Genomic DNA, 57,671 nt, shown 5'->3' with positions numbered 1-57,671 from the left:
CAAGATGAACCTCAGTGATGAAGTAATCCCGCGAGAAGGAGTCGATACGCGAATAATATAGCGCCTGCTCGACGCAGCCATCGATTTTGCCAAGCTCGTCCTCGAACTTATCTACCATATAGTCAACGCTTTTATCCCCGCTGTTGCTGATGAGAAGCCTGCTCGCCGCGATAGGAAGCTTGACTTCGTGAATCCATGACATAATGAAGTCTTGATGATCGCGTTTTTCGTTCACCAGCTGCTGCATTTGCTCCGCATGCTCGCGCTGGAGCTTGCCAATGAGCTGGAGATACTGCGCTTGCTCTGCATTTTGCGGTAAAGGCATAGCGGCGGCAATCGAATCGCCGCCCTGCTCGATGACGGCGGTGAGCTCCTTTAGAAACAACTTTCGATAATAGAAGCCGATGACGATATACAATGCAGCGATTACGAAGCAGACGGCATTGACATAGACCACATTGCTCAGCGCGGATCGGGAAGGAATGCTTATGGCCAGAATGAGGGATACAAAGAGCATAAGCGCCGCGTATAGCATGATGAAGTAACGTTTATCCTTCAAATAATTGGGGAAGCTCATTGGACCATATACCCTTGTCCTTTCTTTGTTGTAATGAAGCTGTCCTTGCCGAGCTCGGCAAGCTTTTTGCGCAGCCGCGTAATGTTGACGGTCAGCGTATTGTCGTCTACGAAGCTTTCATCCTCCCATAAGCTTCGCATTATTTTTTGGCGGGTAACGATTGCGCCTCTGTGCTTCATGAGCATATGCAGAATAATAAATTCCGTCTTGGTAAGCTCAGCCTTCAGCTCGCCGGATCTCACGTCGCCGTCCTTCAGGCTGAGTACGATGCCATCATGCTCGATACTGCTGGCGCTGACCTCAACATAGGAATAGGTGCGCCGCAGCAAGGCGTTAATTTTGGCGAGCAGCACATCCATGAAAAAGGGCTTCTGAATGAAATCGTCGCCCCCCATATTCATGGCCATAATCATATCCAGCGGCGTATCCCGTGAGGATAGAAACAGAATAGGCACATTGGACACTTCTCTTATTTTGCGGCACCAATGAAAGCCGTCGAAGGAAGGCAGATTAATGTCCATGAGCACGAGGTGGGGCTGCTCTTTTATAAAAAGCGGAAGGATATGGTCGAAATCATCGGCGATCACGGCTTCAAAGCCCCACTTGGCCAGTGATTCTCCGAGCATTTCAGCGATGACACGGTCATCCTCCACTAGCAATATTTTCATGTTTAGCTCCTCCGATAGTTAGCTGTTAACGGCTTCGTCTTTATACTACGGAAGCTTGGCGAAGACGTAAACCTATTTCCGCGATCCTAACAAAATTGTAAGGTTGGCGCTATTGTTGTAAGCCACAGCACAGGATAGCTAAGCTACAATAGAGGCAGGCGAAAGCTACAAAACTTGAAAGTACGGAGGAAACATAGATGAGAACGATCGTTGAAGCACGGCAAGTGAAAAAGTTATTCGGCTCAAAGGGAAGCGTATCGACCGCGCTGCAGGAGATTGACCTGACGGTGCTTGAAGGTGAGTTTGTAGGCATTATGGGGCCGTCGGGCTCGGGCAAATCAACGCTGCTGCATTTAATTGCGGCTATCGACGAGCCGACGGCTGGCTCCATCCATATCGATGGCAGCAATCTCCATACGATGAACGAGGAGCAAATATCGAAGTTCCGCCGCGACAAGCTGGGCTTCTTGTTTCAGGATTACAATTTGCTTGATACGTTGACGGTAAAGGAAAATATTTTACTGCCGCTTGCACTCGCCAAGGTTCCTGTTGCGGAGCTGGAGCTGCGCGTTGAAGAAATCGCCGACAAATTCGGAATAAAGCCGCTGCTTGCCAAATATCCCTACCAGCTCTCGGGCGGTCAGAAGCAGCGAACGGCCGCTTCGCGCGCCATTATAGCAAAGCCCAGCCTGATTCTCGCCGACGAGCCGACCGGAGCGCTCGATTCCAAGTCGGCGACCGATCTGCTGGAAAGCTTAAAGGAACTGAACGAGCAGGATCGGGCTACGCTGCTGATGGTGACGCACGATGCGTTCGCCGCGAGCTATTGCAGCCGCGTGCTGTTTATTAAGGATGGAACTATTTTCACCGAATTGGTGAAAGGGCAAACACCGCGCAAAGCTTTTTTTCGGAAAATACTAGATGTTCTTTCGGTGCTTGGAGGTGGAGCGGGTGACGTTATTTAGTACGGCAGTCAAAAACATGAAGGGCAACTTTCGCAATTATCTCATCTATTTCGTGTCGATGATGTTCAGCGTCGTTATTTATCATACATTCGTATCGCTGCAGTACAGCACGGACATTCAAGCAAGCATAGCGTTATCCAAAAACGTAGAGGTCACCTTTAAGACCGCTTCGTTCGTCCTTATCTTGTTTGTCTTCATCTTCATCTGGTTCTCGAACTCGTTTTTCACACGGAAGCGGAAGAAGGAAGTGGCACTTTACTCCTTGCTTGGCGTAAGGAAACGCTCGATCGGCAAAATGCTCTTCTACGAAAATCTGATCATCAGCACCATCGTGCTTGCTGCGGGCATTCTGATAGGCACGCTGCTCTCCAAAATGTTCGGAATGCTCTTGCTCAAGCTGCTCGGAACAACGGCGGAGATCGGGTTTCACGTGTCGGGCAGCGCGATCTTGAATACGACTCTGGTATTCGCCATCATTATTCTGATCACGTCGATTCAAGGCTACAGGCTTATTTACCGCTTCAAGCTCATTGATCTATTTCAAGCGGACAAACAAGCCGAGTCTGTTCCGAAGGCATCTCCTTTACTGGCTCTGCTGGCTGCCATTCTGCTGGCAACCGGGTATGTATTTATTTCCTTATCCTTTGATTCCGAGTCCGACTTGATGCGCAATTATGGAGTGGCTTTCGTCGGAATTACTTTGGGCACGTATTTGCTGTTTCGCTGCTTAACCGTATTTCTGCTGCGTCTTGCGCAAAAGAATAAAGCTAGGTACTACCGAGGTCTGAGCGTAGTCGGAACGTCACAGCTGCTGTTCCGGATGCGCGGCAACGTTGGAACGCTGACCATTATTGCATTGCTCAGCGCGTTCACGCTGCTTGCAACCGATATCGCATTCAGCCAATATTACACGAACACGAAGCATGCGGAGCAAACCTCGCCGTTCAGTTACATGCATCTATCGCAGGGGCAAGCGTTCGACGAGCAAGTCAATCGGATCATAGCAGCTGACAACAAGCATGCGATAACGGCAGCCATCGACATTCCGGTCATTAAATCAAGCGGCCGCACATCAAGCGGAGCCGTGCTTCCAGAGCGTTATTCCGAAGAAGATGATAAGCCGGTCAAAATCATTTCAACGACTACTTATGGCGTAATAGCCAAGGCGCTCCACCTTGAACGTGCAGTCAATCCAGCGAAAGGCGAAGCCGTAGCCGTTAAGACGATGTACACCGACTACAGCCTGTCTGATTACAAGAAGGAGAAGCTGACGCTAGAGCTGCCAACGCAAAGCTGGGAACTGTCATTCAGCGACCTGCTGGAGGATCGGATTTTAAGCTGGACGTTCCCTGACTTCGTAATCGTAATAAGCGACGAGCTTTACCATGAACTTGAGCAGTTGAGTACCGAGGTCCTCTATAAGGCATACAAGGTGGAGGGAGAGTCATCGACAGTTGAGACAGCCACGAAGCTGATGCGGCTGGACAGAGCGGAGAAAGCAGGTCTAACTTCTTATTATCATGAGTATAAAATGGGCTTGGAGGACACGGGAATCGGCACGTTCGTCGCCGTGTTCTTGGGTTTAGTCTTTTTGGCCGCTACCGGCAGCATCCTGTATTTCAAGCAGCTTACCGAAGCGCATTCAGATAAGGAGCGATATACGATTCTGCGTAAAATAGGGGTGACGAGGAAAGAAATTCGGGCATCCATATTAAAGCAGTCCCTGTTCATATTCGGACTTCCGCTGCTGCTTGGCATTACGCACAGCATTGTCGTTGTGAACGCCATGTCTAAGCTGTTCTCCAATTTGGTTGATGTGAACTTTACGGTACCCGTACTTTTCTCCACTGCCTTATACGTGATGATTTATTTGTTCTATTATATTCTGACCGTAACCTCATTCAACAAAATCGTGAACAGCTAAACCATCGAGCGACTCCTTTGCCAGTCTGGCTGATCCATAGCGCTGCTTGTCAAACCCGTCTTTGCAAAATAACGCGTCATCGCACGAATCATATACTCGCGGCCAATGGGGCCCCAAGGGTCCCATTCGCGCGAATCGGGATAGTAGACGCGATTTTCCTTGACCGCTCGAAGATTCTGCCATCGCTCGTTGCCCGCCAGCTCGTTCACTTCGGTTTCTTCGCTCCAAATGATCAAGATGTTCTCAGGGTCCAGGTCAAACAGCTGCTCAAGCGCATGATCGATGTAGACCGAATGCGTGATCCGTTCATCATTTTTGAACTGCAGCCGCCGATAGAACAGCTCTGTGAACGTGTGATCTTTAATTCCGTACAACCGACAGTTGTTTGGAAGCAGCCGAATAATAACCCATTTGCCGTGTTTGGTGGCGTGGGAGAGCTTTTTTCTTGTTTCCTGCTCGAGCAAGGTCATCTGCCGGATGATGCGCTCTGCTTCCCGCTCCTTCTGGACGCGAACCGCGATGCTTCGCAGATAATGCTCCCAGGTTGTGGAGGGATCAATAAAAATCGTATTTTTGTTGGCGTTCCATAGTTGGTCATTCGGATTTTTTTGAAACTCCGTTTTGAGAATCATATCCGGAGATAACCGCATGACGTCGCTCGTCATAATGGTCCGCTCCGCGTTGAGCGGAATCGTACCGGACAACCGGTCATGCAAATAGGTCGGGAAACCGGAAGGCGTCGTGAAATATTTCGGATAGCTAGGTGCCGCAATTGGCAATATGCCGAGGGCGAGCAAATGATCCTGCAGAAAATAGCTGCTGACGACAGCGATTTTTCGGTCGCGCCGCTTGAGATAGACGGAGGGGGAAATTCCCTCCGTCTTTTTGAATACACGGCTGAAATACAGCTCATCCTGGTAGCCGATTGACGTCGCGACGTCGCGCAGCGCGGCACTTGGCTCGCTCATGAGCTCCTTTGCGCGCATCATGCGCAGTCTCGTTAAATAATGGCCGGGTGTCAGCCCTGTCATTTTTTTGAAGGCGCGGCAATAAGAGCTGGGTGTCATTCCCGCCATTATCGGAAGGTCGCTCATCTGAATGGCCTTCGCAAACTTTTCTTCCATATAGGCGATCGTTTGCTGCACCGATTCGTTAACCGTCTGTTTGTTTGTTTTTAGAGGGACATGCATGTGCAGCAGCAGCTCGCAGAAGAGCTGTTGTTTTTTTATATGGCTCAGCATGCTTTGCTCCTTAAACGCCTGATGCAGCTGAATAACCAATGTTTCTGTGACAGCAGCCGAAGCATAGCGGACGAGCTGCTCCTCATCATATAACGGTGAGTGGTCAGGGTCTCCTGCGAAGTTAAGTTCATTAGTAGCTAGCCTAACGCATTTGTAGTGGATGAGATGAATCCGAATGAGGTTATCCGAATCATTCATAATCTGGATTTTCATCGCGGGCTCAAGCAAGAAGATAGCTCCTGCTTTAAGCGGGTAAGGCTGTTCATTTATGAAAAGGCAGCCGCTGCCATTTTGGACGCAGCAGATCGAGCTCCGCCCAGTTATAAACGGTTTGGAGCGAAAGCCAGGCTTGTATGTATGGTGCTTTATTGATAGCGGAGCAAAAGACAGCAATGGATGATCAGTATGCAATAGCGTACATCCCCTTAGCGATGAATGGTGGATATTTAGATTTGAGAACCATTATCAATAACATCTTAACAAAAATGGAAAGACAAAAAAAGCGGTTTTAGAAGCAAACGCATAAAAAATGAAGTTTTTGTCCATATGAATCGGACAATATCGTGTATACAAATTGGAAATCCTGATCTGTAGAATAGTATTGAAAATGATTATCATTCACATAGCGGGAGGGAATGGAACCATTTCTTATATGATGATTTGGAGTAAGGCGGGGACAGGGAAACGCAGCTGCTTGCTGCTTGCATACACATTATGCTTGGTCGTCATACTCGCTGGCTGTGGAACAGCCGGCAGCGAAACGGAAGCCAATCCGAAGGAGCAAAAGGCAGAAACAGCTGGTAACGGCGATCCGTTCGCGGAAGCCGACCCTGTTGCCATCCCGGATACGGAGTCTGGTATTTCGGATATGTCAGGCTTGATCAAATCGCTTAAACAAGCGGTGGAAGCCGATCAAACAGATGAGGCAAAGGCGTTCGCCCAGCAAATGGCAGGACTGTGGGTTGCACTGAAGCCAGACGTACAAGCAGCCGAATCTGCAAGGACTCAGATGCTGCAGGAGGATTTGAGCCAGCTTATTCAAGCCGTTCAAGCAAGCAAATGGGACAAAGAGCTGATTATTCAGCTCGATTACAAGCTCTACCAAAGCTTCCGCGATTTAAAGCTGGAGCTGCAGGACCAATAAAACACAGAATAGGTGGTATTTACATGTCTTCGGTCAAAAAACGGTTCATCGGTCTATTAGTAACACTCGCTCTTGTGATTTCAATCATTCCCGTTACAGCGGCTACCGCAGCAGCGGCAGCAATCAACGTTACGGTTGACGGCAAAAAGGTATCCTTCACTGTTGCTCCGCAAACGATTAACGGGCGTACGCTAGTCCCATACCGCACAATCGCGGAGACACTTGGCGGAGCTGTGAAATATGACGAGAAAGCCAAAAAAGCGACGATTACGAAAGGCAGCCAGAAGGTTGAATTAACGCTTGGCAGCAAAACGGCGAAGATCAATGGCGCTTCCGTAGCATTGGATGCGGCTCCAGCGAACGTGAAAGGCAGTGTGCTTGTACCCCTTCGGTTCGTAGGCGAGTCACTAGGCGTATGGGTCAATTGGAATGCGAAAACCTCAACTGCAGTCCTTGAGACGAAAAAGACGTTTAAGCATGCGCTTGGCACTACGACGCTGAACAGCGTTCCGAAGCGTATCGTTATTTTATTCAACGGCGGCGTAGACATCTCCGTATTGCTTGGCGTTAAACCGGTAGGCGCAGTAGAGTCCTACGTGCAGCAGCCTTTCTATGAATATATCCGTTCGGGTCTAATTGGTACAAAAACGCTTGGCGACGAGACACAGCCGAACGTTGAAGCGATCGTTGGCTTGAAGCCTGATCTGATTATCGCAACGAAAGACCGCCATGAGAAAATTTACGATCAGCTCAAAGCGATCGCGCCAACGATCGTAACGAAGGATCTCGCCGATTGGCAGGACAATCTGGACGTTGCTGCTTCGGTCTTGAACAAAGAAGAAATCGCAGCTAAGTTTATCGCCGATTGGAAAGTAAAAGTAGCGGATTTCAAAAGCATGCTGGCTGCAAAGGATAAAGGCGCTGAGATTTCCGTCATCCGTATCAATCCAAACGGAAGCGCACGTGCTTATAATACGGGCTTTGCCTATAAGATCTTCCAAGAGCTGGGCTTCGCAACGCCGAAAGCGCAGCTTGCGACGAAGCAAGAAATTATAAACGTAACGTCGAAGGAGCAGGTAAGCCTGCTTGACGGCGATTATATCTTTGACTTTACAACGGATTGGGACGGCGACGGCGCGATCTTCAAATACCAGAAGGAATGGACGGATAGTCCGCTTTGGAAAAATCTCGACGCCGTTAAGAACAAAAAATATTACAAAGTTAACGCGGTAACTTGGAACTTATCCGGTGGCGCAATGGCTGCGAAGCTAATGCTTGATGATTTGTATTTCTACTTTGACCTGAACTAACCGTTAAGCAAGCAAACTAATAGCTGGGAGCCTACAAAGAATGAGCCACAGTGCTCATTCTTTTGTGCGACTATAAGACTTTTTGCAATAGGGCTGCGGCTGAAATATCGTTTCAAGCTAGAGGCTTTCGCCATCCGTGGGTGGCGGGAGCCGTCTGTGCTTTATTCATTAAACGTAATGGGAGCGTTCGACGGAATGAATAATGGAAGAAACAGTACCATAGGCAAGATCGCAGGATTAGTTGCAGGCTTCATTCTTATGTTAGGCTGCTTCATTGCCAGCGTCCGATTCGGATTTACGACAGTCAAATGGAGCGATCTGACGGCAGTGATTACCGATTACGATGAAAGCTCGATGGAGCAGGTTGTCGTGATGACGACAAGGCTGCCACGCGCATGCATGGCGGCAGCGATTGGAGCGAGCCTGGCGATGGCCGGGGCATTGATGCAAGCCATAACGAGAAATCCGCTCGCCTCCCCAAGCGTAATGGGCATTAACGCAGGCGCAAGCGTAGGGATCGTAGCGGCGATTACGATTTTCAAAGTGACGCAAGTGAGTGTGCTCATATGGATTTCATTCAGCGGGGCCGCTGTGGCAGCGGCAGCCGTCTATGCACTCGGTTCGCTAGGCAGAGACGGGTTGTCTCCGCTCAAAATCATTATGGCAGGCTCTGCGATGACCGCATTGTTCGTGTCTATGACACAAGGAATGCTTGTCCATAATGAGAATGGCTTACAGGATGTTATGTTCTGGTTGGCCGGTTCAATTGCAGGGCGGGACATCCAAACGCTGGAGGCTGTTATTCCTTATATGGGGGTCGGTTGGGTAGCCGCGGTTCTGCTATCCAGGCAGTTGAATATTATCGGAATGGGCGAGGAAGCAGCGAGGGGGCTTGGCCAGCGAACGGGTCTAGTCAAGCTGGCTGCGGGCATCGTTGTTGTGGTGCTGGCTGGCGGCGCCGTGTCGGTAGCAGGTCCGATTGGTTTGATCGGCATCGTTATACCGCATATTGCCCGGTATATTTGCGGCCAGGATTATCGCTGGCTTCTACCTTACTGTGCGTTGCTTGGGGCGATTCTACTGCTTGCAGCAGACGTAATCGCTCGATTCATCATTTTGCCCGAAGAGGTTCCGGTCGGTATTATGACAGCGGCGATTGGTGCGCCATTCTTCATCTACATCGCCCGAAAGGAGCTGATGACAAGATGAAGCAATCCGTTGCAGGCGCAGGCCGCATAACGCGGCGTTTCCACGTGAAAACACTTCGGGCAGCCTTGCTGCTTGGAGCAGCTGCAATTCTTGTTCTCATCGCTAATTTAGCGTTTGGCGAACAGGTGATTAAGCCGGCTGACGTATGGGGCGCCTTGTTTGGCAAAGGAAACCCTGATCATGTTCTAATCGTGCAGTCGCTGCGCGCGCCAAGGGTCATCGTGGCTTTTCTCGTCGGCGCATCGCTTGCGGTTGCAGGCGCGATCCTGCAGAGCGTTATCCGCAATCCGCTTGCCGCACCTGATGTGGTTGGAATCACAGGCGGCGCATCCGTTGGAGCCGTAGCTTTTATTACTTATATGCCAAGCGCCGTGAGCATTCATTTTTTGCCGTTTGCGGCTATACTTGGGGCGTTCGGAGCAGCCTTGCTTATTTATTTCATCGCGTGGAAAAACGGCGTTAATCCGTTCCGGCTCGTGCTCGTTGGCATCGGAATCGCATCGCTGCTATCGGCGATAACGACCTTTATGCTCGTATTCAGCCCAGCGTATTCGGCAAGCTCCTCTTATATATGGCTCACCGGGACGGTTTACGGTTCGACTTGGAGCTATGTGTGGAACCTTTTGCCATGGAGCATCGTCTTATTGGGTATCTTGTATTTCTACACGAGACAGATGAATATGCAGCTCCTTGGCGATGAGCTGGCTATCGGTCTTGGAAGCCAGGTACAGAGGCACCGTTTTATACTCATTCTGATTAGCGTCGGTTTGGCAGGCTCTGCCGTTTCAATAGGCGGCGTTATCGGATTCGTCGGGCTGATCGCACCGCATGCGGCTCGGCGTATGGTCGGACCGATGGTCAGCAGGCTCATTCCCATATCGGCTTTATTCGGCGGTATTATCGTTGCATTAGCCGACTTGATCGCTCGGACGGCTTTTTTGCCGCTTGACATACCGGTCGGCGTATTTACTTCCGGCATAGGGGCGCCATTCTTTATTTATTTGCTGTACCGTACCAGAAATAACAGGTAGAGCTGCTTTGCAGCGAGACTTGCTCAGGAGGGAGTGGGATTGTTTGAGACGAAGGCTTATTCTTATATCATGTCTCTTGATTGCGGTTGCAGCTATTTCCATGTTTTTGCTTCGGGTAAGCGTGGATAAGGTTACCGTTCAGCGAATGATAACATTTCAGGAAGCAGAGCCGAACTCTCAGGTCGTTTGGAAAGACCGTGAGACGATAAGAGCATTCGAATACGCTTTTCGATTCGGAAAGAAGCAGCCGGGCATGGCTGACGTCGCCTTCCCTCCATACGCAGTCACACTCGGCAATCGTCAATATTTTCTATGGGTGTCGGACGATTATGAAGTTGGTACGTTCATGAAGCAAGGAGATACGGGAACGCTGTATAAGCTGCAGAAATCATCATCAGCAAAGCTGCAATCGATTCTTGCGCAGGCGTATTCGGTTAGCGGCAATGCTTCGGCAGCTGAGAGTGAGGCGGAGCGAAGCATGGATTTGTCTATCTTAGAGGACATGGAGCTGCAGGACCTGCCTTACGAGTCTCCTTCGCCGACAGGAGGGGCCTATGCACCAGCCTATTTAGACAGCGTGTCATATGCTGATGATGAGCGCCCTATAATCGAGCTCATTAATTTGCGGATTGGATTTATGCATGACAGCAATTGGGATGAGCTTATGAAGCTGTATACGGAGTCGGCAAGAGAGGCGAGGCAGGGAGCTGGAAGCTTTAATGGATTCACGGTAACGAGCATACGGATTGAAGGCGGAATTTCGATAAAAGAACAGAAAAGCTTGTTCGAGGCGACTGTCCATACGATGCAAAGCCGCGATGGCGGCGATCCTTCGAGCACGTTTTATGTTTTTCATCGCGGCAAAGAGCAAGGGGCGGTATGGCGCATTGCCGATGTCGACTAAAAAAGCGGGAGCCGATGGCTGGTTAAGTCATCGGCTCCCGCTTTTTATTACTGTCATTTTCCAATTAGCCCGTTACAAACTCTACCTCAATATGAACAACCTCGGAGCGGCTTCCGATTCTGATCGGCGGCCCCCATGAACCAAAGCCGGAGGATACGATAGCGTGAAGGCTGCCCTTTTTCAAATAACCCCAGTCCAGCTCGAACAAGCGCTTCGTAATAAGATGGTTAGGCATCATTTGGCCGCGATGCGTGTGGCCGGATACGGAAATATCGATGCCATTCTCAGCAGCCTTCGCGATGTCGGACGGCTGATGGTCAAGCATAATAAGCGGCTTGGATTGATCGAGCGGCGCGATGAGATCGCCGATTGTCATTCTTCCATCAGCCCCGAAGCCTGCGGAGGCTTTGTCCTTGCGGCCGACGAGATAAAAGCTGTCTGCGATGAGCGCTGACTCGTCCATGAGCACTCGGATGCCAATCGCAGCCATGGCAGTGATGAATTCAGGCACTTTACGGCCAATATATTCATGATTGCCAGTTACCGCATATACGCCTAAGGGCGCCTTCAGCTTGCCGAGCACCGCCGACATGTCTTTACGAAGAAACGGCTCAATATCATCGTCGAGAATGTCGCCGGGCAGCAGAATGAGGTCAGGCTGGATCTGCTCGATGTGGCTCACCAGCCGCTCCAAATGTCGATTGCCGACGATATTGCCAAGATGAAGATCCGACGCCATGGCGATCCGCAGCTTCTTCAGCTTTCCTGCAGGCTTCTGTACTTGAACCTGATAAGTTCGAATGATAGGGCTCCATGCGTTCCAGCTACCACGAAGCAGAAGAATGGCCATGAGACCGAAGACGACGCTGCCTACACCAACGATATAAACAGCTGGCTCTGCTCCTGATGCTTTCAGAATAAGAGCAATGATATTTGCCGGCGGTAGAATGAGGACCGCGTATTCCAGGATGGCGAACCAATAGGAGCCAACGACCTTAAACGCTTCGGCGATCGGGCGCAGCGGCGTGCCATAGGCAGCACGGCCGATGATATACGCATAAGCGACAAGACCGGCGGCCAACGTGTACCAGCCTGCGGATTCCAAGTCGAACAGAGTGGATAAGAAAAGCCATCCATTCCAGCCGATATAGAAGGAAATACCGGTGTATACAAGCAATACGCAAAAAATAATAGCAATAAAACGCAGCTTCATCCCTCAACGCTCCCTAGCTTTTTATCTATTAGCTTCTAAGCTGAATTTACTATAGCATACAGGGACTTGGCACAGCAAAAAATGCGAGATTGGCAAAAGGCGATCATCCTATGCCTGCTATCTTGCCTATAGAATAGTGCGCCGACGCCTCAATCGTTGCGCAGGCTGCTAGCCTATGGTATCGTTTCGTCATAGAGAATAGCGCATATAAACGGAAACGGAGCGAATAATGAAATGAAATCGCTTGTATTGGCAGAAAAACCGAGTGTAGCGAAGGAAATTGCGCGTGTGCTTGGCTGCGGGCAGAAGCATAAGGGCTATATGGAAGGTCCAAAATACGTGGTGACTTGGGCACTAGGACATCTTGTGACATTGGCTGAGCCAGAGGATTACGATCCGAAATATAAAACCTGGAATTTGGAAGATTTGCCGCTGCTTCCCCACAAAATGAATTTGAAGATCATGAAGGAAACTTCCCAGCAATACAGAGCAGTTGCCCAGCTATGCAAGCGGCAGGACATCGGCGAGCTCATTATCGCAACCGATGCAGGGCGCGAAGGCGAGCTTGTCGCCCGTTGGATCATGGAGCTTGTTCATTGGAGAAAGCCGTTCAAGAGGCTGTGGATATCCTCGCAGACGGACAAAGCGATCAAGGACGGCTTTAATCAATTGAAGCCGGGCAAGGATTATAATCATTTGTACGCTTCGGCGGTTTGCAGAGCAGAAGCGGATTGGCTGATCGGGCTGAACGTGACGCGCGCATTGACGACCAAATACAATGCTCAGCTCGCGGCGGGCCGCGTACAAACGCCAACGCTCGCTATGTTGATGGAGCGGGAACAGGAAATTCAATCGTTTCAATCTCAGCCATTTTGGAATGTGTTCGCTGATTTTGGCGAGTTCTCTGCCATCTGGCGGGAACAGGACGCCCATGACGGACGAATATGGAGCCGTGAGGAAGCTGATGCCATTGCCGCAAGAATCAAGCGCGGGCAAGCGAAGGTCAGCAGGCTTCGGACGGTGGAGAAAACGGAGCCGCATCCTCAAGCCTATGACTTGACGGAGCTGCAGCGCGATGCGAACAAGAAGCTTGGCTTCTCGGCCAAGCAGACCTCCAACGTGCTTCAGAAGCTATATGAGCAGCATAAGCTCGTAACGTACCCGCGTACGGATTCCCGCTATTTATCCAGCGACATGGTCCCCACCTTAAAGGGAAGGCTGGAGAGCATTGCCGTTGGACCTTATGCACAGCTTGCGCGCAGGCTGGGCAGAATGCAGCTTCCTGTAACGAAGCGTATTGTCGACGATTCGAAGGTTACGGATCACCATGCGATTATCCCTACGGAACAATTCGTTAACATAGCCGCGCTGAGCAATGACGAGCGGAGACTGTATGATCTGATCGTCAGACGCTTCATTGCTCTATTCTATGGACCTTACCGTTATGATGAGACTAGCGTTGTGTTAACTGTGGGCAAGGATCAGTTCTATGCCAAAGGCAAGATCGAGAAGGAAAAAGGCTGGAAGGAAATTTATCAAACGAGTGCGAATGCTTCCAGTCAGGATGACGACGATGACGAGGATGGAGCGGGCGATGCTGGAGAAAGCAAAGCCGACCGCCAGCCTTCTCAGCTTCTGCCGCCGCTCTCGAATGCGCAGACTCTAGCTGTTAAGCAAGAGAAAATACGAGAGCTCCGTACGCTGCCGCCGCCTCGGTACACGGAAGCTACGCTGCTCACCCGGATGGAGAAGCACAGTCTTGGAACACCAGCAACAAGAGCCGATATTATCGAGAAGCTGCTGGGAACGGATACGATTACGCGGACGCAGAATAAGCTGATGCCTACCGGCAAAGGAAAGCAATTGATTGAGCTAGTGGTAAAGGAGCTTAGAAGCCCGGATTTCACGGCCAAATGGGAGCAGGATTTGGAGCGGATCGCCAAGGGCAAGGGTGATCCAGCAGCTTTTATGAAAAACGTACGCCAGCAAGCAGCCAAGTGGGTATCGGAGGTCATTGCGGAGACGAAGGAATACAAGCCGCATAATCTGACGCACTCACGGTGTCCAGAGTGTGAGAAGCCGCTGCTTGAAATAAACGGCAAGCGGGGCAAATCATTAGTATGCTCGGATCGCGAATGCGGTTACCGCCGTGCCGCGGAGCCGATGCTCTCGAACAAGCGCTGTCCGAACTGTCATAAAAAAATGGAGATCAAGGACGGCAAAGCAGGGAAATTTGCACAATGCAAGCCGTGTAATGTCATTGAGATGCTTGGCGACAAGCAGAATGGCAAAGTTAACCGGAAGCAGAATCAGAAGCTTATAGAGCAATATAGCGATAATACGTCTTTATCGAACAGCTTGGCTGATAAGCTGAAGGCTGCACTTGAGAAGCAATCGGATTAATAACAATCATTAAAGTCGGCAAGCTCTCCGCCTCGAGAGCTTGCCGGCTTTTTTGCTTATCGAAGCTAAAAGACAATAAAGAAGGGATGAGCTTTGCATAAACCTAGCAGATGCTGCTAGACTTCCAAATAAAGGCTACTAACCTATGTCATTCATCCAAGAGATAGATAGTACTCCGTCATATGCTATGGATATGAAGATAGGAAAGGGGTTAGATTGGGATGGGTGAACATCAGGGCAGGCAGTTGGCCAGCAAATGGGCGAAAACGGCAATCTTGCTTTCACACTCGAGCATCGCGCCGCATATTCCTCCTACACGGAGATTTACGCCGAACAACCTCAGATCCATGCTTGATACTCATCAAATGGTCGTCGTAAAGCCGGTTGTTGGGGCTGGCGGGCATGGTGTTATTAAGGTTACGAGGGAAAGTGGGGGCTACGCGTATACTTATTATTCGCAGACGAAACGTTTTGCTAGCTTCGGAGCGTTAATAGGTGCACTTAACAAACAACGTAAAGGACGTTCCTATTTGATTCAAAAGGGCATTTATCTAGCAACAGTGGATGGCAAGCCAATTGACTACCGGGTGAAATACGTGAAGACAGATAATGGCTGGGTCTACCGCGCAATCGTCGGCCGCATTGCCAAAAGAGGCTTGTTCGTAACGAATTTGTGCAGGGGCGGCACCATGGTAACCGCGGCCGAGGGCATAAGCAGGTCGCTATCCTCTGCGCAGGTTTCCGAGAAAAAGAATAAAATGCGAGAGCTGACTGTACTCTCAACTGCTGTGCTTGAGGCTAAATATCCGGGAATCGGCCAGCTTGGCTTTGATTACGGAATTGATAAGCACGGAAAGATTTGGATTTTTGAAGTCAATACGCGGCCGCAATAAGCGGAAGAGGCTGTCCCTCAAAAAGGAGCAGGCGTCCATAACGGGCGGCTGCTTCTTTTCAAAGTCATTTGAGAAATTTCAGCTCATACCCTTTACGCTATAAAAAAGGGTCAAAGGAACCTTCAACCCTACTATGGAGCGGTATTGAAGGTTTTTTTGCGCGTTTTATGGAGCAGGCTTATTCTAATTTTCGTTTTTTTGGGGGAAGCTTATTTTCGCAGCAGGATGAATGTAAAGTTAAGAAGTAGCATCAGCATCTTCAATCGGCTTTTGGAAAAAGGATCCGCTCCGCAAGCCGTCTACGAACTGCTGAAGCCAGCTGTAGTAGTCGATACCATGCCGAAGCTTATGTAGATCCTTCAGACAAAGCTGCCGCTCCTCCTCCTCGGTTTCTTTGGCCAATATCATTTCGGAGAGTGGGGGAATCACTTCGTTGATCGCCCCGAGCATCACATCGATCTCGCGCTGCAGCTTCGCCGCGAAGAAGTTTTGAAACGCTTTGAAGAAGTCGGTTTCTGCGACATACAGGTCTTTGCGCTCCTGCTTTTCGTCAAGCTTCATAATCATTTTGGAATCCATCAGGGAACGGACGGCGTAGCTCATATTGCTTTTACTCATATTCATATGCTGCTTCATTTCTTCAAGCGTCATTGGCTTGTCTTCGAAAAACATAACCCCGTACAGCTGCCCAAAGGAATAGTTGGCTCCATATAAATCCATCGTTTGAGCAATAGCATCAATAATTTTTCCTCTAATTTGCTCCTGCGTCGCCGGAGTGTCGCCCGTATCGGGATTGGATGCTCTTTTCATGTCTCTCACCCGCATCATTCAAATTTTCTAATTTCTTTACAAGATCTTTAACGGAAGTTGACGTTCCGATAATGCAGTCGTCATACACTGAACGTACAATAATTTTTGAACGATAGAGGTGGATAACCATTTAATACGACTATTATAACAAATGTTAAAGAAAAATTGAACGAAATAAAGGAGGGGCTGAAACCCGCTATGGTTAAGGAATGGAAGGCTCTTTTATTCACGCTGCCGGCAATGATTCCATTGATCGTGTTCTGGATTATCCCGCTCGGCACGATATTTTACTTGAGCTTTACGGATTGGGATTTCATGAGTCCGGTTAAAACCTTCGTCGGCCTAGATAATTATTTGTATTTGTTCGACAATCCTGCCTTTTACCAGTCGCTTGGCGTCACGCTGCTTTTCTGCCTAGGGAGCGTATTGCCGGTCATGCTTGGAGGCCTCGGGCTTGCACTGCTGCTGAATCGAACGCTGAAGGGGGCGGCATGGTACCGCACGCTGATGTTCTCCCCGTGGGTGACTCCAACGGTTGCTGTATCGATCGTATGGTCCTGGATATTCGAGCCTAAGGTGGGACTAGCCAATACAGTGCTGCGCTGGTTCGGCTTGGAAGGCGTTGGCTGGCTTCAGGATACAAGCTGGGCGCTGGCAGGCGTACTGATCGTGACGATCTGGAAGCTGATCGGCTGGACGATGGTGTTCTACATCGTAGCTCTGCAGAACGTGCCGCGCGAGCTGCTGCAAGCTGGCGAGCTTGACGGTGCGGGTAGCTGGAGCAAGTTGAGGCACATCACGCTGCCGCTCATTTCACCGACTACTTTGTTTCTATTTATCGTCCAAACGATCTCAGCGCTTCAAGCTTATGACCAAATTAACGTGCTGACCCAAGGTGGCCCTGCCGGTTCAACGAGAACGCTGCTGTACATGTATTATCAATCGGCGTTCGAGTCCTTCGATATCGGCGAGGCTTCATCGGTAGCCGTCGTGCTGGTGCTCGCTTGCATGCTTCTTTCGGTCATTTCGTTTGCGGTAAGTCGTAAAACGGTTCACTACAGCTCGTAATCACAAGGAACGATAGAAAGGAGAGCTTAAACTTGCCAGCCGTTCACCGTGTTCGAAGGATGCTCCATCATCTCATTCTATTGCTATTTAGCGCTGCTATGGCATTTCCATTCTATTGGATGGCGACTAGCGCGCTCAAAACAAATGATGAGATTTGGCAATTTCCACCAACCTTCTGGCCAAACTCGCCCCAGTGGGGCAATTACTTGGAAGCTTGGCTGGAGGCGCCTTTTTGGCGGTATTTAACGAACAGCATTGTCGTAGCTGCCGTTATTGTTTTGTTACAGGCGATGAACTCCGCGATGATGGCATATGCCCTCACGCATATGCGCTTCCGTTTAAAGAAAGCTTTTACCGCCATTATTATGCTTGGCTATATGATACCTAGCACCGCAGTGTACTTGCCCAGCTATATGATTCTAGCGAAGCTGAACCTGCTTGACTCTTATGCGGGGCTTATTCTATCGAATTGCGTCAGCGTGTTCTCGATTTTTTTGATCAGACAGGCTTTTCTTCAGGTATCACATGAGCTGGTGGAAGCAGGACAGATCGACGGCGCGTCGCATATACGAATCTTGGGCTCCATCTTGGTTCCAGTGGCGCGGTCGTCCTTCGTCGTTCTCGCTCTTATCACCTTCATTGATCATTATAATAACTATTTCTGGCCGATGCTGATTACTAAAAACCCGGATTTGCAACTCGTTTCAGCCGGCTTGAGAAGCTTCTTCGTGGAAGGAGGGGCTTACGGTTTAAAATGGCCGCTCATTATGGCAGCAAGCTCGTTTACGATAGCGCCGCTGCTTGTCCTGTTTCTTTTTGCGCAAAAAACGATTCTGAAAAGCTTTAATATGTCTGCTGGCGCTAGCAAGGGCTGATTGGAAAATGAAAAGCTTAATATGTTGACCGCTTCATACAAATAGAGTGGAGGAAACAATACGATGTTGAACAAGAAAAAAGGATTAGCTTTGATGATGGCAGTTAGCTTTACGGTGCTTTCCGCCTGCGGACAAGCCGAAAACAGCACGAACGGCGCAGCGAGCGGTACTAATGCGCCAACAAATGCAGCAACGAACGAGGCAGCGCCTAAAGAGCCCGTTACGATTGAGTTCTGGTATGGCTTAGGCGGTAAGCTGGGAGACACGATGAAGGAGAAGATTGAGCTATTCAACAGCTCTCAGCAGGAAGTAGTCGTGAAGGGGATCGCGCAAGCAGACTATTCGGAGACGGAACAGAAGCTTCAAGCGGCAATTGCGGCGAAGCAAGCGCCAGCAGCCGTGCTATCGTCGAATATGACATGGGCTCAAAAGGGACTCTTCGAGGACATGAGTGACATGATTGCTGCGGATTCAACCTTTAATAAGGAGGACTTCGTGCAAACCTTCCTGGGTCAAGGACAATTGGACGGCAAGCAGTATTTCCTGCCGATGTATGGTACGACACAGGTCATGTATTACCGGAAGGACGCCCTGGAGAAAAACGGATTAACGACTGACAACTTCAAAACCTGGGAGGCACTTGCAGAATCAGCGGCGAAGATGACGACAAAGGCTGACGGAAAAACGAGCTTTTTCGGATGGGAACCGATGTGGGGCAAGGACAATATGATGGATGCGGTATTCAGCAAAGGGGGAACGGTGCTTAGCGAGGACGGCAAAACGGTTATGATCGACTCGCCTGAATGGATCGAGACTTGGGAGCTGTTCCGCAAATGGATTCACGAGGACCAAATCATGACGATTCACTCCGGCGGTCAAGGCTGGGAATATTGGTATAAGACAATCGATGATGTGATGAAGGGCCAAGCGGCAGGCTACACGGGCTCAAGCGGAGACCAAGGCGATCTGGATTTCAATATTGTTGGTGCGATGGAGCAGCCAGGCTGGGAAGGCGTCGGAGAAGGCAAGCCTGCGGCATCAGCTATTATGGCTGGCATTCCATCTGGTGCGAGCGATGAGCAAAAGGCAGCAGCCTACAAATGGTTGACGTTCTTCTCCCAGCCACAGAATACGGCTTCTTGGTCAATTAGCACAGGCTATATCGCCGTACGCTCATCGGCTTTGGAAGATGAAGCATACAAAGCATTCAGCGAGCAAAATCCGCAAATCAAAGTGCCGCTTATGCAGGCAGCTCATGCATCGGCTCCTTTCCAAGACCCAACAGGGGGCAAAATAAACGATGCGCTTACCATCGCGGCAGACAAAGTTCAGATCGGCAACGTGTCAGCTGAACAAGCGTTAAAGGAAGCGAAGGCAACGGCACAGAAGGAACTTGATAGATTGAAATAGGGGTGATCGACATTATGCCTGACTTAATCATACACAATCGAGCATACAAGGTGGCAGGCATCTTGTTCGATAAGGATGGAACGCTGCTCGACTTTATCGCCATGTGGGGCTGCTGGAGCGAATCCGTATTTGAGGCATTCGCGCAGCAGCTAAGAAAGCGAGGACTTACCTTTCAAGCCGATATCGTTCCAAGATTGTGGGGAACGATACATGGAAAAGACGGGGGAATTACCGATTACGACCGGAATGGTCCGCTTGCGATGGGTTCCATGAACGATTTGTACGCGGTGCTGTCCTGGCAAAGCTACCAGGCAGGCCTGTCATGGGCGGAGTCGATGGAGCTTGTGCAGCAATGCAAGCAGCATGCGGATAGGGAGCTGGAACGGCTGCGGCCGGCCCAGCCTCTTCCGGGTCTGCATGCCTTCCTGGCAAGCTGCAAGGAGCATGGCATAAAGCTTGGCGTAGTTACGGCTGACGATACACAGGCAGCAGAGCGGCATTTGGCATGGATGGGAATACGAAGCTATTTTGACGCCGTGGTTGGAAGCGATCTTGTTGAGCTAGGAAAGCCGTTTCCCGACATGCTGCAGCAAGCCTGCAGGAAGCTGTCTCTTTCATGCTCAGATACGGCAATCATTGGCGATACGAATGGCGATATGCGAATGGGCTTGGCAGCAGGCGCAGCTGTTTCCGTCGGCATTCACGAAGCTGCGGAATCAGCACCTGTCGCGCAGCTGCTGCCCGATGCTAATGAATGGATAAGCGGTTATTCGCAGCTCAGTATCGGGAGGCGATCCAATGAAAGCTGATACCGGCTGGGGCTGGACGTTTCTGCTGCTTGCGATCGTTTTGGAACTGACGGGAACCGTTTCGATGAAATATTCGGCGGGCTTCTCCCGTTTTTGGCCATCCGTGCTTATGTTCGTATTCTACGGGGCGAGCTTTACGATGCTCAATTTCGCATTAGCTTATATGAACGTTAGCGTAGCGTATGCAATATGGTCCGGTATTGGTATTATATTGATTACATTGGCCAGCTTTATCATGTTTCATGAGAAGCTTCCGGTTGCAGCATTGCTTTGGATTGGGTTAATTGTAGTTGGAGTAGTGGGATTGAATATGAGTGTCAAAGGCCATTGAACATGAAAAGAAAAAGGAGGTCGTTCCGATGCTGAAACCATTGGCTGGCGAATCACGCGTGTTTCCGGCAGGAGAAGACGAGCGGACGCCTATTATAAGCTTTCAGGTTATAACGGATACGCATGTGACGACAGACCCCGAGCATCTTCATAATGAGCATTGGATGCAGGCGCTTCAGGATATTGCCGCTCATGCCGCTAGCAGCATTGGAATCATGCATGTAGGCGATGTGACCGATCGAGGGCTTCGTGCCGAGTATGAGGAATTTGCCCGTATATGGGACATATATAAAGCCGATTTGCCGCCGATTTGGCTTACGTACGGCAATCATGATATTTTTCTTGGCGATTTGGAGAGTCAATTGAGCCTCTATGAAAAGTTTACGGGGATGAAGGCGCCTTATCATGACGTTTGGCTTCAAGACTATCATTTTATTTTTTTGGGCTCGGAGCAAGGGTTGAAGGATTTTGCTTATTTGAGCGCAGACCAGCTGTCCTGGCTGGATCATAAGCTTAACGAGAGAGCAGATGCTGCAAAGCCGAAGTTCGTTTTCTTACATCAGCCGCTGAAGGATACGGTAGCGGGGTCTTTGGAATCTCAAGGCTGGTTTGGCGTTACTCAGGATAAGGAGCTGAAGGAAGTGCTGGAGAAGCATCCGGAGGCGATTATGTTTAGCGGGCACACGCATTGGGAGCTGGAAGCGGGCTTAACGGCTTTCGACGGCAAAGGGGAGACAGCCGTATTATTCAATTGCTCGTCGGTTGCCTATCTATGGACGAATGAGGATGAGTACAAGGAAGGCAGCCAAGGCCTTTATGTAGACGTATACGAGGACAAAGTAATCGTGCGCGGCAGAGATTTCACAACTTCCGCATGGGTAGCGTCAACAGCCTACGAGGTGGGCGCTGGTAAAGGAGCAGGAAGCCCTTAGGGGCTTTTTTGCCGTCTGGAAGCTAGCAAATTGAAGGATATATGTAATGCCGTTAATATATTCCATTAATAGATTCATAGATTTCGATTAAAGTTTTTTATAGCATAGCTTTGTAAAACGACCTGTGGATAACTGTATCCACATTATTCACATTGATTTTACTCATAGATATACGTATATACACACGCTATGCACACCGTATCCACAACATCTTGTGTATAACTAGGGCTGTTGTCCTTCTATTAGTGCCATGCTACTATGAACAAGTAATAACCAAAGGATGGAAGAAAGGGTGTGTAGTGATGGAGCTACTGTCCGATGAAATGCTGGTAGACACCTATTATGCAGCTATCCAATTCAAATTGGAGCCCGATTTTATACGAATGCTGGCTATTGAAATGAAACGAAGACGACTTAATCCGGAAACGGCCAGAATTACTGCTTAATAAGGCAACGGTCAGCATTAATGCATAATGCGGGAACGAGCTGCAGTCTCACAACATGATTACCATTCGATAACCGATACTTCGGTTGCTTGGCTGCAAGTCGGGCAATATAGCATATGCATGCAGGCGCGAGCTGCTTGCTCAGCCGCCTCATTTCGGAGCGGATCGACATCGATTTGACCATATGGAGCATATGGGCCTGTCAGATCGGATGAACGGCCGCAATCAACAATTGCGCTATCGCAAGAGGAGCAGCGTTCATGCAGAGATTGAATTCCGTTGCAAACCGGACAAAACATAAGGGTATCCTCCTTGGCACGCCTCGCATATGTATGCGTTAGGTGAACGTTTGATTAAACGCCAAGGTTAGGATACCCTTATGTTTGAATTTTAACTAAACGTGCAATAGGTCATATGGTTATCTTTTCATATTGCTGCTATGGCCAGGTGACAGCTTAGCGCTTGGGTCAACATAAACCTTCGCGTTGTTAATCGCAGTCGGCGCCTCGCCGAATCCTACTGCAATCAGCTTAAGCTTGCCAGGATAAGTCGTAATATCCCCAGCCGCGAATATGCCCGGTATGTTCGTCTCCATCCGGGTATCCACAACAATCGAACCTCCCTGAATGTGAATGCCCCAATCCACTATAGGACCAAGCGAAGAGATGAAACCGAAATTAACGATGACGGCATCGACATCCAGCTCGGTAGTTTCCATCGTTTTGACATCGGTCAGTGTCAGTTTCGTTATATGGTCCTCGCCGTGCAGCGCCGTAATTTCCATTGGCGTAAGGACATTCACATTGGACTGCTTCAACTGCTCGACACTATGCTCATGCGCTCGAAATTTATCTCTCCGGTGTATTAACGTCACGCTTTCCGCTATCGGCTCGAGCATGAGTGACCAATCCACGGCTGAGTCGCCGCCGCCGCTTATCAGTACCTTCTGCCCACTAAACCGCTGCAAATCACCTACAAAATAATGAAGGTTATTCTTTTCGAATTTTGAAGCTTCCGGCAGCTCAAGCCTTCTAGGCTCAAACGCTCCTACCCCAGCTGTAATAATAACGGCTTTGGCATAATGTGAACCTTTGTCAGTTATAATCTCAAAGAGGCGTTCGTCATGCTTAATGACGTTATTTACCTTTTCCTCCAAGCATATTTCCTGCTCGAAATGGGAGAGCTGCTCCACCAATCGGTCAACCAGCTCTTGTGCCGTTACTTTTGGAAATCCGGCAACGTCGTAAATATATTTTTCAGGATATAGTGCTGCAAGCTGACCGCCTAGTTGAGGCATGCTTTCAATAAGCTTAACGGATGCTTGGCGCATCCCGCCATAGAAAGCAGCGAACAAGCCTGCAGGCCCTCCTCCTATTATTAAAATATCGACTGGGCTTGCTGTTGTATCAGGGTTAGTCAATGTAGCCACCTCCATGTTATAAGCATTACGTTTTCAATTATAATCTTTCGTAGAAGCAGAAGGAAATATTTAATTTGTATAGAGTTCTAAACAATTTCGTATATTTTGCCCTTGAACTTTTACTTAAAACTATGTAAAATTTCTGATGTATGTTATGCTCGGGACTGTTTGCAAAGAGTGGAGAAACCTCTTGTTTCCGAGTGAATGATACATTGATAAAACGGCTTCAATTAGAACACACTGAACTTATAATTATAGATATTCGGTTTAGCATGTGTAATTTTTCACAATGTAAAATGACAAAGATAAGAGGAATGGATGGGATCATACGATGAGCAACATACCTAAAATCGTCATTCTTGGCGCAGGGTACGGAGGCATACTAACAGCACTTCGCTTGCAAAAAGAATTAAACTACAATGAAGCTGACGTTACGCTAGTTAATAAACATGACTATCATTATATTACAACACATCTTCATATGCCTGCCGCTGGGACGGACAATCCAGAAAACGCACGTGTGAGCATTTCGAAATTGATCGATGAATTCAAAATCGATTTCGTGAAATCGACGGTTGTGCAAATTCGCCCGCAGGATAAAAAAGTGATTCTCGAAGACGGAACGCTCTCTTATGACTATTTGGTAATCGGACTTGGCGGCGAGCCAGAAACATTCGGCATTCCGGGCCTTGGCGAGCATGCCATGAATATCCGCAGCATCAACTCCGTTCGTTTAATTCGCGAACATATCGAGTATCAATTTGCTCGTTTCAAGCGCGAACCGCACCGTACGGATTATTTGACGTTCGTTGTAGGCGGCGCAGGCTTTACTGGAATTGAGTTTGTTGGCGAGCTTTCCGACCGAATCCCAGAGCTTTGCAAGCAATTCGACGTAGATCCAGCGCTAGTTAAAATTTACAATATCGAGGCAGCGCCAACGGCGCTTCCAGGCTTTGATCCTGAGCTTGTTGAATACGGCATGGACGTATTGACGAAGAAAGGTGTAACGTTCCGTATCGGAACGGCGATCAAAGAGTGCTCGCCTGAGGGTGTCGTAGTTGGAGAAGGCGAAGAAATCAAGTCCGCAACGGTCATCTGGACCGGAGGAATCCGCGGCAACCGTCTCATTGAAGAAGCTGGCTTCGAGACGATGCGCGGCCGCGTTAAGGTGGATGAGTTCCTTCGTTCGCCAGGCAATGAGAATATTTATATCGTGGGCGACAATTCACTGATGTTTAATCCGGAAGGCCGTCCTTACCCGCCAACAGCTCAAATTGCCATGCAGCAGGGCGTTGTATGTGCGCATAATCTGGTTGCTTCGATCCGCAATCAGCCGCCGAAGGGCTTCACGTTCAGCAACAAAGGAACAGTTGCATCACTGGGCAAAGGCGAGGCAATCGGCATCGCATTCGGCAAAAAGTATAAAGGGCGCGTAGCAGCTTGGCTGAAAAAAGCAATCGACCTGCGCTACCTGTTCATTATCGGCGGGATCTCGCTCGTGCTTCGCAAAGGCAAATTTCTATAATGAGACACTGCAGCGTACAGGTACGCGGCTTGCTGACACGGGATGAGCTGGATCGTTACAATGCATTAATGGAGGTCGGTTCCTTCTTAGAGTCGCAGACGCGCTACGATTTGGCCTATACGGTGCAAAAAGAAGTAGACCTGCTGATTCAGCCGGCTATCGAGCGCTTGAAGGACAAAGGCCGCGAACGCGACCGTGCTACCCAGGAATACTTGGAAGCGAAGCGTCTTGGCCTGCAAGACGATGAGGATGATGACGAGGATTAGTGTTATTTAGAAAGGCTTTCGCTTTGGAAGCGGCATTGATGCCGCTTCTTGCGAAGGCCTTTTTTTCGTGGCGATGGGCAAGGAGGCGGAATGGAACCATTCAAAAGGGCTGGTTCATACGTTTTTATTGAAAATGGCATCGCCTAGCGGCTACGTAATATAAAGTCGAAAAAGAACCTCCAACTCCACTTTATAGTGGTGATGAAGGTTCTGTAGCCCATTCTTATGAGAATTGCCGTATAGGGATTACCCTGTAGAGACAGTCTTTAAAGGACAACCCTTAAAGGACAACCCTTAAAGGACAACCCTTAAAGGACAACTCTTAAGAGACAGCCCTTAAAGGACAACTCATAAGAGACAGTCCTTGAGAGACAACCCTTGAGAGATAACCCTTAATTAATCGGCTATATAGCCAGAAGTTTTGCGAATTTTTCTCCGTTCAAAAAATTGCCTACGTAGAACTCGCCGAAGTCAGCGAAACGCGCGCTCACTTCGTCAAAGCGCATTTCATAGATGAGCTTTTTGAATTGCAAGGCGTCGTCCGCAAACAGTGTCACGCCCCATTCCCAGTTGTCGAAGCCGACAGAGCCGGTAATGATTTGTTTCACTTTGCCTGCATAGGAGCGACCGATCATGCCGTGGCTGCGCATCATCGTTTTACGTTCGTCCATGCTGAGCATGTACCAGTTGTCTTGCCCGTCGCGGCGTTTGTTCATCGGATAGAAGCAAATGTGGCTTGCTTTCGGAAGCGTAGGCTTCAGCCTTGCGATAATATCCGGATTTTGCATCGGATCGGATCCAGGTGCCGCCATGTAGTTGCTAAGCTCGACGATGCTTACATAAGAGTGCACCGGGTAGGTGAAGCTTGCGAAGGATGTTTTGTTGAATGCGGTCTCGATGGCATTCAAGTCCTCAAGTGTTTCACGCAGATGCATGAACATGAAGTCAGCCTTCTGTCCGACGATGGAATAGACAGCCGTGCTGCCTTCCTTATTTTCTTCTACCGCTGACCATTGCTGCAAAAAGCTTTGCAGCTCGTCCAGCGCGCGGCTGCGCTCGCCCYCATCGGCTAAGCGCCATGCGGTCCAGTCGATGCTGCGGAAATCATGCAGCGCGTACCAGCCTTCTAATGTTTGTGCTGCTTCACTCATTGTATAAATGCTCCCTTCAAGCCCATAATGATGCTGCAATCATTGTATCGTACTCTGGGCAAGCGGAGCAAATGGCGGTCTTGTGACATTTGTCCTTTCATAATTGACTTCCTTCGGGCCATTAATTAAACTAATAACGAGAGTCTGAAAGGGGAAGTTTCGATGCTTCAGTTAATTATCGCAACGGTGCTGTTTTTGGTTATGATGTTCGGTATCGGCTTTATTCTGAATATGCTTTTAAAAACGACATGGTTTCCGATATATTTATTTATTATAGCTTTGATTGTACTAGGCATATGGGCTCCATGGGATGCATCGGCTGAGACGACGATTCAAAACTTTGCCCACTACACGATTATTGACTACATTCCGGTCATCGGAGCTTTGGTCGGCGCTTATGTAAGTGGTTGGGCCATACAGGCGCTCCGCAAGGGCGGCTACAAAATGTTCTAATTGAAAAATCCCTCATTCGGGGGATTTTTCTATTTTTCGACACGTCCTGAACAACGGTTTTTATGTTAAAATGATAGAATGAAAGCAAGGGATGGAGCTGGTGCAGTGCGCATCACTAATATATTGCAATACACGGAGCATCATAGATACTACATATTCCGTGATTTTTCTTTAAGCAGTCTGGACTACAAAATGCTTTCGCTAATCTATCAACCGATGATTGGCGCTTTTGCTGTCGCATTTTATCAGCAGCTTTACCACGGGATCTCGGAGGGAACCTCCGGATACTCAACTATCGAGCCGCAGCGCAAGCTGTTTCTGGGGCTCGGACTTGAGATGAATGAGCGAGGGCGCAAGCACTTGATTGAGCAGGCATCTAAGCTAGAGGCAGTAGGGTTGCTGCAAACCTCGCGACTAGGCGTACCCGATAATGCAGATGTTATATACGAATACGAGCTGTCACAGCCTTTGTCGCCAGCAGAATTTTTCCGCAATATGCATTTGACGATGCTGCTGCGCGATAAGGTTGGCAAATATGCGGTGATCTCGCTGCGCGAATCGTTTGGGGCTAACGAGCCGGATGAGCTGGCAGGCGCGCAATTGGCGAAAGAAAATATCTCGGTACCTTTTTACGAGCTGTTCAAGCTGAATATGCAGTCGGTGGATGATGAGCTTGAGCAAGCGCTCACGGAGGTTGCGCCATCTAGGCAGGCTTCCGCTAGAGCTGCTCAAGCGACGGCGGGCATTCCGTATGGGGAGATTATATTGCGGTTTCCTCGCAACTCCGCCAATCGCCGATTTGTGGAGCGCTTGCGCAGTGATGAAGAACAGCTTGCTCAGGTCAATTACGTGGCCTACAAATATAGTCTAGGCGTTGTGGATATATGCCGTTTGCTTGATGAAGACGGGATTTTTAGCGAGAGCGGTACACTTAACGTTGATGAGCTGCAGCTGCGAGCTAATCAATTCTATAGGCAGGACAAGAAGCGGGAAGGAGAGCGGCAGCGCGCCCTCTCGCGTACGCCAATCGTATCAGGGGAAGAGCAAGCAGATTCTGATGAATTGACAGAGGAGTTCGAGGTTCAGGAGCAGCATTATTTGCAGGTTCCGAACCAGCTCAGCGGCCGCTGCGATGTCCAGCAGTACAATATGCTGATGAGAAACGAGCCGCATACCCGGTTTTTGCAGCGATTTTTCCCAGGTGCCGTGCCGGATTGGATCGAGCGCGTGTTCGAGCGGATGGATCTGAATTATAAATTGGCTGGACCTGTGATCAATGTACTTATCCATTATGTTATCGGAGCCAATGACGCGCAGCGTGTAACAAAAACGTTTTTGGATGCAGTAGCCTCCAATATGCTTGTGAAACAAATCGATACGTTTGAGAAAGCGGTTGTGTATGTTCGGGAGCAAGCGCAAGTCGAGCAGGATAAGGAGCGCCGCAAGGAAGCGGCGCTCAGCTACGCCGGTGGTTACAACAACGCCAAGGGCGGTGCACGGGGGGGAGGCGGCAGCCGAGGAACTTCTCGCAAGCCGTCCATTCCGATTGTACAAGAGGACACAACTTCCACGGAGGTGTCGGCAGACGAGCTTGAGGAGCTTCGCAAGCTGGCGCGCAAATTAGAAGGCAAAGGATAAAGGCGGTGTGAGCAGATGATGGAATCGATGGGCGATTTGCTGAAGGCTTGGCCGTCAGGCAAAGCCATCACAGAGCAAGCGGAGCTTAAGCTGACCGAACTGCTTGCGGAACCGCTTGTAGAAAAGCTAAGACTGAAATACCCGGATTTGGACGATCAGACGATTCGTCTGAATCTGAACCGCGTATACCAATACGTCACCGAGTACCGGAATTGTACGAATTGCCCTGGGCTCGATAATTGTCCGAATGACTTTGAAGGACATTACACCTTGTTAAGCTCAGAATCACTGAACGGCCTGACACAGCTGTATGACCGCAAGGTGGCGTGCAAAAAATTTAACGCCCGTCAAACGGAGGATCAGATTCGCAGCCGTGTACGGAGCTTTTATATCGATGAGAAAGCATTGCAGCGCGGCTATTCCTTAGATGAAATTTTGGAGAGCGACAGGGAACGGACGAAGGCAGTCGGTCAAATTCTCCGTTACATCGATCGTACGAAGGAAAATGGCTTGCAAGAAGAAGGGTTGTATTTGGCAGGTCGCTTTGGGACCGGCAAAACCTATCTGATGTGCTACTTGCTGCATGAGCTTGCCAAAGCCGGTTATTCCGGCGTAATCGTCTATATGCCGGATTTCGTAGAGGATTTGAAGTCGCTGATGCATGAGCCAGGCAAGCTGAAGGAAACGGTCGAAATGATGAAAGAAACCGATCTGCTCATTTTTGACGATATGGGCGCAGAGAATTTAAACCCTTGGGTTCGCGACCATGTGCTGGGTGCCATACTGAATTACCGGATGCAGCGCAAGCCGACCTTCTATACGTCTAATTATGAGCTCGATGCGTTGGAGCAGCATTTCAGCTTCACGAGCAAGGATGGCGATGAGTTGCATAAAGGTCAGCGTATTATGGACCGGATTCGGCCTTATGTAGAAGTGGTAATGGTAAAAGGCGAGAATAAGCGCGGACGGAAATGAGAGCGATCGTAAATAAGTACGGACGGAAATAAGTTGAAACAGCTTTGGTTGGCTGATCCTGTGGGGATTATGCTGCCAAAGCTATTTTTTTGCATGCATGGGTGTAAGTATCGTTTTTATAGCGCGTGAGCAGAGGGTTTTTCGATGCTGTAAGCACACTGGTGTGCTTTCAGCGCTAGAAAGGTGAGAGTGTGCGGCGCGAGAGTGTGGAACGGGCGAGTGTCTGCAAGCGCACATGGGTTCTAACAGCGCGTGAGCGGAGGGTTTTTCGATGCTGTAAGCACACTGGTGTGCTTACAGCGCTAGGAAAGCCGAGTGTGTGGAGCGGTTGAGTGTCTGTAAGCGCACATAGGTTCTAACAGCGCGTGAGCGGTGGGTTTTTCGATGCTGTAAGCACACCGGTGTGCTTACAGCGCCAGTAAGGCGAGTGTGTGGAGCGGGCCGTGCGGGCGAGTGTCTGTAAGCGCACATGGGTTCTAACAGCGTGTGAGCGGCAGGTATTTCGAAGCCGTAAGCACACCGGCGTGCTTACAACGCCAGGAAGGCGAGTATGTGGAGCGGGCAAGTGTCTGTAAGCGCACATGGGTTCTAACAGCGCGTGAGCGGAGGGTTTTTCGTTGCTGTAAGCACACTGGTGTGCTTACAGCGCTAGGAAAGCCGTGGAGCGGGCGAGCGGGTGAGCGGAGGGTTTTTCGATGCTGTAAGCATACCGGCGCGCTTACAGCGCCAGAAAGGCGAGTATGTGGAGCGGGCAAGTGTCTGTAAGCGCATATGGGTTCTAACAGCGCGTGAGCGGAGGGTTTTTCGTTGCTGTAAGCACACTGGTGTGCTTACAGCGCTAGGAAAGCCGAGTGTGTGGAGCGGGCGAGCGGGTGAGCGGAGGGTTTTTCGATGCTGTAAGCACACCGGCGTGCTTACAACGCCAGGAAGGCGAGTGTGTGAAACGGGCGAGTGTCTGTAAGCGCACATGAGTTCTAACAGCGCGAGAGCGGTGGGTTTTTCGATGCTGTAAGCACACCTGTGTGCTTAGAGCGCCAGAAAGCCGAGTGTGTGGAGCGGGCGAGTGTCTGTAAGCGCACATAGGTTCTAACAGCGCGTGAGCGGAGGGTTTTTCGATGCTGTAAGCACACCGGTTTGCTTACAGCGCTAGGAAGGCGACTTACAGCGCCAGAAAGCCGAGTGTGTGGAGCGGGCGAGTGTCTGTAAGCGCACATAGGTTCTAACAACGCGTGAGCGGAGGGTTTTTCGTTGCTGTAAGCACACCGGTGTGCTTACAGCGCTAGAAAGGCGAGTGTGTGGAGCAGGCGAGTGCTGTAAGCGCACATAGGTTCTAACAGCGCGTGAGCGGTAGGTATTTCGAAGCCGTAAGCACACCGGCGTGCTTACAGCGCTAGAATGGCGAGTATGTGGAGTGAACGAGTGTCTTTAAGGATCAACGAATTTAAGTTATGTCGCCTCCTTTATTCCGCTGCGGATAAAAGGGGGGCGAATGAGTTGGTCAAATCAATCAGATCAGAGTCGATTTGCAAATGTAGAGCGAATTTGCTTGCGATATAAAGCTTTCTTATCAAACTTATCATTTTTTTGAAATTAAGTATTGACAGTGTTAGGGGGTCGCTGGTAAGATTCTTCCATAACCAACTAAACGGGTAGGAATAATGGTTTTCGACCGGACCAACCGGAGTAAACACCTATTACAGTGAAACACAGTTCATCACAGTTCATGACAGATCATAGCGGCTCGTGTCAGTACAAGACTGCTCATGCGGCTCGTATCAGTACATGTCAGTACACGTCAGTACACGTCAGTACAAGACAGCTCATGCGGCTCATGACAGTACATGACAGCTTATGATCGTATTCTAGTGTTTCAGCAAGCCTGTTAATTTAAAAAAGGGGTGTGTGTCAAAATGAAAAAAATTACTCACGTTCGGTCAGCAATTATTCTATTAGCATTAGTACTGGTTTTGGCAGCTTGCGGCCAAGGCGGCAACAACGCAGGAAACAAAGCGACGAATCAACCAGCTAACGAGTCTTCAACGACGAATGCGACAGCATCAGAAGAGCCAGCAAAAGAAGAGCCTAAGCCTCCTGTTGAGCTGTTGAACGTTTCGTACGATCCTACTCGTGAGCTTTATGTAGCTTTCAACGAAGCATTCTCCAAGCATTGGAAAGCTGAGACTGGCCAAGAGGTAACGATTAAGCAATCACATGGCGGTTCAGGCAAACAAGGGCGTGCCGTAATAGACGGTCTAAAAGCCGACGTTGTAACGCTTGCGCTCGGCTATGACATCGATGCGATCGTAGAACCCGGCTTGATCCAAGCGGATTGGCAATCTAAATTCGAACATAATAGTTCCCCATATACTTCTACAATCGTTTTCCTTGTTCGCAAAGGAAATCCGAAAGGCATTAAAGACTGGAATGATCTTACCAAGGAAAAAGTTGAAGTAATCACGCCTAACCCGAAAACCTCTGGCGGTGCACGCTGGAACTACCTGGCAGCTTGGGGCTACGCGTTAAAACAAAACGGCAATGACGAAGCAAAAGCGCAAGAATTTGTTGCTGAACTGTTCAAGCATGTTCCAGTTCTGGATTCCGGAGCGCGCGGATCAACGACAACCTTCGTGGAACGCGGAATCGGTGATGTGCTGCTTGCTTGGGAGAATGAAGCATTCCTTTCGATTAACGAGCTTGGTCCTGACAAATTCGAAATCGTTTATCCATCCTTGAGCATATTGGCTGAGCCGCCGGTTGCTGTCGTTGACAAAGTGGTAGATGACCGCGGTACTCGTGAAGTAGCCGAGGCATACCTGAAATACCTTTACACCGAGGAAGGCCAAGAGATTGCGGCTAAAAACTACTACCGTCCGATTTCTGAAACCGTTGCGGCTAAGTATACAGAGCAATTCAAATCGCTTGAGCTGCTTACGATTGACAAAGACTTTGGCGGATGGAAAGAAGCACAAACCAAACATTTTGCGGATGGCGGCATTTTCGACAAAATTTATACGCCAGGCTCATAATACTGCATTTAAAAAAGATTGGAGCTGACTTCACATGAAAGGTTCCAAGTCCCGTAACGTGCTTCCGGGTTTTGGTTTATCGCTTGGCTTTACGTTGTTTTACCTCAGCATTATCGTTCTCATTCCGCTGGCTGCCGTTTTTTTCAAAACGGCAGAGCTCAGCTGGTCCGAATTTTGGAGCACGGTTACGAATGCACGCGTTGTTGCATCCTACCGAGTCAGCTTCCTTACCGCTTTTTTTGCGGGGCTAGTGAATGCCGTGTTCGGTCTATTAATTGCATGGGTGCTTGTTCGATATAGGTTTCCAGGCAAAAAAATAATAGACAGCTTAGTGGATTTGCCGTTCGCACTGCCGACTGCCGTTGCGGGTATTGCTTTAACAGCGATTTATGCGCCTAATGGATGGATTGGGTCGCTGCTCGCGCCGCTTGGCGTAAAGGTGGCATACTCGCCAATCGGCATTACGATCGCGCTTATCTTCATAGGTCTTCCCTTTGTTGTCCGGACGGTGCAGCCTGTGCTGCAGGACATGGAGAAAGAGACGGAGGAAGCAGCAGTCATGCTTGGCGCCTACCGTTTGCGGACCTTTTGGAAGGTTATTCTGCCTGAGCTTATGCCAGCCCTGTTAACAGGGTTCGCGCTTGCATTTGCACGAGGAATCGGGGAGTATGGCTCGGTCGTGTTCATATCCGGCAATATGCCTTTAAAGACAGAGATTACACCACTGCTGATCATGACGAAGCTGGAGCAATATGATTACGCTGGAGCTACTGCGATTGCGCTTGTCATGCTTGTTGTGTCTTTCCTCATGCTGCTAGTCATCAATTTGCTGCAGTGGCGGATGAACCGCCGCACAGTATCGGACTAAGAAGGAGGGCTGACCATGGCTGGAGCAATTACTGTTCATACGAATGAAGAGACGTCCAAGAGACCGCAGCATATTAATGAATCGGCACCTGTACGCTTTGTGCTCATTGGGATCGCGATGCTATTTCTCGGTTTAGTCGTACTTCTGCCGCTGGCGTCTGTGTTTGTTGAAGCGTTTAAGAAAGGCGTAGGCGTGTACATAGACTCCATTACGGAGCCGGACGCGCTATCGGCGCTTAAGCTAACGCTGATCGTGGCATTGATCGCTGTACCGGTTAACACGATTTTCGGTGTTGCGGCAGCGTGGGCAATCAGCAAGTTTCGTTTCCGTGGCAAAAACATACTCATTACGTTAATCGATTTGCCGTTTGCCGTATCCCCAGTCATTTCAGGATTGATATATGTGCTGCTGTTCGGAGCGCAAGGTTTTCTCGGGCCTTGGCTGGATGAACGCGGAATCCAAATTATATTCGCCGTGCCTGGGATCGTGCTTGCAACCGTATTCGTTACGGTGCCTTTCGTAGCCCGTGAGCTTATCCCGCTTATGCAGGCTCAGGGCGTCCAAGAAGAGGAAGCGGCAGCAAGCTTAGGCGCCAAAGGCTGGCAAATCTTTTGGAAGGTAACCCTGCCCAATATCAAGTGGGGATTATTGTATGGCGTTATTCTGTGCAATGCGAGAGCGATGGGCGAGTTTGGCGCCGTATCCGTCGTTTCTGGCCATATCCGCGGCGAAACGAATACGCTGCCGCTTCATATCGAAATCCTTTACAATGAATATCAATTTTCCGCATCGTTTGCTGTCGCGTCTTTGCTCGTAATGCTTGCAGTCGTTACACTCATCGTGAAGAGCATCGTGGAGTGGAAATCAGCTCAGCAGAAACCAGCTGCAATAACAGAATAACCGGAAATTACAGAATGTCGGAAATTTACAGTATAACCCAAAATGTCAGATTAACAGAAAATTACAGAATGGCCTGAAACTACAGAAAGGCCTGAAATTACAGAAAGGTCCGAAATTACAGTAAGGCCTGAAATTACAGAATATCGGAAATTTATAAAATAACCAGCAATTACAGAGTAAACGAATGAAATTGGAGGGGTTTCGAATGGCAAAGCCGTTAGAAGTTGATGAGGAGTGGCTTGAGCGAATCGCGAACCAGGTGAGCGGACTGAGTTACGGGCATGTAACGATTACCGTTCATGATGGCAGAATTGTACAAATCGACCGGACGGAAAGAACGCGTTTTGATGCACCCTCTCAGAAGCAGCAGGTATCGTCCGATTCCATACAACAAGTAAAGCACCGTGAGGGCCAATCTACTGGCGAGGCGCTTCGGATCGTACAGTAATTTCAGTTTCATGTGGACGCATATGCAAGCGGCTGCCCGCAGGATCAACGATCCTGCGGGCGGCCTTTTTTCGTTGGAAGACAGACGGTTATTGTAAGAAGCCTAATTGTTTTCTACAATAGAAGGAAGAAAACAACGTACAGGGAGAATTGCCATGCCGGATTGGAGCTACCAAACCTTATTTCGACCTTTGTTGTTCAAGCTGCCCGCCCGTTTGAGCAGGGGTCTGACGCTGCGAGCAATCGGTACGCTAAGCAAGCTTCCAGGAGGCTCATTCGTAGTTAGGACGTTTGGCCATATGGAGCCTTCTCCCATGTTAGAGCGTGAGCTAGCAGGAATAGCCATTGATACACCAATCGGACTATCAGGCGGCGTTGATCCTGAGGGGATCGCACATCTGGCGTTTGCGCAATTCGGAATCGGCTTCATCGAGCATGGTCCCGTTACATATGAGCGTATTCATTCGGTTGAGCCAATTGTAAAGGATGACCAAAAGGAATGGATTCAATACCCGAATTACTATGAGAACATAGGCGTTGATAACATCGCGCGTCTCATCGCGTCTTCCAAACATCGCCTGCCCCAATTCGTTCGGATTTCTCCGATGCCGAGCGCCAGACCGGAGCAGGCGGTGCTGGAGCTTAGAAGCATGATAGAGCAGCTCTCAGAGGCGGGAGCGAATGGGTTTTATCTCGATATGCTCTATGGGAACCGAAGCGTAGAGGAAGCCGTTGCTATTGGGATCGGACTCGCTGATAACCTGCAAACCCGAACCTCTCCGAGCCTGCCATTATTTTTGTATACTCCTCACGATTATCCGAACGAAGCGTTACTCACGCTCATTCAATCGTTTTCGAAAGAAGTCTGGAGCGGAATCGTAATCGGTGAAGCAGCCTTCAATAATGCTGAGGAGAATTCTTCTTACAGAGTAAGCAAAGAGGGAAAGGCTGACAGCCTGTCCAAAATGGAGCTGCTCCGGAGAAACGGTTCGCTTAATTGGCACATTAAAGCAGGTGCTGGCGTACACGAGCCTCAGGATGCGCTTGATCTGCTCCGTGAAGGCGCGGACGCCATAATGCTGCATAGCGGTCTTGTATTTGCGGGTCCGGGACTGCCGAAGCGGATCAACGAAGCCATCATTTACGAGCAGGTGAAGGAATGGCCTGCTGTCGTAACGCCATCCTTTTGGAAGCATTGGGGCTGGATGTGCTTACTCGGACTCGGAATGATGATTGGCGGTTTGTTATCTTGGATAATAGCGGCCACAACCGTGCTGCTGCCCTATGATTTGTCGTTTATTGGACTGAACTTGGAGGACCTGCATCATATCAACCATAATTTGCTGCATTTCATGTCCCATGACCGGATAACGTTAGCGGGCACGATGATAACGATCGGCATCCTGTACTTTCAACTGGCGTGGCATGGATTGAGAGAGGGACTCCACTGGACAAGAACGGCGCTGCTCACTTCCGGCATAGTCGGTTTTGCAAGCTTCTTCCTTTTTGTAGGATACGGCTACTTCGACCCGCTGCATGCTGTGGCTGCTGCCCTATTGCTGCCGATGTTCCTGCTTGCGATGCGGCGTAATCCAGACAGGCCATACCGTTTGCCTGTCAACGTAAGGAATGATCGGCTGTGGCGCCAAGCCATGTGGGGACAGCTTTGTTTCGTGGTTTTGGGGTTTGCGCTTTCGATAGGAGGTGTTACGATTTCGGCGGTGGGCATTACGGAAGTATTCGTACAGACGGATCTCGCCTATTTGGATACAACCTCCGCGCAGCTCAATGAAACGAATGAGAAGCTCATTCCGCTTATAGCCCATGACAGAGCGGGCTTTGGCGGTGCGCTGCTATGTGCGGCGCTGGCCATTCTCATTATGGCGTTATGGGGAATTCAGCAGGGCTCCCGCTGGTTGTGGTGGACGTTTCTACTAGGAGGAGCGCCAGGCTTTTATGCGGGGTTAAGCGTACATCTGTCCATCGGATATATTGATTTTTGGCATCTGTCGCCGGCCTTGTTTGCTCTAATGTTGTATATCCTGGGTCTCATTCTTCTTTACCCTTATCTAATGGCTTCTCCCGAAGAATCAAGCGCCAAATGAAGACAAAAAAAAGGAGCAGCACGCTGCTCCTTTTTTCTATGAAATGATGAATTTAACGATTACAGCAACTGCGAAAATGACGGTCATAAAACCGAGCATTCCGCCAAAGCCGAATACGACGTCCATCAAGTCATGGCGAGGCTCTTCGTTGAAATGCTCGCGCGGGTCTCTTACGTTATCCATCGTTGACGTCCTCCTTGAAAAAGACCGATTGCTTCAATCACAACCTCGAACGGTCGTCTTTATGTAGTATCGGTTTATTCAACTTATATTAGTATACCCAAACTCCCGAACAGTTGTAAAGCAAATACAGGTGACAATTGTAAGACATAACTTGGCGCAATTATGCTAAAATGTGTACAGAATCAATCGGTAGTCGGAGGCGAGAGCATGGACGAGCAACAAACAAAGCAGAAGCAGGCCGAGCAGGCGCTTGCTGAAGCCAAAGAAACGATACGAAACAAACTAGCGCTGCTCCCCGATCAATCGGGCTGTTACCTGATGAAAAACGGAGAAGGCGTCATTATATATGTGGGCAAAGCGAAGGTGCTCAAAAATCGTGTGCGGTCCTATTTCAACGGAAGCCACAATGGGAAAACGCAGCGCCTCGTATCTGAAATCCGGGATTTTGAATTTATCGTAACCTCCAGCAATATGGAAGCTCTTATTCTGGAATGCAACTTGATCAAGCAATACCATCCCAGGTATAACGTGCTTCTGAAGGATGACAAAACCTTTCCATATATCAAGATCACTAATGAGAAGCATCCCAAGCTCGAAGTAACGAGGCGGATCATTAAGGACAAAGGAAAGTACTTCGGTCCTTATCCGAATGCCTATGCGGCGCAGCAGACGAAGAAGCTGCTTGACCGCCTCTATCCGCTTAGAAAATGCAAGACGCTGCCGGACAAGGTTTGTTTGTATTACCATCTGGGCCAATGCATCGCCCCTTGCGAATTTGACGTGGAGCAATCGGAATATGATCGCATGATTCAAGAGATTTCCCGGTTTTTGAATGGCGGGCAGGATGTTGTGAAGATCGAGCTTCAGCGCAAAATGGAGGAAGCGGCGGAGAAACTGGAGTTCGAGCGGGCAAAAGAGCTTAGAGACCAGTTAATCGCCATTGATGCGGTCATGGAAAAGCAGAAGATTACGATGTCCGACGCATTGGACCGTGATATTTTTGGCTTTGCCGTAGATAAAGGCTGGATGTGCGTACAGATTCTATACATGCGCCAAGGCAAGCTGATCGAACGCCATGGATCGACCTTTCCTTATTATGGTGAAGAATATGATGATTTCATGACGTTCGTCACCCAGTACTACAGTGATAATCCAGCGCTGCCTAAGCAGATCTTGCTGCCGCTGCCGCCTGAAGCGGAGTTAGCGGAAGGAGTGGCGGCCGAGGAAGCAACCTCGCATGCGGATGACGTGATCGCGTCGCTTCATAGCTGGCTGAAGGTCAAAGTACTAATGCCGCAGCGCGGACGGAAGAGCGAGGTTGTGACGATGGCGACGGACAATGCGAAGGTGATGCTGGACGAGAAGTTCCGGCTTATCGAGCGGGATGAGGAGCGCAGCGTCAAAGCGTCCGAATCATTAGCTGGGTGGCTCGGCCTTGATGAAGTTCGGCGAATCGAAGCGTTCGATAACTCGAATATTCAAGGGACGAATCCGGTTTCGGCAATGGTCGTATTCACGGACGGCAAGCCTGATCGCAAGGAATACCGGAAGTATAAAGTGAAGACGGTAGTTGGACCAGATGATTACGAAACGATGAGAGAGGTCATTCGCCGCCGTTATGAGCGAGTGCTGAAGGAGGAGATTGCACCTCCAGATCTGATCGTCGTCGATGGCGGCAAAGGGCAAATCTCAGCCGCGCTGGACGTGCTGGAGAATGAGCTTGGGCTGTATATCCCCGTCTGCGGGCTCGTGAAGGATGCGAAGCATAAGACTGCGCAGCTAATGACAGGGGATCCAGCGGAGATCGTTCCGCTGCCGCGCGATAGCCAAGAGTTTTACTTGCTCCAACGCATCCAAGACGAAGTGCATCGGTTCGCCATTACGTTTCACCGTGAGCAGCGGGCCAAATCGATGGTGGAATCGAAGCTGGATTCAATCCCGGGCATCGGAGAGAAACGTCGGAAGCTGCTGCTTAAGCATTTCGGCTCCATCAAAAAAATAAAAGAGGCCTCAGTCGAAGACTTCCGGCCTCTGTCTATTGGAGATAAATTAGCTTCGCAAATTATAGCTGCTCTAGGGGAGGAGTCGTCGTAACAGACGGCTTCTTCTCTTTTTTGTGGCTGAAATATTTGAGAACGAACGCAATGATAACAGGCAATACAGAGAAGAAGATAGCCGATATAATATTCGGCGCGGTACCGATGGTAAGCAGGGACAGGCCAACAGCTACGCTATTAAAAATAGCATGAGTGAACATTGACGTGATGAACCCGTATCTGACGAAAATAAAACTGAACATGAGCCCGATGATCATAAGCTCGATCAATCTGGTCGAGGACGGATAGAACGGATACATGACATGGCCGAGCGCCCAGAACAAAGTTGGCAATAAAGCGGCTGCAAACGTATTTTTAAACCATTTGCGGAATAAACCGATACCGAAGAACCTGAAAACGGCTTCCTCGGATATGGCGGCAGCCCAAGCGAGCACCGGCATGAGCCAAAGTATTCCCATATTGTAAGGAGATTGTGTAGCGTCGGTCGTATCCCATGTGCCGATCGTCAGCTTAAGCAGGATGAAGATAACGGATTGCGTTGCGAAAAGGATAATTGCGAATAAATAAGCAAGTCCAACGCTTCGCCACACGTGGTTTCCGTACCCTTTTTGACCGAATCGAGGCCATAATGCACGACCCTGTGCCTTCCATAGGCCATCTCCAGCGATCATTGAAATATAGATGGAGCCTGCCATCGGAATGGTCAGCAATACGGTGAAAATCGCTGTGAACATGACGGTTTGGCTTGCTAGCTCGGTTTCGCCCAATGATGCGCGTATGCCGTCAAGCACATTCAAGTTCATGATAATGTAGGTAATAAAGTATACGATGGTCAAAATAATGCCGAATTTAAAGGAAGTGAACTTCCGGTAAAGGACGGCGTAGACGATGGCTAATACAAACAGGACGAAGCTCATAAACATGTAGCCGAAGCCTGTGAGGAAGCCGGCAAGCTTATCCTGTTTCTTCACGTATTCAATATAATCGGCCGGTGCAACGAAGGCTGGCTTGTACTTGGTTATGACGTTCTGGCCATTGATATTTTGTCCTTTAATATGAATGCTCAGTAGGGCTTCTTCTATCGCGTACCCGGCTGGCGCTTCGCCATGCCATCCCCCGTTTCCGAGCAATTCCTGTTCCTTGAATGACTTCGCGTCTAGGCTTTGCCCAGCCAGAAAAACAGGAACCTCCTTGTTAAGCTCAGCATCGGAAAGCGATTGGCCATCGAGGATAAAGTTCCAAGCCACAATTTTCTCGCTTTGCATATGTACATAGACGAAGCCTGTTCCGCCCTCGTCAAATTTCAGTTCGACTTGGTACGTGTCCGTCGGGAAGCTTTGATCGTATTTGTCGCTATAGGTTTTGATGAGCCCATGCTTGGATAAGTAACCGTTTATGACTTTATCGGTTTGATGGACAGCCTTGGCGGACTTCACCTGGAGTCCGGATTGCTTCTCTGCGAATACGGAGGCTCTGTTTTCAGCTGTTTCCTTCTCAATAACTTTCGTATTTAAATCACCGTTGCTAATGGAAAAAATCATTGGTCCGATTTCAACGGCCGCGAAAATAATGAAGCATGCAATCGCTGCCCACAGAAAACGTTTCCATTCATTTAACCTAATTGAATCAATCATCGGTTCACCTCTACGATCCTTTTTATGAGTTGCGTATTCCACTACCTTACCATATCAATCCCTGAATTATCCAATAGAAAAGCGCGTTTGCTCTCAAGATCAAGCGAAATAACGATATCCGACAAGCCTGATGCGTGCTGCAGCTTCTACTTGCCCTTTTTTGGACCAAAATCGGCTTGTTTGTCATTAATATAAGCTTTATATCCTGACTGCTTTGGGATTATAATCGTTAACGTCATACAAATCGAATAGCATAGCCGAATTTCCTAAGGAAATCGGGGGAACCATAAAGTTGTCGGAATTGCTCAGCCTGCTATAGCCAGCAGTGCTTTTGATCCGGCGGCATGGGGTGAATTTCTACGGTGAAACTTAAGCTTCATTGATAGAATAGGGCTGCCTGTCCAGGCCCGAATCCGTCAGCTAACCTCGAAGGCGTGAATGGAACAGAACTCATCGCACGAGCACTTGGGTTTCAGTGCTTTTTTTTATGCTTAAATATAGGTAGTGCTCTATAATGACATATTGCAGAAGAAGGACAACGGATGAAGGTAGACTTTAATGTGTTGAAATGGTCACCCCCGCGCATACTGGTCAGCGGGTTTGCGCTTATTATATTGCTGGGAGCTCTGTTATTATCCATGCCCTTCGCATCTGCGTCTGGAGAGCGCATGCCGTTTATAGACGCGTTGTTCACGGCAACCTCGGCAACTTGCGTGACAGGGCTTGTTGTTGTGGATACAGGCACTTATTTCTCCGTAGCGGGTCAGGTCATCTTAATGTGCCTTTTCCAGCTGGGCGGTTTAGGCTTTATGACGATGGCAACGCTTGTCGCTCTCGTCCTTCGCAAGAAAATATCGCTGCGCGAGCGTCTGCTGCTTCAGGAAGCGATGAATCAGTCGAGCATGGAGGGGATAGTCAAGCTTATTCGGCGGGTTATTATTTATTCATTATCGATTGAACTCATAGGAGCAGCGCTGTTTGCGTCTCGGTTTGCACTCGATATGCCGCTTGGCAAGGCAATCTATTTTGGTGTTTTTCACGCAGTATCGCTTTTCAATAACGCAGGCTTTGATATTTTTGGGAACTACCGCAGTCTCACCTTGTATGTGAACGATGCGGTCGTAAACCTAGCGGCGATGCTGTTGATTATAACGGGCGGCTTAGGATTCGTAGTCATGTCGGATTTGATGGAGTACCGCAAAAACAAACGACTATCCTTGCATAGCAAGGTCGTTCTCTCGATGACCGGAACGCTTATTGCCGTCGGAGCCATCGTGATATTCATTTTTGAGTTTTCCAATGCCAAAACGCTTGGTTCATTGGATTGGGGCGGCAAGCTATTAGCCTCCTTCTTCCAGTCGGTAACGCCAAGGACGGCAGGCGCGAATACGCTCGATTATACGCAGCTAAGGCAAGCGACCATGTTTTTTACAATCATTCTCATGTTTATTGGCGCATCCCCAGGATCAACAGGCGGCGGTATAAAAACGACGACGTTCGCTACTTTGGTAGGTGCTGTTATTGCAATGATCCGCGGGCGCGAGGATATTGTGCTGTTTCGTTACAGGCTCGGCAAGGACAGAATCTTTAAAGCACTGACGATCACCTTAATTTCGTTGCTGCTGGTCATTATCGTTACGATGATTCTCTCCATGACGGAGGAGCGAGCTTTTATCGAGCTGCTGTTCGAAGCTACGTCCGCATTCGGTACGGTTGGTTTGTCGGTCGGCGTCACGCCTGATCTTAGCATAGTTGGAAAAATAGTTATTTCATTAACGATGTTTGCTGGACGGCTTGGCCCGCTAACGCTTGCTTATGCGCTTGGACCTCGCACAGAAAAAGAATTGTACCGGCATCCTGAAGGCAAAATCACGATTGGATAGGAGAACTGCGCAAGTGGGAATGAAAAAGAAGCAATTCGTCATTATTGGTTTAGGCCGCTTTGGATCTAGTTTGGGCCGAGAGCTCATTGAATTAGGCAATGAGGTGCTCGGTATCGACAAGGATGAGGAGGCGGTTCAGGAGATGAGCAGCGAGCTGACATATGCCGTCTCGGCTGATTGCACCGACGAGGAAACGCTGCGTTCGCTCGGCGTCCGAAATTTCGATTGCGGTGTCGTTGCCATTGGCGACGACATTCAAGCCAGCATATTGACGACGATATTGCTCAAGGATTTAGGTGTGAAACAGGTTGTCGCCAAAGCGATGAGCGAGCTGCACGGACGTGTTCTGGAGAAGATCGGCGTTGACCGCGTTGTATATCCGGAGCGTGATATGGGGATTAGGGTAGCACATCAGCTTGTATCTCCGAATCTGCTCGATTATATCGAGCTCTCTAAGGAATACACGATCGCAGAGCTCGCGGTGCCTCAATGTTTGGATGGAAAGTCGCTGCATGACCTAAACCCTCGTGCCAGATTCGGCTGCAGCATCGTCGCGATCAATAAGCCGAGCGGCATCATCATTGCGCCAACGGCCACGGATGTGCTTGCGATGCGCGACGTCATGGTCATAATCGGAACGAATGAGCAAATCGAGGATTTCGAAGCGACGGTTATACGATAATCTATTGGTTACAGAGCGGAACGGATTTGGAAGCTTATAATTGGAAATGCTGAAGGACAGCGGCCTATTAAAGGCTGATGTCCTTTTTGGTAGGGAAACGGGCTGCCAGCTCATTGATCCAAAGCCGGACGGATGGACTGAGCGCTGCGGAATCCGCATGGATGAGTGAGGTTGTCCGCTTTGTATCCTCGAGCTCCCGAATGGGTACGACGACAAGGTCGTTGTCTTCAAGAAGCTGGCTTCTCATATAGGATTTCGGCAGCAGCGTTGCAGCTCGGCAGGTGTGAAGCAGACGTAGGATCGCTTCGAACGAATCGATTTCCATTCGAACATCCGGCTGGAGATGATATTTGTCGAAGAGCTCGTCTGTGAGCAGCCGGTACCAAGTACCCTTAGAGAATAGAATCATCGGCATGCCGGTCAAATCCTGTATGCCAAGCGCGCCTTTATCTGTGATCACTTGATTGCGCGGCAGGACAAGCGAGAGATGATCCTCGAACAAGGGAATGCATCGTAGAGTCGAATCCTCAATGCTTGAAGCTACGATGCCGATATCAGCCTTATGGTCACGGACAAGCGATACGATTTCATGCGTCTTGCCTGTAATCGCTTTTATGTCGATTTCAGGATGGGTAGAGGTTAGACGCTGAATGAGATCGGGAAGCGTCGTCTGCAGGGTTGTTAAGCTTGCGCCGATCGTAAGTGTAGTGTGACCCGTTGAGGTGAATTCCGATACTGTCTGCAAATATTTGCGATGCAGCTGACGCAGCTCGAGGGCGTACTCGTAGGTCATCTGACCAATACGGGTCAGCTCAAGCCGTTTGCCGATGCGGCGGAACAAGGGAGATCCGATCTCCTGCTCGAGCTTGGCGATTTTACGAGAGAGCGCAGGCTGTGAGAGATTAAGCAGCACAGAGGCTTTGTTCATGCTCGATTGCTCGACTATTACGGTAAAGACATGCATCTCTTCATTCATAGGTTGCGCTCCTTATGTCATTTTGTTATAAGAAATTATAAAAAATAAGCAATTCCATTATAAGCTGAAAAGGAGTAGGATGGGAAGTGTGGCTAATATGTGTCGACTTTTGTTGACGGGGGTACATGCTGGGGTTACAATGTAGAATGATTTGCCATGCGTAAAGGGCTGGTTGCTGCCGTGAGGCAGCGAGGCATTCCGTTTGCGCTGAAATATAAGTAATGTATAACAGGCTGTTCGATACATTCTTATATTTTAAAAAAGCATGCTAGCACTCACAGTTTTGAAAGGAGAAGGAATGACATGAAAGGAAACTCGTATTTCTCGCGCAAGCTTCACTCGCTTCTCGGGATCATTCCACTCGGCGGTTTCATCGTCGTACATGGACTGACCAACTACCAGGCGTTTGAACGCGGACCGGAAGGCTTCGACAAAGGCGTACATCTGATTAACAGCTTGCCTATTCTGCCGCTGCTCGAGATTTTCGGCATTTACCTCCCGCTATTGTTTCATGGTATTTACGGCTTGTATGTCGCTTACCAATCGAATACGAATACGGGACGCTTCAAATACGGACGGAACTGGGCATTCACAGCTCAGCGCGTTACGGGGGTCATTACTTTTGTATTCGTTTTCTGGCATGTATACCAGACGCGGATGCAAGTATACTTCGGCAACATCACGCATGAGGAGCTTGGCTCAACGATGAATCATATCGCGAGCAGCCCTACTTATTTCGTGCTATACGTTATCGGCGTACTGGCTGCCGTATTCCATTTCAGCAACGGTCTATGGGCATTCCTGATCAGCTGGGGCATTACGATCGGCCCGAAAGCACAGCGTATTTCTTCTTATATTTGCATGGGCGTATTTGTTATCGTAGCAGCGCTGTTTATCCTTTCGCTTGTCGCATTCAGAGGCGATGAATTCGCGGAAGCAGCTAGTGCGGCTTTGGCACTTACGAATATTGGTTAGTTTGTAGACAAGGAGCGAAGCGTTATGGCTAAAAATAAAATTATTATCATTGGCGGCGGACTAGCTGGCTTAATGGCTACCATTAAAGCGGCTGAAGCCGGCGTGCACGTTGATCTGTTCTCCATTGTGCCGGTCAAACGTTCCCACTCGGTATGCGCGCAAGGCGGCATCAACGGCGCCGTTAACACAAAAGGTGAAGGCGATTCTCCTTGGGAGCATTTCGACGATACGGTTTATGGCGGGGACTTTCTTGCGAACCAGCCTCCGGTTAAAGCAATGTGCGATGCGGCACCTGGCATTATCCATCTGATGGACCGGATGGGCGTTATGTTCAGCCGTACTTCAGAGGGCTTGCTGGACTTCCGTCGCTTCGGCGGCACGAAGCATTCCCGTACGGCATTCGCTGGCGCAACAACTGGACAGCAGCTTCTATATGCACTGGATGAGCAAGTACGCCGGTGGGAAGCAGCAGGGCTTGTGAATAAATACGAGCACTGGGAATTCCTTGGCGCAGTAGTAGATGACGATGGCGTATGCCGCGGCGTATCGGCGCAGGATTTGCGCTCGATGGAAGTACACACGGTTCGTGCGGATGCGGTTATTCTTGCATCAGGCGGCCCTGGCATTATTTTCGGAAAAACAACGAACTCGGTTATTAATACAGGTACTGCTGCGAGCGCGGTTTATCAGCAGGGCGTTAACTACGCGAACGGCGAATTCATTCAAATTCACCCTACGGCTATTCCAGGCGACGACAAGCTGCGCTTGATGTCGGAATCGGCACGCGGCGAAGGCGGACGGATCTGGACTTACAAAGACGGCAAGCCTTGGTACTTCCTTGAGGAGAAATATCCGGCTTACGGAAATCTCGTGCCTCGTGACATCGCAACGCGTGAAATATTCAGCGTCTGCGTCGATCAGAAGCTGGGCATCAACCAAGAGAACATGGTTTACCTTGATCTCTCCCATAAGGATCCGAAGGAGCTTGACGTTAAGCTCGGCGGTATCATTGAGATTTACGAGAAATTCATGGGTGATGATCCGCGCAAAATCCCGATGAAGATCTTCCCAGCGGTTCACTATTCGATGGGCGGCATGTGGGTTGATTACAATCAAATGACGAACATTCCCGGCTTGTTCGCGGCAGGCGAATGCGAGTATCAATACCATGGCGCGAACCGTCTCGGCGCAAACTCGCTTCTTTCCGCGATTTACGGCGGTATGGTTGCAGGACCGAAGGCAGTGGAATACATCAAAGGCTTGAAGAAATCGGCCGAGGATGTTGCTTCCTCCGTGTTCGATCGTGAAAACAAACGCCAAACGGATAAATACAACAGCATTATTAATATGAACGGCAATGAGAATGCATATGTCATTCACAAAGAGCTTGGCGAATGGATGACGAACAATATGACCGTTGTTCGCTTTAACGATAAGCTGGAGCAAACGATCCACAAGATCAAAGAGCTGAAGCAGCGTTATGCCAAAATCAACATCAACGACACGGCGCAATGGAACAACGCAGGCGTGGCATTTACCCGCCAGCTGTGGAACATGCTTGAGCTGTCGGAAGCGATGACGCTTGGCGGATTGCTGCGCAACGAGAGCCGCGGAGCTCACTACAAGCCAGACTTCCCAGAACGTGACGACGATCATTTCATGAAATCGACGATTGCGAAGTGGACGAAGGAAGGTCCGCAAATCTCATACGAGGATATCGACGTAAGCTTGATCAAGCCTCGTAAACGCGATTACTCGAGCGACAAGAAGAAAGGAGAATAATGATGGCTGAAACGACTGTAGCTACAAAAACGGTTAAGTTTATCATCACGCGCCAAGATACTCCTGATTCCAAGCCCTACACGGAAGAGTTTGAAATTCCTTACCGCGCAAACATGAACGTCATTAGCGGCTTGATGGAAATTCAGCGTAACCCGAAAAAGTCCGATGGTGCCAGTACAGCCCCTGTATGTTGGGACTCCAACTGCTTGGAGGAAGTGTGCGGAGCATGCTCCATGGTTATCAACGGCAAGCCGAGACAAGCATGCAGCGCTCTGATCGACCAATTGGAACAGCCGGTTCGGCTAGCTCCAATGAGCACATTCCCGGTTGTCCGCGACCTCGTTATTAATCGTGAGCGTATGTTTGGCGCCTTGAAACGCGTTAAGGCATGGATTCCGATTGACGGCACCTATGATCTAGGTCCAGGGCCTCGGATGGCTGAAACGAAGCGTCAATGGGCGTACGAGCTGTCCAAGTGCATGACCTGCGGTGTTTGCCTCGAGGCTTGCCCGAACGTTAATGACCGGAATAGCTTCGTTGGTCCAGCAGCTATTTCGCAGGTTCGTTTATTCAACGCTCATCCAACGGGTGAGATGAATAAAGAGGAGCGTCTGGATGCGTTGATGTCCGATGGCGGCATCGAAGGCTGCGGCAACTCTCAAAACTGTGTTCGCGCATGTCCGAAGGGCATTCCGCTCACTACTTCCATCGCTGCAATCAACAAGGACACAACCAAACATCTTTTCAAAAAATGGCTTGGCATGTAAGTCGTTTGCTATAACGAAACCCTCGGATATAGGGGGTTTCTTTTTTTTTGTTTATATGATATTGATTATTATTATCAATGATAGTGGATCGAGATTCCTTTGTCAATTGTGTTAAGCAAGGGAGACGATAAAATAAAAAAAACCGCCTCAGCGGTTTCTTGGACGTATAGGAAACGATATGAGCTTGCTCAACCTCTCTCTATACGTTTCGCCGTAACGATGGCGTCTATTGAAAGGTCGCTGTCAGGCGTTGCTTCCTACACTATAGGAAAGTATCTTTGGGCTATACATTCTCTATATTTCTCGAAATGAAACGCGCCGCGCCGCCAAGGACGGCGATAGCCGTTTCACCTTGCTTACATCCATTGTTCTCCCCATTTTTGAATGGACTCAATGACGGGCTCAAGCTCACGGCCTTTGCCAGTAAGTTCGTACTCGATGCGTACGGGCATCTCAGGATAAACCTGACGTTTAATAATCGTAATTGTCTCTAGCTCTTTCATCCGGTCCGTTAGCATTTTGTCGCTCATCTCGGGAATTTGTTCTTTGATCTCTTTGAACCGTTTCGGTCCGCCAAGCAATACCCGAATAATTCTGCCTGTCCATTTCTTACCTAATATGTCGGCTGCGGCTTCATACTTTGGGCACATTGTCGAATAATCCAACCGTATCACCCCGCTTTTTGTAATACTATTGTAGCATATCAACAAACTAAAAGTAAGTTCATTTGAGTGGGAATAGGTGTTATTTCAAAAATATATATTTACTATATAAAAGTTAGACGATATAAAGCAAAAAATCGCTTTAAAGCCGTATAACGACCAATCCGAGTATGGTAAAAGCAAAAGCGGCCCATTGCACAATCGTGAGCTTTTCTTTGTAGACGATAATGGCACCAGCGGCCACGACAAGACTATTGGTTGCGAAGATTGGCGCTGCGAGATTGGCTTGGCCCGTTGCAAGAGCTGCTGCATATAGCTGTAGGCCGCCGTATGAAAACAAACCGGCTATGATGCCGAGCCAGAGCCCCGTGCGAGCGGCAGTACGGGAGGCTGTCGCTTTTTCTGTCGGTATGAGAAACCAGCAAAGCGATAGCGCATATGCAATGAATAACAGAGGCGCGCTCGGAAGCCCAAGCTCGTCCGTTACCTTAAGACCGCCATTGCGAATGGCGAACATGAGGATAGCGGTTCCAACGAGAAGGAACCAGCGTCTCTCTTTGATCGTGAGCGGTTCTTTCCGTTTATGGGCGATAAATACGACCGCGAGCAGAAGAAATACAATCCCAATCGATTCTGTGGCGCTTAGCGGTTCTTGGTACCACCAGGTTGCTACAGCAATGACGATGATGATATTCATATTCGTAAGCGGCGACGTTAAGCTTGCTGGACCGTAATGCAGCGCCTTCATAAATAGCGCGTTGCCCCAAGCGGACCCGGCTCCAATAATGACGCCGGCTATCCATACTTGCGGATTGGCAAGCCAGCCCCATGTTCCCTCAAGCGCCGCGTGTACGCCAAAGCCGGCTGTTCCGGATGCGTAAAGTCCAAGAAGCAGTGTCCTTGTGCTTCCGCCGCGCATTTGCGATACCTTCATCCACCAGCCTGCCAGTCCGAAAAGAATTGCGCTGCTGATGGCCGTAATGAGCCACATGGATGTCCAACCCCTCAAATTTGTTACACAAATGAAATAGTTCTGTTATCGTCTCATTACATTAGTGGGCTATTATAATAAACAAGACCCCCTTTTTTAATATATCCTTTGGGACCTGCATCGTGCAGGTCCACTTTTTTTGTCTTCTTCTATGCGATCGGCACGATGATCTGCTGACGTTTGCGGTAATAAACCCATTGCTTAAAGCCGATTTCTTTTAATTTCTGCTGAACAAGCTCCCATTCGTCACCGACCCTGCTCGGAACGTGGGCATCCGAGCCGAAGGTAACGTTTACGCCAAAGTGGAGCGCCCGCTCAAGGATTGCATCCGATGGGTACCAGCCGCCTACGTATTTCGTACTGCCGGACGTGTTGATTTCGATGGATACTCCGCACTCCGCAATCGTCTTCAGTGTTTCATCAATTTCAGCGGTTGCCGGTATATCGGAGAACGATGGATAATACCCCTTCATGGCATCGATATGGCCGAGAATATCGAACATGCCGCTTCGCGCGGACTGCTTGATCAGATCGTAATAGCTTCGTTTCACAGCGATATGCTGTTTTTCATCCAAGCCTTTCCAACGGTTTCTGTTGAAAATGCTGACATCGCCAACCTGATGAACGGAGCCGATTAAATAATCGAAGGGCACGCCCTCGTAAGCTTTTTTGTAGCTCTCTATGTGCTGAGGGAAGAAATCGGATTCCATGCCCAGCAAAACCTCGATTTTACCTGCGTATTTCTCCTTTAAACGAAGCACCTCTTCAACGTAATTCGCGAAATCGCTTCTAGCCATCGCAATGCCAGGAGAAGGCTGGTCTTTCTCATGATAAAAGTAAGGGGAATGGTCTGAGATGCCAATAACGTGAAGCCCTGCGTCAAGTCCGGCAACAATATAGTCCTCAATATTTCCGTCTGCGTGCCCGCATCTGACATGGTGAGTATGTAAATCGAATTTCATTGTGTTCTCTCCTTATTGAGCTTTTTTAAGGTTAACAATCTTAACTATTCGCTGCTGATGAAATGATGCTCAGGCATCCCTTTCAAATCGCTGAGAAACTGCTGCATCGCCGTATTAATATAGCGTCCCGACTTGTAAACGACGCCTACCGGATGACTCATATCGAGCTCGTTTAATTTAATCATTTTCAACGATCCAAGCCGCAGCTCATTGGCAATAGACAGCTTGGATACGACAGCTGCGCCTAAATTGATCTCAACCATCCGCTTTACTTCTTCGCTGCTCGAAACCTCCATGACAACATTCGGTTGAACATTGTGTTTTCTGAAAATTTGATCGATGAATTTGCGTCCGAGCGTGTCCGGTGCAAGCATGATCATGGGAATGTCTTTAAGCGAATCAACGGTCGTATGAACAAGGCGGCTCATCGGATGCGCGGGTGAAACGACAAGCTCAAACGTATCATAATATAAGACGGAGGAGGTCACGTTCGGATTTTTTTCGGTTAGGTATGTAATGCCGATATCAACGGAGCCGTTCTCGACGCTCGTCATCACTTGGGACGAGGGCATGGAATGTATGGTTGTTTTGATTTGAGGGAATTGATTCTGGAAATAAGATAAGACGCGTGGCAATATCTGAATCGCGATAGATGATGTCGTGCCGAGCAGAATATGTCCTTGCGGTGTAAGATTCAAATCGGAAAGCTTTTGCTTCAGCTCTTCTACGATCATTAGAACTTGTTCGGCATGCTCGAGAAAAACTCGTCCGTGATCCGTCAAAGTGACGGGCTGGTTACGATCGATGAGGACCGTTTTGAATTCATCTTCCAAGCTCTTTATTTGTGCCGAAACGGCAGGCTGTGTCAGATTAAGGAGTTCTCCGGCTTTCCGGAAGCTCATTGTTTTGGATATCGTCAGGAGTGTTTCAAGCTGGCTAATATTCACGTCAATCCCCCTTTCAAAGGTGCGAAATGGTCTTTAGCTATTATAATGGAAAGAAGGAACAACAGCAAAAAACGGGATGCCCCGCCTGAGGCATCATAGCCTGAGCGGACGCATCCCTTTTGGGTATAGCGAATAAATTTCTTCTTAGAGCCATTCCTTCTTGCGGAAGATAAAGAACATGCTGATTCCGAGCACCAGCATAATGCCGAGCAGAATGTATGAGCCTAGCCTGAGATGAAGTCCAGGTATAAAGTCGAAATTCATCCCATATATGCCGGTAATAAAGGTAAGCGGCATGAATATCGTCGTTATTGCGGTAAAAACGCGCATAATTTCATTGGCGCGGTTGGATACGCTGGATTGGTAGGCTTCTCGTAAGTTGCCCATTAGATCGCGGTACGTATCGAAGGATTCGGCTATTTTCAGCGCATTCTCGTAAATATCGCTGAAGTATTTCTGCAGCTGGTCATCAATAAGCTTTAAATCCTTCTTATTCAGTGTAGCGATCACGTCGCGCTGCGGACCGAGTACCTTCTTCAGCCATAGAATTTCTCCGCGCAAGCCGATGATTTCGTTCAGATGCGACTTCTTGGTATGCATTAATATATCTTCTTCAAGCGCTTCGATTCGATTATCGATTCGATCGCCTACAAGGAAATAATTATCGACGACGATGTCGACGAGGTGATAGAGGAAATAGTCTGGACGGCTTACTTCTTGCTCCCACAGCACAGGCTTCAAAGAGCGCAGCTCGTTAATTTTTTGTTTGGTAACGGTTATAATAAAATGGCGGCCTAGAAAAATATTCAGCGCCCTTAGGAAGATTTCTTCGTCATCGAACCTAATGCTGTTTATGACAATAAAGTAATGGCTTTCGTAAATTTCGATCTTAGGGCGCTGCTCCTCCTCGCTGAGACAATCCTCAACTGCTAGATCATGCATGCTGAACAGCGGCTGCAGGACAGCAAGATCCTCCACATCAGCGTCAATCCAGTAAAAACCTTCCTTGGAGGGAATCAAAGTTTCATTAATATCATCGATGGTCGTAAAAATGCCATTGCTAACGAGACGTATTTTCATCCGGCGTTCTCCTTTCTTTCTTTAGAGGAAACTGCCGGCTGAAATAGACATGGCCGGCAGTAACCGTATTCGTTCGATTTCGGGCTTAGGTCTGTCGCCTTCCATGTCCGTTTGCACCCCTTTATGAATGGAATAAATAATCGTAACGGATTTTTCTTGCCATTAGCTGTAACAGCTCGTATTATCAAGAAATATAAGAACTGCATCAAGGTTTGGAAAACGCATAATTCCTTATAATTCGAAATAATTCTTGTCTAGTATACTCCCGCACCAGCTTTACATTCAAGCATAAAAACGGCGGAATCCAGCCAATTTGTATCGAATCGCAAATGAGCTTCTTGACTCAAATGGCGGAATGCATTAAAGTGATAGTGAAATGTAACCGCGGAAAATTGAATAGACTACTTTCTTATCAAGAGCAGGCGGAGGGACTAGCCCGATGAAGCCCGGCAACCGGCGTTAACACGCACGGTGCTAATTCTTGCGGAAGCATTTATGTTTCTGAGAGATGAGAGAGGCGGATGGCTTATTTACTGAGCATACGACCTTTTCTCACAGCAGAAAGGGTCTTTTTCATGTTCAAGCGGCCAAACTGCCCTTAGAGGAGTGAAACCTATGCCAATCAAAGTTCCAGACAACTTACCGGCCAAAGAAATTCTTAGCAACGAGAACATTTTCGTGATGGATGAGAGCATCGCCTATCAGCAGGACATCAGACCGCTACGCATTGCAATTCTTAATTTAATGCCGACAAAAGAAACGACTGAAACGCAGCTGCTGAGGCTCGTTGGCAATACGCCGCTGCAGGTAGAGGTCGTGCTGCTGCATCCGAGAACGCATACCTCGAAGAATACGTCAGCCGAGCATTTGGAGTCTTTCTACAAAACGTTCGATGAGATTTCGCATGAGTATTATGACGGACTTATCATAACGGGTGCCCCGGTAGAGCAAATGCCTTTCGAGGAAGTGAACTATTGGGAAGAGCTGCAAGAAATTATGGATTGGAGCGCAAGGCGCGTTACATCAACCTTCCATATTTGTTGGGGTGCGCAAGCAGGTCTTTACCACCACTATAATGTACCGAAATATAATCTTGACAACAAAATATTTGGCGTCTACCCGCATGTTGTGGAAAAACGGAATGTAAACCTGCTTCGCGGTTTTGACGAAATGTTTTTTGTACCGCAGTCGCGCCATACGGAGTTTCGCCGTGAGGATATCGAGCCGATTGAAGCTTTGGACATCTTGTCAGGTTCCTCCGATTCCGGTATTTATATTGTTGCATCAAAGGATGGCAAGCAGATTTTCGTAACCGGTCATTCCGAGTATGATCCAACTTCGCTCAAGTTTGAATATGACCGCGATAAAGCGAAGGGATTGCACATCGATGTGCCGAAAAACTATTTCCCGGGCGATAATCCAGATAACATGCCTTTATCAACATGGCGTTCGCATGCGAATTTGTTATTCTCTAATTGGCTTAATTACTATGTATATCAGCAAACACCGTTTGATTTGGGTGGAGGCATTTAATTATATAACTAAGGGAGAGCTGCATAACCATGAAGATCGAGAGTCATTTAGCCCAGATTGGATCCATTAAAGAACCCGTTACGGGAGCGATTAGTTTTCCCGTCTATCAAGCGACCGCATTCCGTCATCCAAAGCTCGGACAAAGCACCGGCTTTGATTATGCGCGTACAAAGAGCCCGACAAGAGCGGTGCTTGAAGAAGCAGCGGCGCAATTAGAGGCTGGAGACGCAGCTTTTGCCTGTAGCTCGGGCATGGCTGCCCTGCAAACGATATTCGCCTTATTCAGCCAAGGTGACCATCTGATCGTTTCTCTCGATCTATATGGCGGCACATATCGCCTGCTGGAGCGGATTATGTCCAGATTCGGAGTCACGGCCTCCTATGTGGATACGAATGATATAGATGCCATGGCAGCCTTGTGGACGCCAAGCACGAAAGCGGTACTTATTGAAACGCCTACAAATCCGCTGATGATGATTACGGATATTGAGCGTGTAGCCGCATGGGCGAAGGCGAAGGGGTTGCTGACGATCGTGGACAACACGCTCCTTACCCCATTCTTTCAACGTCCGATCGAGCTGGGAGCCGACATCATCATTCATAGCGCAACCAAATATTTAGGCGGCCACAATGATGTGCTTGCCGGTCTAATCGTTACCAAAGGCAAGGAGCTTTCTGATGAGATGGCTTTCCTGCACAACTCAATCGGTGCCGTGCTCGGTCCCCAGGATTCATGGCTGCTAATGAGAGGCATGAAGACGTTGGCGCTGCGCATGGAACGCCATCAGCATAATGCGACGACCATTGCTAATTACTTGCTTGAGCACCCGGCTGTCGAGGATGTTTATTATCCGGCACTGCCTCATCATCCTGGCCATGATATTCAGAACAAACAATCCTCGGGCAATACGGGAATTTTCTCATTCCGTCTAAAGGATGCCAGATATATCGAGCCCATTCTACGCCATATCAAGCTTATCGCATTTGCGGAAAGCCTCGGCGGCGTAGAGTCATTAATGACGTATCCGGCTGTACAGACACATGCCGATATTCCGCTTGAAATTCGTCAAGCCATTGGCGTGGATGATCGTCTGCTTCGTTTCTCTGTCGGCATCGAGCATGCGGATGATTTGATTGCGGATCTTGCGCAAGCGCTGGCTGCCGCGAAAAGTGAAATCGAGGAGGTTCAATAGCAGATGAGTACTGACAATCATAAAAAAAACGCCCGCGATCGGCGTTTTGCAACGAAGCTGATTCATTTCGGCGCCGAAATCGACGAGCAGACCGGTGCTTCGAGCGTGCCGATTTTTCAGGCATCAACGTTTCATCACCATGATATTTTCAATCCGCCGCAATATGATTACAGCCGCTCTGGCAATCCGACGCGGCAAGCGCTTGAAGATTACATCGCGCTGCTTGAAGGCGGGGCAAGGGGCTTCGCTTTCGCATCAGGCATGGCTGCGATTTCAACGACCTTTCTGCTGTTGTCCGCAGGTGAACACGTAATCGTAACGGAAGACGTATATGGCGGAACCTATCGCTTGCTTACTTCCATACTAGACCGTCTGGGCATTGAATCGACCTTTGTGGATATGACAGACTTCGAAGCGGTTAAAGCTGCGCTCAAATCGAATACGAAAGCGGTATTCATGGAGACGCCTTCCAATCCGACGCTCAAAATTACAAATATCGCTCAAACGACGGTATGGGCAAAAGAGCATGGGCTGCTTACGATGCTCGACAATACCTTCATGACGCCTTATCACCAGCGCCCAATCGAGCTGGGTGTAGATATCGTGCTGCATAGCGCGACTAAGTTTCTAAGCGGGCATAGCGACGTGCTTGCTGGACTTGCGGTAACGGCTGACGAGGCGCTGGGCAAACGTCTCAAGCAGCTCCAGAATGGCATGGGCACTGTCCTAAGCGCGCAAGAGTCATGGCTTCTGATGCGCGGCATGAAGACGCTGCAGATGCGTATGGAAAGCAGTGAGCGCAGTGCACGCAGGCTGGCGGAATGGTTGTCTGAGCACAGTGAGGTAACCGCGGTTTATTATCCAGGCCTGCCCAACCATCCAGGCAGAGAAATTCATGAGAAGCAATCGCTTGGCTATGGCGCGGTTGTGTCATTCGATGTAGGCAGCGGGGAGCGGGCTAAAGCGCTGCTAAGCAAGGTTCAGATTCCGCTTGTAGCTGTCAGCCTCGGTGCGGTCGAGAGCATCCTGTCTTATCCCGCGATGATGTCGCATGCAGCAATGCCGAAAGAGGTTCGGCATGCACGCGGAATTACAGACGGCTTGGTACGGTATTCGGTTGGCCTTGAAGATATTGAGGATCTAATTGAGGATTTGGATAATGCGCTTCGCCCTTAAAAGGGACGAAATGAAAGAAAAGCACGGATGTTCTTGCGAACATGCCGTGTTTTTCCTTATTTCAAGGCGAGAGGGCATCATATGGAAAGTGACTTCGGACCACGGTTTGTGTTAGGATTAAGGAATCGATTGTTTACCTAGAATGGGAATAAGGAGGTCTTGCGGAATGGGAACGTTAGACCATATTTTGGATAAAGCATTGCGCGGCGAGCGAATTGCGCTCGAAGAAGGCATGGAGCTGCTAGCTTCAGATCAAATAGAGAAAATGGGGCATGTGGCGAATCAGATTATGCTGAAGCATCACCCCGAGCCAATTACGACCTTCGTCGTTGGCCGAAATGTCAATTATACGAATGTTTGCGATGTTTATTGTCGCTTCTGCGCTTTTTACCGTGCGCCAGGGTCGAAGGAAGGATATGTCCTGCCTGACGAGACGATACTTAGTAAAATCCAAGAAACAATTAACGTCGGCGGTACGGAAATATTGATGCAGGGCGGAACAAACCCTAACCTGCCGTTTACCTATTACTTGGATCTGCTTCGTAAGATCAAGCAGCATTTCCCTCATATTACGATGCATTCCTTCTCTCCAGCGGAAATCCAGAAGATGAAGGTAGTCTCCGATGGCCTTTCTCTGGATGAAGTGATCAGACAGCTGCATGAAGCCGGTCTGGATTCCTTGCCGGGGGGCGGAGCAGAAATTTTGGATGACCGCACCCGTCGCAAGATTAGCCGGATGAAGGGCTCATGGACCGATTGGATGGACGTCATGAAGTCTGCTCACCGCCATGGCATGAACACGACAGCAACGATGGTATATGGATTGGGCGAGACGGTTGAAGAGCGTGCGCTGCATATGCTCCGTATCCGTGACGCACAGGATGAATGCATAGCGAACAAATATGATTCGACCGGCTTCCTCGCTTTTATTTCATGGCCTTTCCAGCCGGATAATACGAACCTGAAGCTCGAGAAAGCGAAGCCGGAGGAGTATCTCCGAATCGTTGCGGCTAGCCGGATCATGCTCGACAACATTCCGAATTTCCAATCTTCATGGGTAACGATGGGACCTGAGATGGGCAAGCTTTCGCTGTCATACGGCTGTAATGATTTCGGCAGCACGATGATTGAGGAAAATGTCGTTTCGGCCGCGGGAACGACTCATAAAGTAAATATTGAACTTATTCTTGAGCTCATTCGCGAGGTTGGCAAAATTCCTGCTCAGCGGGATACGAAATATAATATTTTGAAA

Annotated in this window: 53 protein-coding genes and 2 riboswitches (2 of these 55 running past the window's edge); of the genes, 37 read left to right on the top strand and 16 right to left on the bottom strand. The window is 49.0% G+C overall.

Going from position 1 to position 57,671, the window contains the following annotated elements; genetic code table 11:
* Both AB4Z29_RS17325 and AB4Z29_RS17320 read right to left on the bottom strand, forming a co-directional pair.
* Nucleotides 1-577, bottom strand: the 5' portion of a protein-coding gene (locus AB4Z29_RS17325; protein ID WP_441944275.1) for a sensor histidine kinase. 464 nt of this gene lie to the left of the window's left edge; 577 of the gene's 1,041 nt are visible here — the first part of the coding sequence; the start codon lies at nucleotides 575-577; its stop codon lies beyond the left edge, outside the window.
* Complete coding sequence (locus AB4Z29_RS17320) at nucleotides 574-1,245, bottom strand: response regulator transcription factor (RefSeq protein WP_441944274.1); 672 nt, start codon at nucleotides 1,243-1,245, stop codon at nucleotides 574-576. Before AB4Z29_RS17320 ends, AB4Z29_RS17325 begins: the two co-directional genes overlap by 4 nt.
* A 197-nt stretch (nucleotides 1,246-1,442) precedes the next feature.
* Here AB4Z29_RS17320 and AB4Z29_RS17315 point away from each other — a divergent pair, with 197 nt between their 5' ends.
* Both AB4Z29_RS17315 and AB4Z29_RS17310 read left to right on the top strand, forming a co-directional pair.
* Nucleotides 1,443-2,210, top strand: a complete 768-nt coding sequence (locus AB4Z29_RS17315; RefSeq protein WP_441944273.1) for an ABC transporter ATP-binding protein — start codon at nucleotides 1,443-1,445, stop codon at nucleotides 2,208-2,210.
* The gene (locus AB4Z29_RS17310; protein ID WP_441944272.1) at nucleotides 2,197-4,134 is read left to right on the top strand and encodes an FtsX-like permease family protein; all 1,938 of its coding nucleotides are present in this window, start codon (nucleotides 2,197-2,199) and stop codon (nucleotides 4,132-4,134) included. Before AB4Z29_RS17315 ends, AB4Z29_RS17310 begins: the two co-directional genes overlap by 14 nt.
* Here the strand turns inward: AB4Z29_RS17310 and AB4Z29_RS17305 are convergent.
* On the bottom strand, nucleotides 4,131-5,603 hold the full coding sequence (locus AB4Z29_RS17305) for a helix-turn-helix domain-containing protein (RefSeq protein ID WP_441944271.1): 1,473 nt from the start codon (nucleotides 5,601-5,603) through the stop codon (nucleotides 4,131-4,133). The two genes, AB4Z29_RS17310 and AB4Z29_RS17305, sit on opposite strands and share 4 nt — an antisense overlap.
* A 40-nt stretch (nucleotides 5,604-5,643) precedes the next feature.
* On the opposite strand from AB4Z29_RS17305, the gene AB4Z29_RS17300 reads away from it, so the two are divergent.
* From AB4Z29_RS17300 to AB4Z29_RS17275, 6 genes are all read left to right on the top strand, one after another.
* The gene (locus AB4Z29_RS17300; protein ID WP_441944270.1) at nucleotides 5,644-5,775 is read left to right on the top strand and encodes a hypothetical protein; all 132 of its coding nucleotides are present in this window, start codon (nucleotides 5,644-5,646) and stop codon (nucleotides 5,773-5,775) included.
* A gap of 207 nt (nucleotides 5,776-5,982) precedes the next feature.
* The gene (locus tag AB4Z29_RS17295) at nucleotides 5,983-6,519 is read left to right on the top strand and encodes a hypothetical protein (RefSeq protein ID WP_441944269.1); all 537 of its coding nucleotides are present in this window, start codon (nucleotides 5,983-5,985) and stop codon (nucleotides 6,517-6,519) included.
* Nucleotides 6,520-6,542: 23 nt separating this feature from the next.
* A complete protein-coding gene (locus AB4Z29_RS17290) occupies nucleotides 6,543-7,829 on the top strand; it encodes a stalk domain-containing protein (RefSeq protein ID WP_441944268.1) in 1,287 nt (428 codons plus the stop codon).
* Between the two features lie 195 nt (nucleotides 7,830-8,024).
* A complete protein-coding gene (locus AB4Z29_RS17285) occupies nucleotides 8,025-9,038 on the top strand; it encodes a FecCD family ABC transporter permease (RefSeq protein WP_441944267.1) in 1,014 nt (337 codons plus the stop codon).
* Nucleotides 9,035-10,069, top strand: coding sequence for a FecCD family ABC transporter permease (locus tag AB4Z29_RS17280; protein ID WP_441944266.1), 1,035 nt, complete (start codon nucleotides 9,035-9,037; stop codon nucleotides 10,067-10,069). The genes AB4Z29_RS17285 and AB4Z29_RS17280 overlap by 4 nt, the downstream gene beginning before the upstream one ends.
* 43 nt (nucleotides 10,070-10,112) lie before the next feature.
* A complete protein-coding gene (locus AB4Z29_RS17275) occupies nucleotides 10,113-10,973 on the top strand; it encodes a hypothetical protein (RefSeq protein WP_441944265.1) in 861 nt (286 codons plus the stop codon).
* Between the two features lie 64 nt (nucleotides 10,974-11,037).
* Here AB4Z29_RS17275 and AB4Z29_RS17270 read toward each other — a convergent pair whose 3' ends face one another.
* Nucleotides 11,038-12,186 carry a metallophosphoesterase gene (locus AB4Z29_RS17270; protein ID WP_441944264.1) on the bottom strand — a complete coding sequence of 383 codons (1,149 nt, stop codon included), beginning with the start codon at nucleotides 12,184-12,186 and terminating at the stop codon, nucleotides 11,038-11,040.
* A gap of 234 nt (nucleotides 12,187-12,420) precedes the next feature.
* Here AB4Z29_RS17270 and AB4Z29_RS17265 point away from each other — a divergent pair, with 234 nt between their 5' ends.
* Together AB4Z29_RS17265 and AB4Z29_RS17260 are read left to right on the top strand one after the other, a co-directional pair.
* Nucleotides 12,421-14,589 carry a DNA topoisomerase III gene (locus tag AB4Z29_RS17265; protein WP_441944263.1) on the top strand — a complete coding sequence of 723 codons (2,169 nt, stop codon included), beginning with the start codon at nucleotides 12,421-12,423 and terminating at the stop codon, nucleotides 14,587-14,589.
* Between the two features lie 221 nt (nucleotides 14,590-14,810).
* A complete protein-coding gene (locus AB4Z29_RS17260) occupies nucleotides 14,811-15,482 on the top strand; it encodes a YheC/YheD family protein (RefSeq protein ID WP_441944262.1) in 672 nt (223 codons plus the stop codon).
* Between the two features lie 237 nt (nucleotides 15,483-15,719).
* Here AB4Z29_RS17260 and AB4Z29_RS17255 read toward each other — a convergent pair whose 3' ends face one another.
* Nucleotides 15,720-16,292, bottom strand: a complete 573-nt coding sequence (locus AB4Z29_RS17255) for a GbsR/MarR family transcriptional regulator (protein ID WP_441944261.1) — start codon at nucleotides 16,290-16,292, stop codon at nucleotides 15,720-15,722.
* Nucleotides 16,293-16,490: 198 nt separating this feature from the next.
* Between AB4Z29_RS17255 and AB4Z29_RS17250 the strand changes: the two genes are divergently transcribed.
* The 7 genes from AB4Z29_RS17250 (at nucleotide 16,491) to AB4Z29_RS17220 (ending at nucleotide 22,162) form a co-directional block, all read left to right on the top strand.
* The gene (locus tag AB4Z29_RS17250) at nucleotides 16,491-17,360 is read left to right on the top strand and encodes a carbohydrate ABC transporter permease (RefSeq protein ID WP_221226262.1); all 870 of its coding nucleotides are present in this window, start codon (nucleotides 16,491-16,493) and stop codon (nucleotides 17,358-17,360) included.
* 59 nt (nucleotides 17,361-17,419) lie between these two features.
* On the top strand, nucleotides 17,420-18,235 hold the full coding sequence (locus AB4Z29_RS17245; RefSeq protein ID WP_441944352.1) for a carbohydrate ABC transporter permease: 816 nt from the start codon (nucleotides 17,420-17,422) through the stop codon (nucleotides 18,233-18,235).
* Between the two features lie 63 nt (nucleotides 18,236-18,298).
* Nucleotides 18,299-19,645 carry an extracellular solute-binding protein gene (locus AB4Z29_RS17240; RefSeq protein WP_441944260.1) on the top strand — a complete coding sequence of 449 codons (1,347 nt, stop codon included), beginning with the start codon at nucleotides 18,299-18,301 and terminating at the stop codon, nucleotides 19,643-19,645.
* Between the two features lie 14 nt (nucleotides 19,646-19,659).
* Nucleotides 19,660-20,454, top strand: coding sequence for an HAD family hydrolase (locus tag AB4Z29_RS17235; RefSeq protein WP_441944259.1), 795 nt, complete (start codon nucleotides 19,660-19,662; stop codon nucleotides 20,452-20,454).
* On the top strand, nucleotides 20,444-20,785 hold the full coding sequence (locus AB4Z29_RS17230) for a DMT family transporter (protein ID WP_441944258.1): 342 nt from the start codon (nucleotides 20,444-20,446) through the stop codon (nucleotides 20,783-20,785). Before AB4Z29_RS17235 ends, AB4Z29_RS17230 begins: the two co-directional genes overlap by 11 nt.
* 28 nt (nucleotides 20,786-20,813) lie before the next feature.
* Complete coding sequence (locus AB4Z29_RS17225) at nucleotides 20,814-21,716, top strand: metallophosphoesterase family protein (protein ID WP_441944257.1); 903 nt, start codon at nucleotides 20,814-20,816, stop codon at nucleotides 21,714-21,716.
* A 302-nt stretch (nucleotides 21,717-22,018) separates the two neighbouring features.
* Nucleotides 22,019-22,162 (top strand): sporulation histidine kinase inhibitor Sda, encoded by a 144-nt coding sequence (locus AB4Z29_RS17220; RefSeq protein ID WP_441944256.1) that lies wholly within the window; start codon nucleotides 22,019-22,021, stop codon nucleotides 22,160-22,162.
* A 59-nt stretch (nucleotides 22,163-22,221) separates the two neighbouring features.
* On the opposite strand, the gene AB4Z29_RS17215 is transcribed toward AB4Z29_RS17220, so the two are convergent.
* Entirely contained in the window at nucleotides 22,222-22,461 is a 240-nt protein-coding gene (locus AB4Z29_RS17215; protein ID WP_441944255.1) for a hypothetical protein, read from the bottom strand.
* A gap of 119 nt (nucleotides 22,462-22,580) precedes the next feature.
* The gene (locus AB4Z29_RS17210; RefSeq protein WP_441944254.1) at nucleotides 22,581-23,582 is read right to left on the bottom strand and encodes an NAD(P)/FAD-dependent oxidoreductase; all 1,002 of its coding nucleotides are present in this window, start codon (nucleotides 23,580-23,582) and stop codon (nucleotides 22,581-22,583) included.
* A gap of 331 nt (nucleotides 23,583-23,913) precedes the next feature.
* On the opposite strand from AB4Z29_RS17210, the gene AB4Z29_RS17205 reads away from it, so the two are divergent.
* Both AB4Z29_RS17205 and AB4Z29_RS17200 read left to right on the top strand, forming a co-directional pair.
* Complete coding sequence (locus AB4Z29_RS17205; protein ID WP_183558888.1) at nucleotides 23,914-25,107, top strand: NAD(P)/FAD-dependent oxidoreductase; 1,194 nt, start codon at nucleotides 23,914-23,916, stop codon at nucleotides 25,105-25,107.
* On the top strand, nucleotides 25,107-25,373 hold the full coding sequence (locus AB4Z29_RS17200) for a hypothetical protein (protein WP_441944253.1): 267 nt from the start codon (nucleotides 25,107-25,109) through the stop codon (nucleotides 25,371-25,373). The genes AB4Z29_RS17205 and AB4Z29_RS17200 overlap by 1 nt, the downstream gene beginning before the upstream one ends.
* A 404-nt stretch (nucleotides 25,374-25,777) precedes the next feature.
* Here the strand turns inward: AB4Z29_RS17200 and hemQ are convergent, their stop codons facing one another.
* A complete protein-coding gene (gene hemQ, locus AB4Z29_RS17195) occupies nucleotides 25,778-26,524 on the bottom strand; it encodes a hydrogen peroxide-dependent heme synthase (protein WP_441944252.1) in 747 nt (248 codons plus the stop codon).
* 162 nt (nucleotides 26,525-26,686) lie between these two features.
* On the opposite strand from hemQ, the gene AB4Z29_RS17190 reads away from it, so the two are divergent.
* The 8 genes from AB4Z29_RS17190 to AB4Z29_RS17155 all read left to right on the top strand — a co-directional run bounded on the left by AB4Z29_RS17190 (nucleotide 26,687) and on the right by AB4Z29_RS17155 (nucleotide 36,936).
* Nucleotides 26,687-26,977 carry a YuiB family protein gene (locus tag AB4Z29_RS17190; protein ID WP_183558882.1) on the top strand — a complete coding sequence of 97 codons (291 nt, stop codon included), beginning with the start codon at nucleotides 26,687-26,689 and terminating at the stop codon, nucleotides 26,975-26,977.
* A 105-nt stretch (nucleotides 26,978-27,082) separates the two neighbouring features.
* A complete protein-coding gene (locus tag AB4Z29_RS17185) occupies nucleotides 27,083-28,615 on the top strand; it encodes a helicase DnaB (protein WP_441944251.1) in 1,533 nt (510 codons plus the stop codon).
* A gap of 18 nt (nucleotides 28,616-28,633) precedes the next feature.
* The gene (gene dnaI, locus AB4Z29_RS17180; RefSeq protein ID WP_441944351.1) at nucleotides 28,634-29,590 is read left to right on the top strand and encodes a primosomal protein DnaI; all 957 of its coding nucleotides are present in this window, start codon (nucleotides 28,634-28,636) and stop codon (nucleotides 29,588-29,590) included.
* A gap of 1,910 nt (nucleotides 29,591-31,500) precedes the next feature.
* Nucleotides 31,501-32,616 carry a sulfate ABC transporter substrate-binding protein gene (locus AB4Z29_RS17175; RefSeq protein ID WP_441944250.1) on the top strand — a complete coding sequence of 372 codons (1,116 nt, stop codon included), beginning with the start codon at nucleotides 31,501-31,503 and terminating at the stop codon, nucleotides 32,614-32,616.
* 34 nt (nucleotides 32,617-32,650) lie between these two features.
* The gene (gene cysT / locus AB4Z29_RS17170; protein ID WP_441944249.1) at nucleotides 32,651-33,484 is read left to right on the top strand and encodes a sulfate ABC transporter permease subunit CysT; all 834 of its coding nucleotides are present in this window, start codon (nucleotides 32,651-32,653) and stop codon (nucleotides 33,482-33,484) included.
* 15 nt (nucleotides 33,485-33,499) lie between these two features.
* On the top strand, nucleotides 33,500-34,384 hold the full coding sequence (cysW, locus tag AB4Z29_RS17165) for a sulfate ABC transporter permease subunit CysW (RefSeq protein ID WP_441944248.1): 885 nt from the start codon (nucleotides 33,500-33,502) through the stop codon (nucleotides 34,382-34,384).
* 205 nt (nucleotides 34,385-34,589) lie between these two features.
* Nucleotides 34,590-34,832 carry a YezD family protein gene (locus AB4Z29_RS17160; RefSeq protein ID WP_441944247.1) on the top strand — a complete coding sequence of 81 codons (243 nt, stop codon included), beginning with the start codon at nucleotides 34,590-34,592 and terminating at the stop codon, nucleotides 34,830-34,832.
* A 154-nt stretch (nucleotides 34,833-34,986) separates the two neighbouring features.
* Entirely contained in the window at nucleotides 34,987-36,936 is a 1,950-nt protein-coding gene (locus tag AB4Z29_RS17155) for a hypothetical protein (RefSeq protein ID WP_441944246.1), read from the top strand.
* Nucleotides 36,937-36,972: 36 nt separating this feature from the next.
* Here the strand turns inward: AB4Z29_RS17155 and AB4Z29_RS17150 are convergent, their stop codons facing one another.
* Nucleotides 36,973-37,119, bottom strand: coding sequence for a YqzM family protein (locus AB4Z29_RS17150; protein WP_183558871.1), 147 nt, complete (start codon nucleotides 37,117-37,119; stop codon nucleotides 36,973-36,975).
* 207 nt (nucleotides 37,120-37,326) lie between these two features.
* Between AB4Z29_RS17150 and uvrC the strand changes: the two genes are divergently transcribed.
* Entirely contained in the window at nucleotides 37,327-39,213 is a 1,887-nt protein-coding gene (uvrC, locus tag AB4Z29_RS17145; protein WP_441944245.1) for an excinuclease ABC subunit UvrC, read from the top strand.
* Here uvrC and AB4Z29_RS17140 read toward each other — a convergent pair.
* The gene (locus AB4Z29_RS17140; RefSeq protein WP_441944244.1) at nucleotides 39,182-40,810 is read right to left on the bottom strand and encodes a CPBP family intramembrane glutamic endopeptidase; all 1,629 of its coding nucleotides are present in this window, start codon (nucleotides 40,808-40,810) and stop codon (nucleotides 39,182-39,184) included. The two genes, uvrC and AB4Z29_RS17140, sit on opposite strands and share 32 nt — an antisense overlap.
* Nucleotides 40,811-41,055: 245 nt before the next feature.
* Nucleotides 41,056-41,259: riboswitch (cyclic di-AMP (ydaO/yuaA leader) on the top strand.
* A gap of 93 nt (nucleotides 41,260-41,352) precedes the next feature.
* Here AB4Z29_RS17140 and AB4Z29_RS17135 point away from each other — a divergent pair.
* Together AB4Z29_RS17135 and AB4Z29_RS17130 are read left to right on the top strand one after the other, a co-directional pair.
* A complete protein-coding gene (locus AB4Z29_RS17135) occupies nucleotides 41,353-42,693 on the top strand; it encodes a TrkH family potassium uptake protein (RefSeq protein ID WP_441944243.1) in 1,341 nt (446 codons plus the stop codon).
* Nucleotides 42,694-42,712: 19 nt separating this feature from the next.
* Nucleotides 42,713-43,375 carry a potassium channel family protein gene (locus tag AB4Z29_RS17130; protein ID WP_441944350.1) on the top strand — a complete coding sequence of 221 codons (663 nt, stop codon included), beginning with the start codon at nucleotides 42,713-42,715 and terminating at the stop codon, nucleotides 43,373-43,375.
* A gap of 67 nt (nucleotides 43,376-43,442) precedes the next feature.
* Here AB4Z29_RS17130 and AB4Z29_RS17125 read toward each other — a convergent pair whose 3' ends face one another.
* Complete coding sequence (locus tag AB4Z29_RS17125) at nucleotides 43,443-44,351, bottom strand: LysR family transcriptional regulator (protein ID WP_441944242.1); 909 nt, start codon at nucleotides 44,349-44,351, stop codon at nucleotides 43,443-43,445.
* A gap of 303 nt (nucleotides 44,352-44,654) precedes the next feature.
* Here AB4Z29_RS17125 and AB4Z29_RS17120 point away from each other — a divergent pair, with 303 nt between their 5' ends.
* From AB4Z29_RS17120 to sdhB, 3 genes are read left to right on the top strand one after another with little or no spacing between them, the layout of a single operon-like run.
* Nucleotides 44,655-45,326 carry a succinate dehydrogenase cytochrome b558 subunit gene (locus AB4Z29_RS17120; RefSeq protein WP_183558862.1) on the top strand — a complete coding sequence of 224 codons (672 nt, stop codon included), beginning with the start codon at nucleotides 44,655-44,657 and terminating at the stop codon, nucleotides 45,324-45,326.
* Nucleotides 45,327-45,350: 24 nt separating this feature from the next.
* Entirely contained in the window at nucleotides 45,351-47,108 is a 1,758-nt protein-coding gene (gene sdhA, locus AB4Z29_RS17115; protein ID WP_183558860.1) for a succinate dehydrogenase flavoprotein subunit, read from the top strand.
* 2 nt (nucleotides 47,109-47,110) lie between these two features.
* Complete coding sequence (gene sdhB, locus AB4Z29_RS17110) at nucleotides 47,111-47,875, top strand: succinate dehydrogenase iron-sulfur subunit (protein ID WP_183558858.1); 765 nt, start codon at nucleotides 47,111-47,113, stop codon at nucleotides 47,873-47,875.
* Between the two features lie 356 nt (nucleotides 47,876-48,231).
* Here sdhB and AB4Z29_RS17105 read toward each other — a convergent pair whose 3' ends face one another.
* The 5 genes from AB4Z29_RS17105 to corA form a co-directional block, all read right to left on the bottom strand.
* Nucleotides 48,232-48,540, bottom strand: coding sequence for a winged helix-turn-helix transcriptional regulator (locus tag AB4Z29_RS17105; RefSeq protein ID WP_053371996.1), 309 nt, complete (start codon nucleotides 48,538-48,540; stop codon nucleotides 48,232-48,234).
* 139 nt (nucleotides 48,541-48,679) lie between these two features.
* Complete coding sequence (locus AB4Z29_RS17100) at nucleotides 48,680-49,528, bottom strand: EamA family transporter (RefSeq protein WP_441944241.1); 849 nt, start codon at nucleotides 49,526-49,528, stop codon at nucleotides 48,680-48,682.
* Nucleotides 49,529-49,677: 149 nt separating this feature from the next.
* Nucleotides 49,678-50,490, bottom strand: coding sequence for a histidinol-phosphatase (locus AB4Z29_RS17095; RefSeq protein WP_441944240.1), 813 nt, complete (start codon nucleotides 50,488-50,490; stop codon nucleotides 49,678-49,680).
* Between the two features lie 44 nt (nucleotides 50,491-50,534).
* The gene (locus AB4Z29_RS17090; RefSeq protein ID WP_441944239.1) at nucleotides 50,535-51,437 is read right to left on the bottom strand and encodes a LysR family transcriptional regulator; all 903 of its coding nucleotides are present in this window, start codon (nucleotides 51,435-51,437) and stop codon (nucleotides 50,535-50,537) included.
* A 144-nt stretch (nucleotides 51,438-51,581) separates the two neighbouring features.
* Nucleotides 51,582-52,517, bottom strand: a complete 936-nt coding sequence (gene corA, locus AB4Z29_RS17085; protein WP_183558850.1) for a magnesium/cobalt transporter CorA — start codon at nucleotides 52,515-52,517, stop codon at nucleotides 51,582-51,584.
* Between the two features lie 406 nt (nucleotides 52,518-52,923).
* Nucleotides 52,924-53,032, top strand: a riboswitch (SAM riboswitch).
* Between the two features lie 100 nt (nucleotides 53,033-53,132).
* On the opposite strand from corA, the gene metA reads away from it, so the two are divergent.
* The 4 genes from metA to mqnC form a co-directional block, all read left to right on the top strand.
* On the top strand, nucleotides 53,133-54,050 hold the full coding sequence (gene metA, locus AB4Z29_RS17080; protein WP_441944238.1) for a homoserine O-acetyltransferase MetA: 918 nt from the start codon (nucleotides 53,133-53,135) through the stop codon (nucleotides 54,048-54,050).
* Between the two features lie 29 nt (nucleotides 54,051-54,079).
* On the top strand, nucleotides 54,080-55,243 hold the full coding sequence (locus AB4Z29_RS17075; RefSeq protein WP_441944237.1) for an aminotransferase class I/II-fold pyridoxal phosphate-dependent enzyme: 1,164 nt from the start codon (nucleotides 54,080-54,082) through the stop codon (nucleotides 55,241-55,243).
* A 3-nt stretch (nucleotides 55,244-55,246) separates the two neighbouring features.
* Nucleotides 55,247-56,419 (top strand): trans-sulfuration enzyme family protein, encoded by a 1,173-nt coding sequence (locus tag AB4Z29_RS17070; protein WP_441944236.1) that lies wholly within the window; start codon nucleotides 55,247-55,249, stop codon nucleotides 56,417-56,419.
* Nucleotides 56,420-56,585: 166 nt separating this feature from the next.
* A protein-coding gene (gene mqnC, locus AB4Z29_RS17065) for a cyclic dehypoxanthinyl futalosine synthase (RefSeq protein ID WP_441944235.1) crosses the window boundary here: on the top strand, nucleotides 56,586-57,671 show its 5' portion. Its footprint extends 51 nt past the window's final position; only the first 1,086 of its 1,137 coding nucleotides appear in the window; it begins with the start codon at nucleotides 56,586-56,588; the stop codon falls past the right edge of the window.

This window comes from Paenibacillus sp. 2TAB23, assembly GCF_052115165.1.
GTDB lineage: Bacteria > Bacillota > Bacilli > Paenibacillales > Paenibacillaceae > Pristimantibacillus.
The sequence above is the reverse complement of the archived record's forward strand: the minus strand, read 5'-3'. Positions and strand labels throughout refer to the sequence as shown.

Coding starts and splice junctions, on each gene's coding strand:
- AB4Z29_RS17175 (WP_441944250.1), top strand. CDS start 31,501: ATGAAAAAAATTACTCACGTTCGGTCAGCAATTATTCTATTAGCATTA.
- AB4Z29_RS17215 (WP_441944255.1), bottom strand. CDS start 22,461: ATGTTTTGTCCGGTTTGCAACGGAATTCAATCTCTGCATGAACGCTGC.
- AB4Z29_RS17240 (WP_441944260.1), top strand. CDS start 18,299: ATGTTGAACAAGAAAAAAGGATTAGCTTTGATGATGGCAGTTAGCTTT.
- corA (WP_183558850.1), bottom strand. CDS start 52,517: ATGAAAATACGTCTCGTTAGCAATGGCATTTTTACGACCATCGATGAT.
- AB4Z29_RS17100 (WP_441944241.1), bottom strand. CDS start 49,528: ATGTGGCTCATTACGGCCATCAGCAGCGCAATTCTTTTCGGACTGGCA.
- AB4Z29_RS17160 (WP_441944247.1), top strand. CDS start 34,590: ATGGCAAAGCCGTTAGAAGTTGATGAGGAGTGGCTTGAGCGAATCGCG.
- AB4Z29_RS17300 (WP_441944270.1), top strand. CDS start 5,644: ATGAAAAGGCAGCCGCTGCCATTTTGGACGCAGCAGATCGAGCTCCGC.
- sdhB (WP_183558858.1), top strand. CDS start 47,111: ATGGCTGAAACGACTGTAGCTACAAAAACGGTTAAGTTTATCATCACG.
- AB4Z29_RS17265 (WP_441944263.1), top strand. CDS start 12,421: ATGAAATCGCTTGTATTGGCAGAAAAACCGAGTGTAGCGAAGGAAATT.
- AB4Z29_RS17245 (WP_441944352.1), top strand. CDS start 17,420: ATGCTCCATCATCTCATTCTATTGCTATTTAGCGCTGCTATGGCATTT.
- AB4Z29_RS17070 (WP_441944236.1), top strand. CDS start 55,247: ATGAGTACTGACAATCATAAAAAAAACGCCCGCGATCGGCGTTTTGCA.
- AB4Z29_RS17315 (WP_441944273.1), top strand. CDS start 1,443: ATGAGAACGATCGTTGAAGCACGGCAAGTGAAAAAGTTATTCGGCTCA.
- AB4Z29_RS17200 (WP_441944253.1), top strand. CDS start 25,107: ATGAGACACTGCAGCGTACAGGTACGCGGCTTGCTGACACGGGATGAG.
- AB4Z29_RS17235 (WP_441944259.1), top strand. CDS start 19,660: ATGCCTGACTTAATCATACACAATCGAGCATACAAGGTGGCAGGCATC.
- AB4Z29_RS17120 (WP_183558862.1), top strand. CDS start 44,655: ATGAAAGGAAACTCGTATTTCTCGCGCAAGCTTCACTCGCTTCTCGGG.
- uvrC (WP_441944245.1), top strand. CDS start 37,327: ATGGACGAGCAACAAACAAAGCAGAAGCAGGCCGAGCAGGCGCTTGCT.
- AB4Z29_RS17155 (WP_441944246.1), top strand. CDS start 34,987: ATGCCGGATTGGAGCTACCAAACCTTATTTCGACCTTTGTTGTTCAAG.
- AB4Z29_RS17295 (WP_441944269.1), top strand. CDS start 5,983: ATGATTATCATTCACATAGCGGGAGGGAATGGAACCATTTCTTATATG.
- AB4Z29_RS17140 (WP_441944244.1), bottom strand. CDS start 40,810: ATGATTGATTCAATTAGGTTAAATGAATGGAAACGTTTTCTGTGGGCA.
- AB4Z29_RS17220 (WP_441944256.1), top strand. CDS start 22,019: ATGGAGCTACTGTCCGATGAAATGCTGGTAGACACCTATTATGCAGCT.
- AB4Z29_RS17075 (WP_441944237.1), top strand. CDS start 54,080: ATGAAGATCGAGAGTCATTTAGCCCAGATTGGATCCATTAAAGAACCC.
- AB4Z29_RS17205 (WP_183558888.1), top strand. CDS start 23,914: ATGAGCAACATACCTAAAATCGTCATTCTTGGCGCAGGGTACGGAGGC.
- AB4Z29_RS17135 (WP_441944243.1), top strand. CDS start 41,353: ATGAAGGTAGACTTTAATGTGTTGAAATGGTCACCCCCGCGCATACTG.
- dnaI (WP_441944351.1), top strand. CDS start 28,634: ATGGAATCGATGGGCGATTTGCTGAAGGCTTGGCCGTCAGGCAAAGCC.
- AB4Z29_RS17285 (WP_441944267.1), top strand. CDS start 8,025: ATGAATAATGGAAGAAACAGTACCATAGGCAAGATCGCAGGATTAGTT.
- AB4Z29_RS17270 (WP_441944264.1), bottom strand. CDS start 12,186: ATGAAGCTGCGTTTTATTGCTATTATTTTTTGCGTATTGCTTGTATAC.
- AB4Z29_RS17150 (WP_183558871.1), bottom strand. CDS start 37,119: ATGGATAACGTAAGAGACCCGCGCGAGCATTTCAACGAAGAGCCTCGC.
- AB4Z29_RS17225 (WP_441944257.1), top strand. CDS start 20,814: ATGCTGAAACCATTGGCTGGCGAATCACGCGTGTTTCCGGCAGGAGAA.
- cysT (WP_441944249.1), top strand. CDS start 32,651: ATGAAAGGTTCCAAGTCCCGTAACGTGCTTCCGGGTTTTGGTTTATCG.
- AB4Z29_RS17250 (WP_221226262.1), top strand. CDS start 16,491: ATGGTTAAGGAATGGAAGGCTCTTTTATTCACGCTGCCGGCAATGATT.
- AB4Z29_RS17260 (WP_441944262.1), top strand. CDS start 14,811: ATGGGTGAACATCAGGGCAGGCAGTTGGCCAGCAAATGGGCGAAAACG.
- metA (WP_441944238.1), top strand. CDS start 53,133: ATGCCAATCAAAGTTCCAGACAACTTACCGGCCAAAGAAATTCTTAGC.
- cysW (WP_441944248.1), top strand. CDS start 33,500: ATGGCTGGAGCAATTACTGTTCATACGAATGAAGAGACGTCCAAGAGA.
- AB4Z29_RS17095 (WP_441944240.1), bottom strand. CDS start 50,490: ATGAAATTCGATTTACATACTCACCATGTCAGATGCGGGCACGCAGAC.
- AB4Z29_RS17320 (WP_441944274.1), bottom strand. CDS start 1,245: ATGAAAATATTGCTAGTGGAGGATGACCGTGTCATCGCTGAAATGCTC.
- AB4Z29_RS17125 (WP_441944242.1), bottom strand. CDS start 44,351: ATGAATGAAGAGATGCATGTCTTTACCGTAATAGTCGAGCAATCGAGC.
- AB4Z29_RS17255 (WP_441944261.1), bottom strand. CDS start 16,292: ATGAAAAGAGCATCCAATCCCGATACGGGCGACACTCCGGCGACGCAG.
- AB4Z29_RS17130 (WP_441944350.1), top strand. CDS start 42,713: ATGAAAAAGAAGCAATTCGTCATTATTGGTTTAGGCCGCTTTGGATCT.
- sdhA (WP_183558860.1), top strand. CDS start 45,351: ATGGCTAAAAATAAAATTATTATCATTGGCGGCGGACTAGCTGGCTTA.
- AB4Z29_RS17230 (WP_441944258.1), top strand. CDS start 20,444: ATGAAAGCTGATACCGGCTGGGGCTGGACGTTTCTGCTGCTTGCGATC.
- AB4Z29_RS17290 (WP_441944268.1), top strand. CDS start 6,543: ATGTCTTCGGTCAAAAAACGGTTCATCGGTCTATTAGTAACACTCGCT.
- AB4Z29_RS17190 (WP_183558882.1), top strand. CDS start 26,687: ATGCTTCAGTTAATTATCGCAACGGTGCTGTTTTTGGTTATGATGTTC.
- AB4Z29_RS17280 (WP_441944266.1), top strand. CDS start 9,035: ATGAAGCAATCCGTTGCAGGCGCAGGCCGCATAACGCGGCGTTTCCAC.